This is a genomic window from Pseudomonas sp. URMO17WK12:I11, from assembly GCF_007677725.1.
Taxonomy (GTDB): domain Bacteria; phylum Pseudomonadota; class Gammaproteobacteria; order Pseudomonadales; family Pseudomonadaceae; genus Aquipseudomonas.
In genome coordinates this window covers 57,672-113,537 of record NZ_VEDF01000004.1, presented here as the reverse complement: position 1 = coordinate 113,537, position 55,866 = coordinate 57,672, and the positions used below count along the sequence as shown (strand labels likewise).

The 55,866-nt window shown below is 62.0% G+C and carries 55 protein-coding genes and 1 pseudogene (1 of these 56 cut by a window edge); 37 read left to right on the top strand and 19 right to left on the bottom strand.

Annotated features, from left to right (window positions below; genetic code table 11):
* Positions 1-3 precede the first annotated feature (3 nt).
* Positions 4-423 carry a hypothetical protein gene (locus tag FS665_RS09280; RefSeq protein ID WP_145186713.1) on the bottom strand — a complete coding sequence of 140 codons (420 nt, stop codon included), beginning with the start codon at positions 421-423 and terminating at the stop codon, positions 4-6.
* 270 nt (positions 424-693) lie between these two features.
* Between FS665_RS09280 and FS665_RS09275 the strand changes: the two genes are divergently transcribed.
* Complete coding sequence (locus FS665_RS09275) at positions 694-975, top strand: general stress protein (RefSeq protein WP_145186710.1); 282 nt, start codon at positions 694-696, stop codon at positions 973-975.
* A 60-nt stretch (positions 976-1,035) separates the two neighbouring features.
* Positions 1,036-1,914, top strand: coding sequence for a manganese catalase family protein (locus tag FS665_RS09270; RefSeq protein ID WP_145186707.1), 879 nt, complete (start codon positions 1,036-1,038; stop codon positions 1,912-1,914).
* 50 nt (positions 1,915-1,964) lie between these two features.
* Here FS665_RS09270 and FS665_RS09265 read toward each other — a convergent pair whose 3' ends face one another.
* The gene (locus FS665_RS09265) at positions 1,965-3,089 is read right to left on the bottom strand and encodes a mechanosensitive ion channel family protein (protein WP_145186704.1); all 1,125 of its coding nucleotides are present in this window, start codon (positions 3,087-3,089) and stop codon (positions 1,965-1,967) included.
* Between the two features lie 179 nt (positions 3,090-3,268).
* On the opposite strand from FS665_RS09265, the gene FS665_RS09260 reads away from it, so the two are divergent.
* Positions 3,269-3,565 (top strand): hypothetical protein, encoded by a 297-nt coding sequence (locus FS665_RS09260; protein ID WP_145186701.1) that lies wholly within the window; start codon positions 3,269-3,271, stop codon positions 3,563-3,565.
* 5 nt (positions 3,566-3,570) lie between these two features.
* Here FS665_RS09260 and FS665_RS23400 read toward each other — a convergent pair whose 3' ends face one another.
* Positions 3,571-3,720 carry a hypothetical protein gene (locus FS665_RS23400; RefSeq protein ID WP_178108319.1) on the bottom strand — a complete coding sequence of 50 codons (150 nt, stop codon included), beginning with the start codon at positions 3,718-3,720 and terminating at the stop codon, positions 3,571-3,573.
* 142 nt (positions 3,721-3,862) lie between these two features.
* On the opposite strand from FS665_RS23400, the gene FS665_RS09255 reads away from it, so the two are divergent.
* A complete protein-coding gene (locus tag FS665_RS09255; protein ID WP_145186698.1) occupies positions 3,863-4,597 on the top strand; it encodes a DUF72 domain-containing protein in 735 nt (244 codons plus the stop codon).
* A gap of 72 nt (positions 4,598-4,669) precedes the next feature.
* Entirely contained in the window at positions 4,670-5,779 is a 1,110-nt protein-coding gene (locus FS665_RS09250; protein ID WP_145186695.1) for a Gfo/Idh/MocA family protein, read from the top strand.
* A 40-nt stretch (positions 5,780-5,819) separates the two neighbouring features.
* Here FS665_RS09250 and FS665_RS09245 read toward each other — a convergent pair whose 3' ends face one another.
* Positions 5,820-6,284 carry a hemerythrin domain-containing protein gene (locus FS665_RS09245; RefSeq protein WP_145186692.1) on the bottom strand — a complete coding sequence of 155 codons (465 nt, stop codon included), beginning with the start codon at positions 6,282-6,284 and terminating at the stop codon, positions 5,820-5,822.
* Positions 6,285-6,366: 82 nt separating this feature from the next.
* A complete protein-coding gene (locus tag FS665_RS09240; protein WP_145187627.1) occupies positions 6,367-8,169 on the bottom strand; it encodes a glycoside hydrolase family 15 protein in 1,803 nt (600 codons plus the stop codon).
* Between the two features lie 178 nt (positions 8,170-8,347).
* Here FS665_RS09240 and FS665_RS09235 point away from each other — a divergent pair, with 178 nt between their 5' ends.
* The 4 genes from FS665_RS09235 to FS665_RS09225 all read left to right on the top strand — a co-directional run bounded on the left by FS665_RS09235 (position 8,348) and on the right by FS665_RS09225 (position 9,740).
* Positions 8,348-8,641 (top strand): DUF6555 family protein, encoded by a 294-nt coding sequence (locus FS665_RS09235; protein WP_145186689.1) that lies wholly within the window; start codon positions 8,348-8,350, stop codon positions 8,639-8,641.
* Positions 8,642-8,751: 110 nt separating this feature from the next.
* Positions 8,752-8,985 (top strand): PLDc N-terminal domain-containing protein, encoded by a 234-nt coding sequence (locus FS665_RS09230; protein WP_145186686.1) that lies wholly within the window; start codon positions 8,752-8,754, stop codon positions 8,983-8,985.
* A 12-nt stretch (positions 8,986-8,997) separates the two neighbouring features.
* Positions 8,998-9,156 carry a hypothetical protein gene (locus FS665_RS23395; protein ID WP_178108318.1) on the top strand — a complete coding sequence of 53 codons (159 nt, stop codon included), beginning with the start codon at positions 8,998-9,000 and terminating at the stop codon, positions 9,154-9,156.
* A gap of 59 nt (positions 9,157-9,215) precedes the next feature.
* Positions 9,216-9,740, top strand: a complete 525-nt coding sequence (locus FS665_RS09225; protein WP_145186683.1) for a hypothetical protein — start codon at positions 9,216-9,218, stop codon at positions 9,738-9,740.
* A gap of 48 nt (positions 9,741-9,788) precedes the next feature.
* Here the strand turns inward: FS665_RS09225 and FS665_RS09220 are convergent, their stop codons facing one another.
* Together FS665_RS09220 and FS665_RS09215 are read right to left on the bottom strand one after the other, a co-directional pair.
* A complete protein-coding gene (locus FS665_RS09220) occupies positions 9,789-10,997 on the bottom strand; it encodes a zinc-dependent alcohol dehydrogenase (protein ID WP_145186680.1) in 1,209 nt (402 codons plus the stop codon).
* Between the two features lie 177 nt (positions 10,998-11,174).
* On the bottom strand, positions 11,175-11,867 hold the full coding sequence (locus FS665_RS09215) for a type 1 glutamine amidotransferase domain-containing protein (protein WP_145186677.1): 693 nt from the start codon (positions 11,865-11,867) through the stop codon (positions 11,175-11,177).
* Positions 11,868-12,100: 233 nt separating this feature from the next.
* On the opposite strand from FS665_RS09215, the gene pstS reads away from it, so the two are divergent.
* The 8 genes from pstS to FS665_RS09175 all read left to right on the top strand — a co-directional run bounded on the left by pstS (position 12,101) and on the right by FS665_RS09175 (position 19,081).
* Complete coding sequence (gene pstS, locus FS665_RS09210) at positions 12,101-13,129, top strand: phosphate ABC transporter substrate-binding protein PstS (protein WP_145186674.1); 1,029 nt, start codon at positions 12,101-12,103, stop codon at positions 13,127-13,129.
* A gap of 71 nt (positions 13,130-13,200) precedes the next feature.
* Positions 13,201-14,166: a phosphate ABC transporter permease subunit PstC gene (pstC, locus tag FS665_RS09205; protein ID WP_145186671.1), complete on the top strand. Its 966-nt coding sequence runs from the start codon at positions 13,201-13,203 to the stop codon at positions 14,164-14,166.
* Positions 14,166-15,059, top strand: coding sequence for a phosphate ABC transporter permease PstA (gene pstA, locus FS665_RS09200; RefSeq protein WP_145186668.1), 894 nt, complete (start codon positions 14,166-14,168; stop codon positions 15,057-15,059). Before pstC ends, pstA begins: the two co-directional genes overlap by 1 nt.
* Positions 15,060-15,133: 74 nt before the next feature.
* Positions 15,134-15,895, top strand: coding sequence for a phosphate ABC transporter ATP-binding protein PstB (gene pstB / locus FS665_RS09195; protein ID WP_218570363.1), 762 nt, complete (start codon positions 15,134-15,136; stop codon positions 15,893-15,895).
* Between the two features lie 93 nt (positions 15,896-15,988).
* Entirely contained in the window at positions 15,989-16,687 is a 699-nt protein-coding gene (locus tag FS665_RS09190) for a hypothetical protein (protein WP_145186662.1), read from the top strand.
* On the top strand, positions 16,687-17,307 hold the full coding sequence (locus FS665_RS09185) for a hypothetical protein (RefSeq protein WP_256675071.1): 621 nt from the start codon (positions 16,687-16,689) through the stop codon (positions 17,305-17,307). Before FS665_RS09190 ends, FS665_RS09185 begins: the two co-directional genes overlap by 1 nt.
* Positions 17,308-17,379: 72 nt before the next feature.
* Positions 17,380-18,273: a LysR substrate-binding domain-containing protein gene (locus tag FS665_RS09180; protein ID WP_145186659.1), complete on the top strand. Its 894-nt coding sequence runs from the start codon at positions 17,380-17,382 to the stop codon at positions 18,271-18,273.
* 100 nt (positions 18,274-18,373) lie between these two features.
* Positions 18,374-19,081 (top strand): SDR family oxidoreductase, encoded by a 708-nt coding sequence (locus FS665_RS09175; protein ID WP_145186656.1) that lies wholly within the window; start codon positions 18,374-18,376, stop codon positions 19,079-19,081.
* Positions 19,082-19,105: 24 nt separating this feature from the next.
* Here the strand turns inward: FS665_RS09175 and FS665_RS09170 are convergent, their stop codons facing one another.
* The 4 genes and pseudogenes from FS665_RS09170 to FS665_RS23390 form a co-directional block, all read right to left on the bottom strand.
* Complete coding sequence (locus tag FS665_RS09170) at positions 19,106-19,609, bottom strand: CinA family protein (RefSeq protein ID WP_145186653.1); 504 nt, start codon at positions 19,607-19,609, stop codon at positions 19,106-19,108.
* Between the two features lie 117 nt (positions 19,610-19,726).
* Positions 19,727-20,584, bottom strand: a complete 858-nt coding sequence (locus tag FS665_RS09165) for a glucose 1-dehydrogenase (RefSeq protein ID WP_145186650.1) — start codon at positions 20,582-20,584, stop codon at positions 19,727-19,729.
* A gap of 34 nt (positions 20,585-20,618) precedes the next feature.
* On the bottom strand, positions 20,619-21,158 hold the full coding sequence (locus FS665_RS09160; protein WP_145186647.1) for a type 1 glutamine amidotransferase domain-containing protein: 540 nt from the start codon (positions 21,156-21,158) through the stop codon (positions 20,619-20,621).
* 306 nt (positions 21,159-21,464) lie between these two features.
* Positions 21,465-21,729, bottom strand: a pseudogene (locus tag FS665_RS23390) (short-chain dehydrogenase); the annotation flags it as partial.
* A gap of 155 nt (positions 21,730-21,884) precedes the next feature.
* On the opposite strand from FS665_RS23390, the gene FS665_RS09150 reads away from it, so the two are divergent.
* Together FS665_RS09150 and FS665_RS09145 are read left to right on the top strand one after the other, a co-directional pair.
* A complete protein-coding gene (locus FS665_RS09150) occupies positions 21,885-22,940 on the top strand; it encodes a M42 family metallopeptidase (protein ID WP_145186641.1) in 1,056 nt (351 codons plus the stop codon).
* Positions 22,941-23,033: 93 nt separating this feature from the next.
* Entirely contained in the window at positions 23,034-27,176 is a 4,143-nt protein-coding gene (locus tag FS665_RS09145; protein WP_145186637.1) for a CheR family methyltransferase, read from the top strand.
* A 72-nt stretch (positions 27,177-27,248) separates the two neighbouring features.
* On the opposite strand, the gene FS665_RS09140 is transcribed toward FS665_RS09145, so the two are convergent.
* Positions 27,249-27,659 carry a response regulator gene (locus FS665_RS09140; protein ID WP_145186634.1) on the bottom strand — a complete coding sequence of 137 codons (411 nt, stop codon included), beginning with the start codon at positions 27,657-27,659 and terminating at the stop codon, positions 27,249-27,251.
* Positions 27,660-27,920: 261 nt separating this feature from the next.
* Between FS665_RS09140 and FS665_RS23385 the strand changes: the two genes are divergently transcribed.
* Complete coding sequence (locus FS665_RS23385) at positions 27,921-28,082, top strand: hypothetical protein (RefSeq protein WP_178108317.1); 162 nt, start codon at positions 27,921-27,923, stop codon at positions 28,080-28,082.
* 29 nt (positions 28,083-28,111) lie between these two features.
* Here the strand turns inward: FS665_RS23385 and FS665_RS09135 are convergent, their stop codons facing one another.
* Positions 28,112-28,354 (bottom strand): hypothetical protein, encoded by a 243-nt coding sequence (locus tag FS665_RS09135; protein ID WP_145186631.1) that lies wholly within the window; start codon positions 28,352-28,354, stop codon positions 28,112-28,114.
* Positions 28,355-28,537: 183 nt separating this feature from the next.
* Between FS665_RS09135 and FS665_RS09130 the strand changes: the two genes are divergently transcribed.
* The 3 genes from FS665_RS09130 (at position 28,538) to FS665_RS09120 (ending at position 31,968) form a co-directional block, all read left to right on the top strand.
* Positions 28,538-28,810, top strand: a complete 273-nt coding sequence (locus tag FS665_RS09130; RefSeq protein ID WP_145186628.1) for a PepSY domain-containing protein — start codon at positions 28,538-28,540, stop codon at positions 28,808-28,810.
* 340 nt (positions 28,811-29,150) lie between these two features.
* Positions 29,151-31,640, top strand: coding sequence for an ATP-binding protein (locus FS665_RS09125; RefSeq protein ID WP_178108316.1), 2,490 nt, complete (start codon positions 29,151-29,153; stop codon positions 31,638-31,640).
* Between the two features lie 103 nt (positions 31,641-31,743).
* The gene (locus tag FS665_RS09120) at positions 31,744-31,968 is read left to right on the top strand and encodes a hypothetical protein (protein ID WP_145186622.1); all 225 of its coding nucleotides are present in this window, start codon (positions 31,744-31,746) and stop codon (positions 31,966-31,968) included.
* 30 nt (positions 31,969-31,998) lie between these two features.
* On the opposite strand, the gene FS665_RS09115 is transcribed toward FS665_RS09120, so the two are convergent.
* The gene (locus tag FS665_RS09115; protein ID WP_145186619.1) at positions 31,999-32,244 is read right to left on the bottom strand and encodes a hypothetical protein; all 246 of its coding nucleotides are present in this window, start codon (positions 32,242-32,244) and stop codon (positions 31,999-32,001) included.
* Positions 32,245-32,397: 153 nt separating this feature from the next.
* On the opposite strand from FS665_RS09115, the gene FS665_RS09110 reads away from it, so the two are divergent.
* The 5 genes from FS665_RS09110 to FS665_RS09090 all read left to right on the top strand — a co-directional run bounded on the left by FS665_RS09110 (position 32,398) and on the right by FS665_RS09090 (position 36,341).
* Positions 32,398-33,996: a histidine kinase famiy protein gene (locus FS665_RS09110; protein WP_145186616.1), complete on the top strand. Its 1,599-nt coding sequence runs from the start codon at positions 32,398-32,400 to the stop codon at positions 33,994-33,996.
* Between the two features lie 91 nt (positions 33,997-34,087).
* Positions 34,088-34,375: a hypothetical protein gene (locus FS665_RS09105; RefSeq protein ID WP_145186613.1), complete on the top strand. Its 288-nt coding sequence runs from the start codon at positions 34,088-34,090 to the stop codon at positions 34,373-34,375.
* 132 nt (positions 34,376-34,507) lie between these two features.
* On the top strand, positions 34,508-35,104 hold the full coding sequence (locus FS665_RS09100; RefSeq protein WP_145186610.1) for a hypothetical protein: 597 nt from the start codon (positions 34,508-34,510) through the stop codon (positions 35,102-35,104).
* Positions 35,104-35,538 (top strand): phage holin family protein, encoded by a 435-nt coding sequence (locus tag FS665_RS09095; RefSeq protein ID WP_145186607.1) that lies wholly within the window; start codon positions 35,104-35,106, stop codon positions 35,536-35,538. Before FS665_RS09100 ends, FS665_RS09095 begins: the two co-directional genes overlap by 1 nt.
* A complete protein-coding gene (locus FS665_RS09090; protein WP_145186604.1) occupies positions 35,535-36,341 on the top strand; it encodes a DUF3618 domain-containing protein in 807 nt (268 codons plus the stop codon). Before FS665_RS09095 ends, FS665_RS09090 begins: the two co-directional genes overlap by 4 nt.
* Before the next feature lie 31 nt (positions 36,342-36,372).
* On the opposite strand, the gene FS665_RS09085 is transcribed toward FS665_RS09090, so the two are convergent.
* Together FS665_RS09085 and FS665_RS09080 are read right to left on the bottom strand one after the other, a co-directional pair.
* Entirely contained in the window at positions 36,373-36,573 is a 201-nt protein-coding gene (locus FS665_RS09085; RefSeq protein WP_145186601.1) for a type II toxin-antitoxin system Phd/YefM family antitoxin, read from the bottom strand.
* A 206-nt stretch (positions 36,574-36,779) separates the two neighbouring features.
* A complete protein-coding gene (locus FS665_RS09080) occupies positions 36,780-37,568 on the bottom strand; it encodes an EAL domain-containing protein (RefSeq protein WP_145186598.1) in 789 nt (262 codons plus the stop codon).
* A 318-nt stretch (positions 37,569-37,886) separates the two neighbouring features.
* On the opposite strand from FS665_RS09080, the gene FS665_RS09075 reads away from it, so the two are divergent.
* On the top strand, positions 37,887-39,860 hold the full coding sequence (locus FS665_RS09075; protein WP_145186595.1) for a choline BCCT transporter BetT: 1,974 nt from the start codon (positions 37,887-37,889) through the stop codon (positions 39,858-39,860).
* A gap of 117 nt (positions 39,861-39,977) precedes the next feature.
* On the opposite strand, the gene FS665_RS09070 is transcribed toward FS665_RS09075, so the two are convergent.
* Positions 39,978-40,343, bottom strand: coding sequence for a low affinity iron permease family protein (locus tag FS665_RS09070; protein WP_145186592.1), 366 nt, complete (start codon positions 40,341-40,343; stop codon positions 39,978-39,980).
* Between the two features lie 225 nt (positions 40,344-40,568).
* Here FS665_RS09070 and FS665_RS09065 point away from each other — a divergent pair, with 225 nt between their 5' ends.
* Positions 40,569-41,666, top strand: a complete 1,098-nt coding sequence (locus FS665_RS09065) for a catalase family protein (RefSeq protein WP_371921246.1) — start codon at positions 40,569-40,571, stop codon at positions 41,664-41,666.
* A gap of 21 nt (positions 41,667-41,687) precedes the next feature.
* On the opposite strand, the gene FS665_RS09060 is transcribed toward FS665_RS09065, so the two are convergent.
* Positions 41,688-42,602 (bottom strand): LysR family transcriptional regulator, encoded by a 915-nt coding sequence (locus tag FS665_RS09060; RefSeq protein WP_145186589.1) that lies wholly within the window; start codon positions 42,600-42,602, stop codon positions 41,688-41,690.
* A 206-nt stretch (positions 42,603-42,808) separates the two neighbouring features.
* Here FS665_RS09060 and FS665_RS09055 point away from each other — a divergent pair, with 206 nt between their 5' ends.
* From FS665_RS09055 to pgm, 6 genes are all read left to right on the top strand, one after another.
* Entirely contained in the window at positions 42,809-43,831 is a 1,023-nt protein-coding gene (locus FS665_RS09055; RefSeq protein ID WP_145186587.1) for a zinc-dependent alcohol dehydrogenase family protein, read from the top strand.
* Positions 43,832-44,233: 402 nt separating this feature from the next.
* A complete protein-coding gene (locus FS665_RS09050; protein WP_145186584.1) occupies positions 44,234-45,577 on the top strand; it encodes a hypothetical protein in 1,344 nt (447 codons plus the stop codon).
* On the top strand, positions 45,567-46,868 hold the full coding sequence (locus tag FS665_RS09045) for an aminotransferase class I/II-fold pyridoxal phosphate-dependent enzyme (RefSeq protein ID WP_145186581.1): 1,302 nt from the start codon (positions 45,567-45,569) through the stop codon (positions 46,866-46,868). The genes FS665_RS09050 and FS665_RS09045 overlap by 11 nt, the downstream gene beginning before the upstream one ends.
* An 85-nt stretch (positions 46,869-46,953) precedes the next feature.
* Complete coding sequence (locus FS665_RS09040; RefSeq protein WP_145186578.1) at positions 46,954-48,600, top strand: VRR-NUC domain-containing protein; 1,647 nt, start codon at positions 46,954-46,956, stop codon at positions 48,598-48,600.
* On the top strand, positions 48,597-50,858 hold the full coding sequence (locus FS665_RS09035; RefSeq protein WP_145186575.1) for an ATP-dependent DNA helicase: 2,262 nt from the start codon (positions 48,597-48,599) through the stop codon (positions 50,856-50,858). The genes FS665_RS09040 and FS665_RS09035 overlap by 4 nt, the downstream gene beginning before the upstream one ends.
* A gap of 84 nt (positions 50,859-50,942) precedes the next feature.
* Positions 50,943-52,580: a phosphoglucomutase (alpha-D-glucose-1,6-bisphosphate-dependent) gene (gene pgm / locus FS665_RS09030; protein WP_145186572.1), complete on the top strand. Its 1,638-nt coding sequence runs from the start codon at positions 50,943-50,945 to the stop codon at positions 52,578-52,580.
* Between the two features lie 33 nt (positions 52,581-52,613).
* Here the strand turns inward: pgm and FS665_RS09025 are convergent, their stop codons facing one another.
* Entirely contained in the window at positions 52,614-53,312 is a 699-nt protein-coding gene (locus FS665_RS09025) for a pirin family protein (protein ID WP_145186569.1), read from the bottom strand.
* Positions 53,313-53,528: 216 nt separating this feature from the next.
* Here FS665_RS09025 and FS665_RS09020 point away from each other — a divergent pair, with 216 nt between their 5' ends.
* On the top strand, positions 53,529-55,866 hold the 5' portion of the coding sequence (locus FS665_RS09020) for a UvrD-helicase domain-containing protein (protein WP_145186566.1). The gene runs 134 nt beyond the window's last position; the window shows 2,338 of its 2,472 coding nt (coding positions 1-2,338); its start codon is at positions 53,529-53,531; its stop codon lies beyond the right edge, outside the window.

Sequence of the window (55,866 nt, the reverse complement as noted above, 5' to 3'; positions counted from 1 at the left end):
GAATCAGCTACCGCCACCTGCTCCGCCAGAGCCGCTGCCGCCAGCGCCGCCCATGCCGCCGCCAGTGCCAGTGCCGCTGCCTGTCCCGGTACCGCTACCTGTGCCCGTACCGGTACCGGTACCGCCAGAGCCACCCATGCCTGAGCCGCCCATGCCCGAGCCAGTACCGGTGCCATTGGTGGTGCCGTCGCCGCCTGTACTGTCGGTGCCATTGGTGCCGGTGCCTGAACCGCTCTCCATCCCGGTACCAGGGGTGCCAGTGCCGGTGCTGCTGCCAGTGCCCGAGCCGTTCATATGGCCCGAGTCATGGGTTTGTGTGCCGGGTGAGCGCTGGTCGTTCATATCCGTGGCCGCAAGCGCGAGCGGCGCGCTGGCGCCCAGGCACAGCGCAAGCATCAAGGTGTGTGGCTTCATCATCTTCATGGTGTATCTCCGTTTTTACGTTGAACACAATCTGTTCGGCCCAGACTGCTGGCTGATGTGCGATGGGATCGACGAACGGACTCTTCGCGAGCGCGGCGGATAGCTGGGAGCTGACATTGATAGTTGCCGATGAACCCGCGCCAATATCTGGCACCCCGGTCCTTCGCGCGTTTCGTCAGGCGTTGGTAAATCGGGTGAACCCCACGGCGCTTGGCCCCGGTCAGTCTTTTTACACAGACCAACCTGTGTTAACGACTGAGGTGAATGATCATGGCTAACAACCAAGACAACCGCGGTAATCAAGGCGGCAGTGCCAACTCCAATCCAGGCAACTTTGCCAATGACCGGGAGAAGGCGTCCGAAGCCGGCAAAAAAGGTGGGCAAGCTTCTGGTGGCGGCTCACACAGCCAAACCAGCGGCTCGTCCAAAGGCGGGCAAGGCAGTGGCTCTGGCGGCAACTTCGCCAATGACCGGGAAAAGGCCTCCGAAGCTGGCCGCAAGGGCGGCCAAGCCAGCCACGGCGGCGGGCGCAAGAGTGATGACAACCGCTGATCTTCGATGAAAACGCCGGGACGGTAGACACCGGCCCGGCGTCTGATGAGGAATTTGCCTATGTTCATGCATAACAAGCGACTGCAATACACCGTACGAGTGGCCGAACCCAATCCGGGATTGGCCAACCTGCTTCTTGAGCAGTTCGGCGGACCGCAAGGCGAACTGGCCGCAGCCATGCGTTACTTCACTCAGGCGGTCACCGAGGACGATCCAGGTCGCAAAGACATGCTGTTCGACATCGCCACCGAGGAACTCAGCCACCTGGAGATCATCGGTTCGATCGTGGTGATGCTCAACAAAGGCGCCAAGGGCCGTATGGCTGAAGGTATCGATGCCGAAGGCGAGCTGTATCGCTCATTGACCGGCGCCGGTAACGATTCGCACATCACCAGCCTGCTGTACGGCGGGGGTGCGGCGCTGGTCAATTCTGGCGGCATCCCTTGGACGGCAGCGTACATCGATACCATTGGCGAGCCCACCGCTGACTTGCGCTCGAACATAGCGGCCGAAGCGCGGGCCAAGATCGTCTATGAACGCCTGATCAACGTGACGGACGATCCGGGCATCAAGGACGCGCTGGGTTTTCTGATGAGCCGAGAAATTGCCCATCAGATGTCTTTCGAGAAGGCATTGCACTCGATTCAACCCAACTTCCCGCAAGGCAAGCTGCCGGGCGACCCTGAGTTCAACCGCACTTACTTCAACATGTCCCAGGGTGAAGACGTGCGTGGCTCCTGGAATGAGGGTCAGGACTGGGTCTATGTCGAACAGCCCGAGCCTGCGGTAGATGGCGGTGACGGCATGGCCACGGTGCAGCTCGATGCCGAATCGGCGGCGACGGCTGAGGCCATGAAGATCCGGACCATGTCCAATCCAGAGGCACAACCGATGACTGGCGCCGAGTTAGGCAAAGTCAATGGTGATCAACCGCTGTAACCCCTATCCCGCAGCGGCTCGACTACCCGCTGCGGGTCCCTCTTTCACCCTCAAGCGTTCCGGGCATCGACACCTTCTCGGCTTGCCGTCGTCACAATGGCTTCCTGCGGCAAGGCCGTGACTTTGATTGCCCGCACTGGGACTGCAAACTTCGCGCCGATCTTGGAGAAACGTTCGAGCAAGCGGAAATTGATCGCCTGCTGAATATCCATGTACAGGTTGTAGCCTGGGTCCTGGACGATATACACGCACTCGAACTCCAGCGCCTCCTTGCCAAAGCCGCGCAGGTGCGCACGGTCGAAGCGGGCCTGGTCCTGTGCTCTGATCGCCTCCTCGACGATCGCTGGGGCCTTTTTCACAGCTTCTGTCGGCGTGTCATAAGACAGGCCGAACTCGAAGACGATGCGTCGCTCCTGCAAGCGCTTGTAGTTCTGGATGGTGCTGCTGATCATGCTGGCATTGGCCATGACGATCTGTTCGCCGCCAAGGCTGCGAATGCGCGTGGTCTTCAGACCCACATGCTCCACAGTGCCTGCCAGCGGGCCGATGACGATGAAGTCGCCGACCTCGAACGGCTTGTCCACGGCAATCGACAACGAAGCGAACAGGTCGCCGAGAATGTTCTGTACCGCCAGGGCTACCGCGATACCGCCGACGCCCAGACTGGCGACAAAGGCCGTGATATTGACCCCGAGGTTGGACAGCATCGCCAGCAGCACCACTGACCACAGCAGCACGCGCGCGCCCCACGCCGACAGGGTGGCCAGGGCACTGCCCTGGTTCAGGCCTTCGGCGCTATGGCGAGCGAAATAGCGATTGAGCCCCAGGCCAATGGCGCGGTTGGCCCAAAGACCGATCTGCAACGCAGCGACTACGAACCATAAACTGCCGACTCGGGTCAGCCAGCGCTCGGGCAGGTCGAGCATGCTCAAGCCAACCAGCAGCGAGGCGAGGAACAGCAGAAAATTGCTGGTGCCCGAGAGCACCTTGACCAGCACATGGCTCATGGCACCGTCATGCTCCGACCAACGCCGAACCCGGCGTAGCAGAAAACTGATCACGGCGCGCGAGACCAGGAACGTGACGATGGCGACGGTCAGTGCGAGCAGCAAATTGAGGATGGAAATACCGAATACGGTGGTGTCGGTAAACAATGCAATGATGCGGTCATTCATGCGGGGCGCGCCTCCTGGTTGCGTGAAGTGAAGTGCATGTCCTGAGTGGGTGACGTTCGTGGATTACCGTAGATCAATCGAATTGCGCAGCTGGCCGGCTGTCTGTTCGCGGCAATCGATTTCGACCGTACAAGGTTATGAGTCCTCTACCGATAACAACCCCGTGGAGGACTCAAGCGATGAAAAGACGAGGCCTGACCTACCATCAGTGGCGCGAATCGATCCTGCCAAGCCAGACCCATGAAGAAACGCTCGCCGACGGCACGAGCCTTGAGGTGCAGACGCGGCTCTCGCGCACGGGGGCGACGCAGTTGTTCATCGGCGTGTACCGAGCCGATGGCACGGTATGGGTCGAGCGGGCCTACGCCCAGCGCCCGGGTGAAACCATGAGCCGGGCGCTGGTATGGGGCGTGGGGTATGCCAGGCGCATCGCTCTGCAGCTCGAGCCTGGTACGGCGCAGACAGCGGGTCATTGAAGCATTCAGCCGTCCGACTGCTCCTCAGGTGGCACTTGCCCTTCAGGCCATTCGGGCGCCTCAGGCTCTGCCTCAGGTTCAGGTGCTGGCACAGAATCGCCTGGGTTGTGTGGCACGTTGTCGACGTAGGGGTCGGGATGGTTGGGATCGATCATGGACTTGTCCTCTTCGTAAGTGATTCGGCAGTCGTTACATAGGTGGGGCAGTCGATCGACCTGCCTGTTCAATCCGATTGCCAATTGAACGCCCGGCGGCGCCAGCGACTCCACTGCAGCAAAGACTCTTGGAGGCCCCACGATGATCCACCTTGGCTGTGCAGGCTGGAGCGTCTCGGCTGCCATGGCCGAGCAGTTCGCCAGTGCGGGCAGTCACCTGCAGCGCTATGCGCTGCGCCTGAATGCAGTAGAGATCAACAGCTCGTTCTACCGTCCCCACCGACCGCAAACCTACGCGCGTTGGGCGGCATCGGTGCCAGAGGGGTTTGCTTTTGCGGTCAAGATGCCCAAAGCCATCACCCACGAACGGCGCCTGATCGAGTGCGAAGCGGCGCTCGATGATTTCTTGCACCCATGCACGCAACTCGGTCAGCGCCTGGGTTGCCTGCTGGTGCAATTGCCGCCGTCGCTGGAGTACCACACAGTCACTACCCGTAAGTTCTTCGAACAGTTGCGTCGGCGCCATCAAGGTGCAGTGGCCGTTGAGCCCAGACATCCCAGTTGGCAGGCGGCGCAAGCGATGCTCGATGATCTGCACATTGCTCAAGTAGCGGCCAGCCCGTCGCGCTTCGATACCGATGCCCAGCCTGGTGGCTGGCCTGGGCTGGTGTATTGGCGCCTGCACGGAGAGCCGCGGATTTACCACAGTCCTTACCCCGAGACTTACCTGAAGCGGCTGGCTCAAGCACTGCGGCGCAGCAGTGATGCCGGTGTGCCGTGCTGGTGCATATTCGACAACACCGCCAGTGGTGCAGCCTTGGCTGACGCCCTGGCACTTGAGCGGTTGCTTGCGCAAGGCGTCAGCCAGATTGATTGAACCTCCGGCGCGTGCTGCTTGCCCACTTAATGGACACAAGCGTTGATCACCGTCACCAACAGGAGGGGTTTCATGCCCAATGCAGCAGGCAAGATTCGCTATGGCGTAGTGGCCGGAGGCTCGATTTCCCAAGGGGCATTCATGCCCGGTATTGGCCAGACCGACAATTCGGTCATCACCGCCCTGGTCACCGGCGATCCACAGAAAGCCACGCAATTGGCCGGGCAGTATGGCCTAAAGGCCTATGCCTACGAAGACTACGCGGCGCTGCTGAGCGCTGGTGAGATTGATGCAGTGTACGTGGCCACGCCCAATTTCAGGCATCGCGAGTTCGTCATCCCGGCCTTGGAGGCGGGCATCCATGTGCTGCTGGAAAAGCCCATGGGCACCCGTGAAGCCGATTGCCTGGCGATGATCGAGGCGGCCAAACGCAGCGGCGCGAAGTTGATGATCGCCTATCGCCTGCACTGTGAGCCGGGAACGCTGGACATGATCGAACGCGTGCATGCCGGCCACTTCGGTGACCCGCGACTGTTCACATCGATTTTCACTCAGCGCGTCAAGCCGAGTAACCATCGTGCGCAAGACGGCTTCGGCGTCGGCCCGGTTGCGGACATGGGGCCTTATCCACTGAACATGGTGCGCCAGTTGTTCAATGCCGAGCCGATCGAAGTGTCGGCGGTGGGGGTGCGCTCGCCAGGCAGCACCATGGACACCTGGGACACGGTCACCGTCAGCTTGCGTTTTCCCGAGGAGCGCCTGGCGCAGTTCACCGTCAGCTACACCTTGCCTGACACCGAGCGCTTCCAGCTGTTGGGCAGCAAGGGGGAAATCGAGGCGTCGCCTTGCTTTGGTTACGGGGAAGGGGTGGCGATCAGTTATCGTGCAACCATCGACGGCGAGACTCGCGTCCACGTCAACCCAGTCGTGGACCAGTTCGCGGGTGAAACAGCGTATTTTTCCGATTGCATTCTCAATGGCCAGGACCCAGAGCCGGATGGTGAAGAGGGCTGGCGCGACGTGCGCGTGGTTGCGGCAATTGAGCGGGCTTTGCAGACAGGCCAGGCCCAGCAGCTCGAACCCTTGGCCCCTCGGCCGTTTGCGCGTCGCCGCGAACAGCGCCGGGCATTCCCGCTGGCTGACGTGCCGCCGATGATCGCTACCGAGTCGCCTACCGAGTAAGCGATGAACCAGCGCGCCTGGGCAGGCGCGCTGGCCGTGGTCAGGCCGCGCGTTGCTCACCTTTGAGCAGTTTCTTCTGCGCTTCCATGGCCAAGCCCATCTCGTCGAGTTGTTGCTTGCCCAGCAGTTTGCGGGCAGTTGGGAACAGCTCGCTTTCTTCTTCTTCGATGTGATGCTCAAGCAGCTCTTTCATCACTTTGACTCGGCCGGCGAATTCGACGGTACCGGTTTCGGTTTCCAGCAGGTCGGGAATCACCAGCGAGTCCACGGTGCGGTGTTCCTCCTTGGCCTCGTAGTACATCTTCTCTTCTTCCTTGCCACCGGCCTGCTTGATCGCCGGGTACAGGATCTCTTCTTCCAGCGCTGTGTGGATGCTGACCTCCTGCTTGATCCGGGCCAGCAGGTCAGCGCGTTTTTTTACCGCACGCTCTGTGGTCGAGGACAGCTCCTCGAGCAGTTTCTTCACCAGTTGATGGTCCTGTGTCAGCAAATCGATCGCGTTCATGGAGCACCTCTTCATGGGCTGGAAAAAATCACGGTTGCCAAGCATTGAGCGTGGGGCAAACGGCATGGTTCAAAACAGCTGATCAGCGTATCGGTACGCAGCCACCCAAGGCCAGGGCTGCGCGTAGCGCAGCCAGATGAGTGAGGCCTTGCGGCAAGTTGCCAAGATAGTTGCCGGTGCCGGGGTCGATCATCTCGGCATAGATGCCCACGCCGTGACGCAAACCTTGCAGCGCCTTCAGGTAGTCGGTCTCGGCGCGTGAACGTTCGCCCAGCACTGCCCAAGCTTCGATGAGCCAGAACGTGCAGGCGAGGAAGCAGCCTTCTTCCTCGGCGGCGCCGCTGTAGCGATAGTGGAACGCCCCGGCAGCAAGCTCTGCCTGAACTGCCTCCAAGGTACTGCGCAGCCGCGTCTGATGCGGGTAGCCAAAGCGCACGGCCAGGGTGATGGAAGCGTCCAGCCGGTCGCTGCCGGGGTAGAACAGGTAGGCCTGGCGCGTCTCGCTCCAGCAATGCTGTTCGATCCACTGTTCGACACGAGCACGCTCGCGCTCCCAGCGCTCCCGGCAAGTGGTCGGCAGATGGCCGCCGTCAGCCAGCTCGATCGCCCGGCTCAGCGCCTGCCAGCAGCTGATCTTGGACATCGTGTAGTGCTGCGTTTGCGGCAATTCCCAAATTCCCGAGTCAGGCAGACGCCAGTTATCGGCGCACTGGTCGGCCAAGCGCGAAAGAATGCTGGCGCTAGGTGCGTCGAGAATATTGCCGCTGTCGATGAAGCAGCGCGCCGTTTCGAAGATATCCCCGAATACGCCGTGTTGCAGCTGATCGCGAGCATCATTGCCGACGACCGGCGGGGAGTGCTTGTAGCCAGGCAAATCCACCGAGCGCGTACAATCGCCAACGGCGCCGGCCAGGGTATAGAACACCTGAGCGCCGTGTTCACCGAGCCGCCGCAGCAGCCAGGTGAACGCGGCCTTGGCCTCCGGTTGGGCACCGATGCCGAGAAACGCTTCGATGGTGTAGCTGGCGTCGCGAACCCAGGCGAAGCGGTAGTCGTAGTTCTTGCTACCGCCGATGCGTTCTGGCAGCGAAGTGGTTGCGGCGGCCATTATTGAGCCGCTGGGTGACGACAACAGCAGCTTGAGGGCCAACGCATTACGCACCACCAAGGCCTTGTACGGGCCCTCATAGATCAAGCTCTGCGACCACTGGCGCCACTCGCGGTCGGAGCCGTCGATGCGCGCGTCGACCAGGCTCAGAGGTGGCACCACCAAAGGTTCGTCTTGCCCGGCGATCAGCGCCAGCACGGTGCGTTGCCCGGCGCTGACGACCGCGCGGGCACGTACACCCATATCGTCCTTGCGCTCCACGTGCAACTGCTGATCGTGCAAGAACATGCCGAGTATCCGTCCGGCATGGAATACGCAGCCGTTGTCGTTGGGCGCCAGGTAAGGGCTGACCGTGTCGGCCTGAGTGCCAAAATCGATGGCGATGTCGAAGGCGACCTGGCCTTCGATACCCTCGAGGCGCCTGGCCAATTCCGCCCAAGGCAGCCGTCCCGCAGGGCCGCTGTTGAGCGATTCGGTCAAACGCGCGCGACCGTGATCGGTGATGAACACGGTCTCCAGGACGTTGCTGTCAGGCAGGTAGCGCCGCTCGGTCGTGTAGGGCTGGCTCGGGGTGATGGCGAAGAAACCACCCGTGCGCGGAGACAGCAGCCGGTCGAACAACGGCGGCGAGTCCATGTGCGGGACGCACCACCAGTCGATCGAACCGTCCAGACCGATTAACGCCACCGAGCGGCCATCGCCTAGCGCTGCATAGTGCTCCAATAGTAGCCAGCCGCCATCGTCGCGCTGAGGTTCGCCGTGTTGCGGGGAGTCCATCCAAGGGTGATTCATCGTAATGCCTGCGCGACCAATTGTCCTGTTGGGACTCATCGGTGGCGCGTGGAGTTCGGCAAGCACAGCTGCGCTGGGCGGGGGCATGACCAATTGGTCAAAATAACTGAATCTTTTGCTGCATTGCCTGCTCCATTAGCGTGAATTGATGGAGGTGTGACCAATGGCAGGACAGCAGTTGTACGTTATCGAGTATGAACTTCGCGGTGAATTTCGCACGTTCATCATCCGCTTTGAGCGTATGGACAACGCCGAGGCGTGGCACTGGGCCAGCTGCGATGCGGGGGTCGGAATCATTCCGCGCTTCGGCCAGCACAAGATCAAGAAGGTCAGCCGTCCGATGGCCGAGCGCTATGGCCTGGCCAATGTGCGCTGGCGGGTGTCGGGCCAGGGGCCGGAGTTCGTTGCACCGCCGATCGATGTGAAGAAGTTTTCCACTGCCGCGCCAGAAGCATGAGCGCGCAGGGAAGTAAGTTCACCTGAACTTTGTGCGCCGCGCAGGCTTCCCTAGTAGTAAGGGGCCGCGTCGTCCAGCGGTCCATCAACTGGTGAAGAGGAGTGGCGGTCATGACTGAGCCTGTGACGTATTTCTGGATCGCGGTGGCCGCGATCATTTTGCTGGTCGATATATGGGCCATCGTCAGCGTGTTTCGCAGTGACAAGTCTGAAGCAACCAAGGTGCTCTGGGCCGTGCTGTTACTGGCGTTGCCGGTGGTTGGACTGGCGATCTGGGGGATCATGGGACCGCGAGGAATCAAGCGCGGGACCGGTCCGTCTTCACCTGAACACAGCAAAGGCTAGGAGTCCGCGAGCATGTCGAGCAAAGATCAGCAGAAAGTGGTGGAGCAGGCGAAAACCACCGGGGAGCAGGAGCGTGACAATGACGCCGAGCGCCCGGATGGCTCCGCAGGAACCGCGCGCGACTCCACTGCCCAGCAGGCCGCCCGTGGCAAGGGGCAGCATAAACCTTGATTGAAGCGGGGCCGCGTTGCGGCTCCAGCCTTCGGTCAGTGAACTCAGGAGTCAGTTGCGTGCCGCGCATCATCACGCCCACCACGCCCGAACATGAAATTACCGAGCACAACGCACGGATGTTCGGTTCGCCCAAAGAGCGGCTGGATTTCTATCGCAGTGAAATTCAGTACGAAACGAGTATTCTGGCCAACCGTACCGATGCTTATCTGGCGGCGCAGTCGTTTCTGGTAATTGCCTTCGTTTCGGCCATGAGCAACCTGAATCAGAGTTGGGGCGAGATGTTCACCCTCGTGGTCCCGCCGTTTCTGGCGCTGTTGGGTGTGTTGAGTTCGCTCAACGCCTGGCCTGGCATTCGCGCGGCCTACAAGATCATCGAGCACTGGCAGCTCAAGCAAAGCAACCTGCTGCGCAGCGAGCCGTTGATGGGCCTGGCTTATGATGAGTCGCCGCTGTTCAGCGAGACTGAAACCTCACAAGCCGGGCATCGCAAGTCGTTGTTGTTCTCGCTGCGCACGCCCTGGATCTTCCTGGTGTTCTGGGTCGTGCTGGGCGGCTATGCGGTATTCATACAACTGGCCTGAAGACCTGCCTGCGCAGAGCCAGCCTTCAGGCCGATGTTCACGCGCCTGCTAGGGCAGCGGCGCATCGCCGCCCATAGTGCCCGCTGCTGCACCCGGAACAAGTATTACCTTGCGACAGTTGTCACGCTTCTGGTCGAACATCTTGTAGCCCATTGCCGCTTCCTCGAGCGCCAGGCGGTGGGTGACGATCAACTCTGGCTGCAAGCGTCCGGCTTCGATATGTTCGAGCAATTCAGGCAAGAACTTCTGCACGTGGGTCTGACCCATCTTGAACGTAAGGCCCTTGTCGAAGGCGTCGCCGAACATGAAGGCGTGGATGAAGCCCGCGTATACACCCGGGACGCTGACTACCCCACCCCGGCGCACAGCAGCGATGCTCTGACGCAGCGCCTTGCCGCTACTGCCCTCGATCTTCAACGCAGTCAGTACCGACTCGGTGGTACTGCCCTTGGCTTCGAAGCCGACCGCATCGATGACCGCATCGACACCGCGCATACCCGGCGTCAGGCGAATGATGCTGTCTGCCGGGTCGTCATCTTCGTCGAAGTTGATCGGCACCACGCCGTAGGCATCACGGGCGTAAGCCAGGCGGTGCTCGTTATCATCGACCATGAAGATCGTCTGGGCGCCGAGCATGCGGGCGCAGGCGGCGCTGAGCAGACCCACTGGACCGGCGCCATAAATCGCGAGCTTGGAGCCTTGCCCGACCTGGGCATTGGTCACCGCCTGCCAGGCGGTGGGCAGGATATCCGAGAGAAACAGCACTTTGTCGTCCGCCAGCGAGGTGGGCACCTTGAACGGGCCTACGTTGGCCTTTGGCACCCGCACGTAATCGGCTTGTCCGCCAGGTACGCCGCCGTAGAGGTGGCTGTAGCCGAACAGTGCGGCACCCGGGGGCACCGCTTTCTTGTTGATGATCGCGCCGCGGCCAGTGTTGGTGGTTTCGCAGGCAGCGAACTGATCGAGCTGGCAGAAGAAGCAACTGCCGCAGGCGATGACGAATGGGATCACCACGCGATCACCGACTTGCACGTTGGTGACGCCGCGGCCGGTCTCCTCGACGATGCCCATGAACTCATGGCCAAAGATATCGCCTGACTCGGTCTGCGGAATCTTGCCGTGATACAGGTGCAGATCGGAGCCGCAAATGGCGGTAGCGGTCACTCGCAAAATGATGTCGTCGTCAGCCTGGATCTTCGGATCAGGTACGGTGTCGACCCTGACATCCTGGGCGCCGTGATAGGTCAAAGCTCTCATGGACTGATCTCCTGCAGTGCGTGTCGGTTTAGACAGTGTATGCAGGGGAAGGCATTTGCGAGGGTAAAGTTCAGGCGAACTTGGCCAATGGTCAGGGCCGGTTCGCGAGCCTGTCGCCGAGGCGGCCTCGCACCGGCCATGGTTCGGCGGTGCGCAGGCCAGGCCCAGGCGCAAGCGCTAGGCGTTTTCAGCTTCCAGGCGCTTGAGCAGCGCCTCGGCCACCGCCTGTGACGAAGCAGGATTCTGTCCGGTGATCAGATGCCCGTCTTCGACCACATAGCTGGCCCAGTCGGCTGCCTTGGAGTAGTCGCCGCCCTTGGCCTTGAGCATATCCTCTACCAGGAAGGGCACGATCTCGGTCAAGCCCACGGCCTGTTCTTCAGTGTTGGTGAAGCCGGTTACCCGCTTGCCCTTGACCACCGGATGGCCATCAGGCGCCATGACGTGCTTGAGCACGCCAGGTGCGTGACACACCGCCGCTATGGGCTTGTTGGAGGCGTAGAAGGCTTCGAGCAAGGTCTTCGAGTCAGTGTCTTCGGCCAAATCCCACAGCGGCCCGTGGCCACCGGGATAAAACACTGCATCGAAGTCGTAAGGGTCGATTTCACCCAGGGGCACGGTGTCGGCCAGGGCCATCTGGCCCTCGGTATCGCTGGCGAAGCGCTTGGTAAACTCGGTCTGGGCATCGGCTTCGTCGCTCTTGGGGTCCAGCGGTGGCTGACCGCCCTTGGGCGAGGCCAGGGTCACGTCGGCGCCGGCGTCGAGAAACACATAGTAGGGTGCCGCGAACTCTTCGAGCCAGAAGCCGGTTTTCTTGCCGGTGTCACCGAGCTGATCATGTGAGGTAAGCACCATCAGGATTTTTTTCATGCGAGCCAGTCCTCCAGATGTGGAACAACAGGGCGCCGTTCGCCCTGCATGAAGATGGGAGGGCAGGGCGCCGCGGCGGTTCCATGATTCGCACGCAGCCTCTGCGGACCCTTGCTCCAGGGGCGACGCTTGCACGCATCGAACCAGCATTGCCGGCAGTGCCACTCAATAGTCACAAAGCTGTAACACAGCTGCTGCAAAGTGTGCCGGCCATCACACGGAGCGCTTTTCCCATGATACGCCTGATGAAGTCTGCTGCACTTGCCGTTGCCGTTTCGCTGAGTGCCACTTCGGCCTTCGCCGCTGAGAACGTACGCTTGACCGGTTCCGGGGCAAGCTTCCCTGCACCGATCTACCTGACCTGGTTCAAGGACTTCAGTAAAAAGACCGATGGCGTCACCGTCGACTACCAGTCCAAAGGTAGCGGCGCCGGTGTTCAGGACTTTCTGAACAAGACCGTCGATTTCGCCGCCAGCGACTCGGCCATGAGCGAAGCGGACATCGCCAAGGTCAGCGAAGGTGTGCAGTTGCTGCCCATGACCGCAGGCGAGATCGTCCTGGCTTACAACTTGCCAGGCAACCCGAAGGGCCTGAAGCTGCCGCGCGAGGTGTATTCGAACATCTTCCTGGGCAAGATCACCCAATGGAACGACCCGAAGATTGCCGCCGCCAACCCTGAGCTGAAGCTGCCGGCCATGCCGATCACCGTCGTCGTGCGCGCCGACTCCAGCGGCACCAATGCGGTCTTCACCAAGCACCTGTCGGCGATCAACCCTGACTTCAAGGCTGCGCTGGGCGAGGGCAACACCGTGAACTGGCCGGCCACCGACAAATTCATCAAGTCGCCCAAGAACGACGGCGTGACCGCCACCGTGCGCCAGACGCCGGGCGCCATTGGCTACATCGAATACGGCTTCGCCAAACTGGCCAAGGTGGATTTCGCGCAGTTGCAGAACAAGGCCGGCCACTACGTGGTGCCGAATGCCGAAAGCGGCGCCGAGGCGCTCGCTGCAGTGCAGATGCCGGAAAACCTCGTCGCCACGCTGCCGGACCCGGAAGGCGCCAAGTCCTACCCGATCACCTCGTACACCTGGATGATCTTCCGCAAGGACAACGGCAACCCGGCCAAGGCCAAAGCCATGCGCGACATGGTCGAGTACAGCCTGACCGAGGGTCAGAAGATCGCCGACTCGATGGGCTACATCCCGCTGCCACCGTCGGTTGTCGAGCAAGTGCGTAAAGCGTCGCAAAGCATTCAGTGATACCTGAGGCGCTTGCGGTGTGGTGCAGTCGCCGCGCCGCAAGTGTTTGCCCAACGTCTCGGAACCAGCCCATGAACACACCTTTCGCCATCCCGGACAACCCAGACTCAGCGTGCCAGCCGCCGTCTGCCAAGGACTTCCTGGTAGATCGCACGTTCCGTGCGCTTGCACGTATCGGTGTGGTACTGATTCTCGCCCTGGTCTTCGCGCTGGTCTACGAAGTAGGTCGCAAAGCCTTGCCAGGCATGGAAAAGCACGGTTTCGACGTGCTGTTCGGCAGTGTCTGGGATGTCAACCAAGGCAAGTACGGTATCTTGCCTGCCATCTGGGGCACGCTGTACAGCGCGCTCATCGCCTTGGTGATCGCCGGGTTCTTCGGCGCCAGCATGGCCATCTTCCTCACCCAGGACTTCTTGCCCGCGAAACTCGCCGCCGTGTTTCGCACCGTCGTCGAGTTGCTCGCCGCCATCCCCAGCGTGGTCTACGGCCTGTGGGGCATCTACGTGGTCATTCCGGCCATTCGCCCGCTGACCGCATGGCTGAACAGCGAGCTGGGCTGGATTCCGTTCTTCAGTACCTCCCTGAGCGGCCCCGGCCTGCTGCCGGCAGCGCTGGTGCTGGCGATCATGATCCTGCCGACCATTGCCGCAGTTTCACAAGACGCGCTGACCAGCGTGCCGATGAAAACCAAGCAGGCCGCCTATGGCATGGGCACCACCCATTGGGAAGCCATCCTCAAGGTCATGCTGCCGTCGGCGGCCACCGGCATCTTCGGCTCGCTGGTGCTGGGCCTGGGCCGGGCGCTGGGCGAAACCATGGCCCTGGCGATGCTGGTCGGCAACGCCAACACCATCACCCTGTCGCTGTTCGCTCCAGCCAATACGCTGGCAGCACTGTTGGCGCTGAACTTCCCGGAAGCCGGTCCGAACGAGGTCGAGGTGTTGATGTACGCCGCTTTGGTGCTGATGTTCATCACCTTGCTGGTGAATGTCTTCGGGTCGCTGATCATGCTTTACGCCCAGCGGGGGAATAAATAATGACCAATCTCACTGCGGCCACGGCCGCCTTGCCCAGCTTGCAGCGCCGCTTCGAGGGTCGTGCGCTGCGCAGCTTGCTGCTGACCACCATGGTCTGGTGCGTGGCCCTGCTGGCCAGTGTGCCGCTGATCTCGGTGCTCTACATGCTGATCACCCGCGGCGGCGCGCGTCTGAGCCTTGAAGTGTTCACCGAATTGCCGCCAACCGGTTTCGAGCTGGGCGGTGGCTTTGGCAATGCCATGGCCGGTACTTTCGTCATGGTTGGCATCGCCGCTGCCATCGCCGTGCCGGTGGGGATTCTCGCGGCGATCTTCCTCGCCGAGCTGGGCCCGGACAGCAAGTTGGCCAACGCCTCGCGCTTCGCTGCCAAGATGCTCACCGGCTTGCCGTCGATTTTGGCGGGGGTGTTCGCCTACGCCCTGGTGGTGATGACCACCGGCAGCTATTCGGCCCCGGCCGGCGGCGTGGCGCTGGCGGTGCTGATGCTGCCGATCGTGGTGCTGACCGCCGAAGAGGCGATGAAGATGGTGCCCAAGATCATGAAAGACGCCGCCTACGGCATGGGCTGCACGCGTGCCCAGGTGATCTGGAAGATCATCCTGCCGACCGGCATGCCGGCGATCCTGACCGGGGTCATGCTGGCCGTGGCCCGCGCTGCGGGTGAGACGGCGCCGCTGCTGTTCACCGCCCTGTTCAGCAACTACTGGATCTACCACGACGGCAGCCTGGCCGTGATGAACCCCACGGCATCGCTTGCCGTGCTGATCTACAACTTCTCCGGCATGCCGTTCGACAACCAACTGGAGCTCGCCTGGGCGGCCTCGCTGGTATTGGTGATGATCGTGCTGGTGGTGAACATTCTTAGCCGTATCTTCGGCAAGCCAAAGTACTGAAAAGAGAGCATTCGACCGTGAACGTATCAACAGCGCAAAGAGCCGCTCCCTTGGTCAGCGAAGCGCCGATTGTCATGGATTGCAAGCTGGACAAGATCTTCTACGGCAACTTCATGGCGGTACGCGACAGCCACGTACCGATCCGCAAGAACGAGATCACCGGTTTCATCGGGCCGTCTGGCTGCGGCAAGAGTACCGTGCTGCGCAGCCTCAACCGCATGAATGACCTGGTCAAAGGCTTCCGCTTCGAAGGCCATGTGCACTTCCTCGGTCAGGATGTCTATGGCAAGGGCGTCGACCCGGTGGTGGTGCGCCGCTACATCGGCATGGTGTTCCAGCAGCCCAACCCATTCTCGATGAGCATCTTCGATAATGTGGCCTTCGGACTGCGCCTGAATCGCTACAAGGGCGACATCGGCGACCGGGTCAAGCATGCGCTGCAGGGCGCTGCGCTGTGGGACGAGGTCAAGGACAAGCTCAAGGTCAGCGGCCTGTCGCTCTCCGGTGGTCAACAGCAACGCCTGTGCATCGCCCGCGCCATCGCCACCGAGCCGGAAGTGCTGTTGCTCGACGAGCCTTGCTCGGCATTGGACCCCATCGCCACGCGTCGGGTGGAAGAGCTGATGGTCGAGCTGAAGAAGGACTACACCATCGCCCTGGTCACGCACAACATGCAGCAGGCGATCCGCGTGGCCGACACCACCGCGTTCTTTTCGGTGGACATCTCCCAGGGCACCCGTACCGGCTACCTGGTGGAAATGGGCCCGACCACGCAAATCTTCCAGAGCCCGCGCGAACAGCTGACCAGTGACTACATCAGTGGCAAATTCAGCTGAAGCATCGCTCGCGCCCAGGCGATCCGCAGCGCCGGCCAGGACGGCTCGCTGCTGCGGTTGGCTTTACGTCCGTTTCGTTTCACGAGATTGCTAATGGATGCTACCTGTCGCCTTGACCTGCAAGCTGTAGAGCGCGCGCTGCGCGAAGTGCAGGCCCGTTTTGGCGAGCTCAGCCGACATTTCACCGAGCCGCGCGACCCCTTCACCGACGAGGTGCTGCTCAACGTGCTTGAAGGCTATGCGCTGATTGACGACTATGTCGCCCGGGGCGTTGACCTGTTCGACCTGCAGCAACTGAACCTGATGCTGGAAATCAACGCCACGGTGCTGTGCGGCAGCGATTCCGGCCGCCGCCGCGAATTCGCCGCACATCTGGCGGCCACCGAGGCGCGCTTCTTCAACAACGTCGAAGGTGGCATCAAGGATTTGTACAACTGGTATTGCGCGTATCGCAGTGATTCGATCTGGAAACGCGCAGCGGGGGTCTACGTGCGCATTCTGAGCAAGCCGCAGCTGTTCATCGAAGGCAACAACCGAACCGGTTCGCTGATCGTCAGCTACCTGCTGATGCGTGCAGGCCTGCCGCCGTTCGTGTTGTCGCTGGACAACGCCGAGGGTTATTTCAACCCTTCGTCAGTCATCCGTAACTCAGCCAAGCATGGTGTGAAGGCGTTGTACGAACTGCCCAAGATCAAGAAAAAGTACGCTGCTTTTCTCGAAGCCCACGCCCCACAAGCCGATGCTTTTTTCCTGCCCGGCACCTGCGTGTCGGCGCGGCGCAGGAGCCACTGATGCCACGTGCAGCCATGATCGCGCGCGCCAAAGCCTATGCACAGCGGACCTGGCAAGTCAGCAATGGCAAGCGGACCCAGCCACGCCTGCGGATCTCATTCGATATCGACGACACCCTCGCGTGCTTGCCACACCACGCCGAGGAGGAAGCGAGCAAGCTGCCGGCCTGCCTGCACCGCTGGCTCGGCGAGCCCCTGCGCAGCGGCACGCGGACCTTGATGCGCGAGTTGCGCCGCCAGGGCTGCAGCATCTGGATCTATACCTCGTCCGGGCGCACGCCAGCTTATATCCGGCGCTGGCTGATGCTGTACGGGATTCACGTCGATGGCGTGGTCAACAGCGATCGGCATCAGCAGGTACTGGCGGCCAACGGCCTCGCCAAAGCCCCCTCGAAGTACCCACCGGCCTTTGCAATCGACCTGCATGTCGATGACTCCGAAGGTGTCGGCATCGAAGGTCACGAGCACGGCTTTCGCGTGGTCGTGGTCGACCCACGGGACGCGGGCTGGGCACAGAAAGTCAAGCACGCTGCCGAGCAACTGCAGGCACAGCTGGCCTGGCAGCAAAGCCGGCGGCACGACGTGGCGGCGCAGCGCTTGGCGGCGCTGGCGTCCTCATGACCTGGCGGCGGTGCTGCACGCTGTAGTAGATTCGCTGCTCCTTGGGCACACGCTGACAGAGTCTGCACGGTCATGCCGGACGGTTTTCCCGATTTGCCACCGCTCAATGCGCTGCGCGTGTTCGAAGTGGTCGCTCGCCACCTGAATTTTCGCTCGGCCGCCGATGAGCTGAATGTCACCCAGGCCGCGGTGGCCCAGCAGGTGCGCGGTCTGGAGGCGCGCTTGCAGTTTCGCTTGTTCGAGCGGCTGCCCAGGGGCCTTGCCTTGACCGATGCGGGCCTGCGCTACAGCGCCAGTATTCGCAGCGCCCTGGCGATGATCGATGAGGCCACACGCCTGCTGCGGCCACAGGCTACCCACCTGACGGTCAGCGTGACCCCTACCTTCGCCTCGAAATGGCTGATCCCCAGGCTCGGCCACTTTGCCCAGTGTTACCCTGATATCGACTTGCGGGTGCTGGCCAGCGACCGGCTGTCGCATTTCAACACTGACGGGGTGGACCTGGCGGTTCGCTACGGCACACCTGAAGTCGGTACGGGGTTGAACTGTGAATTGCTGATGCAGCAGTGCCTGGTTGCAGTGGCGAGTCCCGCGCTGTTCGAAGGTGCAGCACCGCCCACCTGCTTCACCCACCTGCAAGGGTTCGTCATGCTGCACGACGCTCATCAATACTGGCCGCAGTACCTGGCTGAGTGCTTCCCAGGGCATCCACCGATGAGCGCTAGAAACTTGCGGTTCAATCAAACCTCACTGGCCATCGATGCGGCCATAGACGGCCAAGGTATCGCGTTGGCCAACCAGGCCTTCGTGGCGAGGGACGTCAGCGCTGGCAGGCTCGTTCAGCTGTTCCCCCTGCGCCTGCGCCTGGACAAGGCGTTCTACCTGGTCTGGCCGCGCAAGGCCGTGCAGGCGCAGGCACTTGAGATCGTCCGCGGCTGGCTTCGAGATCAGGCTGGTAGTAGTTAATCTACTGTCTTCGAGTAGGATCGCTGACTCCCTGGAGCCACCAGCAGTTGCTAACGTAAACCCCTCAAGGCGCATCCGCGCCAGGCGATTCGGAGGCAACATGGCAATGGAGAAAGTAGCGATCATCACCGCAGGCGGCAGTGGCATGGGCGCTGCAGCGGCGAGGCGCTTGGCAGCAGACGGCTTCAAGGTGGCTATCCTGTCCTCGTCGGGCAAGGGCGAGGCACTGGCTGCTGAGTTGGGGGGCATCGGCGTGACCGGCAGTAATCAATCCACCGCCGACCTGCAGCGCCTGGTCGATGCCGTCGTGCAGCAATGGGGCCGCATCGATGTGTTGGTAAACAGCGCCGGGCATGGACCACGCGCGCCGATTCTGCAAATCAGCGATGACGACTGGCATGCGGGCATGGATACCTACTTACTCAACGTAATTCGTCCGACACGCTTGGTGACGCCGTACATGCAGCGCCAGAAGAGCGGGGTGATCATCAATATTTCCAGCGCCTGGGCGTTCGAGCCCACCGAGCTGTTCCCGACCTCAGCGGTGTTTCGCGCGGGCCTGGCGGCGTTCAGCAAGATCTTCGCCGATCAGTTCGCCGTCGATAACGTGCGCATCAACAATGTATTGCCGGGCTGGATCGACAGCTTGCCAGCCACCGAGCAGCGCCGCGACAGCGTACCGCTCAAGCGCTACGGCAGCAGCGAGGAAATCGCTGCCACCATTGCGTTTCTGGCAAGCGAGGGCGCGGCCTACATCACTGGGCAGAACATCAAGGTCGATGGCGGCGTCACGCGCAGCGTGCTTTGAGCACGGCGCAGGGCGAAGTGTCACTCAGGCGCGCTCGCCGCGCAGCCAGCGCTGGTGATAGTGCGAGAGCCGGGTCAGACCGTACAATGCGCCTTGGCGCATCACCTCATCACGTTCGCCGAAAAAACGCTGCGTGCGGGTGAACACCGCCACCGGCTCGCCGGCAAACGCCCAGGCGAAGCACAGGGTACCAGGGGCGATGCCTGACTCGGCGCCAGGGCCGGCAACGCCAGTGGTGGCGATCACTACATTGGCATCGCTGTCGCGCAGCGCACCCAAGGCCATTTCCCAGGCCACCGGCTCGCTGGTCAACCCGTAGCGTTCGATGGTCTCTGCGCTGACACCCAGTAGACGTTTTTTGGCACTGGGGGAATACACCACGTAACCGCTCTCCAGCACTTCGCCGGTGCCTGGCACGGCGGCGAGCAGTGCCACCATGCAGCCAGCGGTGCACGATTCAGCCGTGCTGAGGATCAACTGATTGTCCTTGAGGTAGCCAAGCGTGGCCAGCACTGGGTCGGTTGCCATGGAGAAATCCACAGGTCGGATGATAAGCGGTGGACGGTACTGCCTGGAGGTTGGTTCAGTTTCTGTGACTGCCCCGTCGCCACGGCAGACCGATAGCGACGAGGGCAGAATATTGCGCTAGAGAATCGGCTTACCGCCCGTGACGGCATACCGGGAGCCGCTGATGTAGCTGGCCTCGTCAGAACCGAGGAGCACGTAGATAGGCGCCACTTCGACCGGTTGGCCTGGCCGCCCCATGGGGTAGCTGGAACCGAAGTTTTTCACCGCCTCGTCGGGCATGGTGGCCGGGATCAGCGGAGTCCAGATCGGGCCCGGGGCGACACTGTTGACCCGAATGCCTTTTTTCGCCAGCAACTGCGCAAGGCCTGCACTGAAGTTGGCAATCGCCCCTTTGGTGGCGGCGTAGGGCAGCAGGCTCTGCGACGGGTCGTCAGAATTGACCGAACTGGTGTTGATGATCGAGCCACCCTTGGGCATCGAAGGCAATGCCGCCTTACAGATGCGGAAGATCGCGGTGATGTTGACATCGAAGGTTTTCACCCATTCGTCATCGTCGATTTCTTCGAAGGTTTCATGAGCCATCTGAAACGCGGCGTTATTGACCAGAATGTCGATGCGGCCAAACTGCTCGACGGTCTTTGCAACGATGGCCTGGCACTGCTCTTTTTGCGCAAGATCGCCTGGCAGCAATAGGCATTTGCGCCCGGCGGCTTCGACCCAACGCGCCGTTTCCTGCGCGTCTTCATGCTCATCGAGGTAGGAAATGGCGACGTCGGCACCTTCGCGGGCGTAGGCAATGGCCACCGCACGGCCGATGCCGCTGTCGCCGCCGGTGATCAGTGCAACCTTGTTCTGCAGCCGGTTGTTACCGGTGTAGGACTCTTCGCCGCAGTCCGGGTATGGCTCCATTCGACGTTGCGAACCAGGCACGTTCTGCGGCTGCGACGGGAAGGGCGGAGTAGGGTAGTCTCGCATGGGTTAGGCTCCTGCAATTGGATACGCTTGGCGATCAGCCCGCCAAGGCCTTGATCAGTGCTTCATTGAAAGCTGGAATGTCGTCCGGCTGACGGCTGCTGATCAGGTTGCCATCGACCACGACTTGCTCGTCCACCCAATTACCGCCTGCATTGCGAATGTCGTCTTGCAGTGTCTTGAAACTGGTCATGCGCTTGCCCTTGACCAGGTCGCACGACACCAGCAACCAGCCGCCGTGGCAGATCACCGCCAGCGGCTTGCCGGCAGCGCTGAGCGATTTCACCAGTTTCTGCGCGCCAGGGATCAAGCGGATGGTGTCGGAGTTCTGCACGCCGCCGGGCAGCACGATAGCGTCGTAGCGGTCCGCCTGGACGCTGTCGAAGGTCGCATCGACCGGGAATTCATCCGCCGGCTCGTCGTGGTTCCAGCCGCGTACCGTACCTTTTTCTTCGCCCAGGATTTCTACGGTCGCGCCCTGCTGCTGGAGGGCGTCACGTGGGCCGGTGAGTTCCACTTGCTCGAAGCCATCGGTGACCAGGAACGCCACGCGCTTGCCATTCAGTTGTGTACTCATGGTTGACTCTCCGTTTCATTTCAATGGACCAGATATCCGACGCCCCGAACCTCAGGCGAAGTTCCAAACGATTTCATCAGCGGTGCTTGCGCCGGCAGAACAGCGCGCCTGCGATCAGCCCGATCACCGCCAGGCCCACCACAGTGGGTACTCGAGCGGCGGCTGCGCGCAGGCAGCTGCCGACGCTGTGTTCAGCGCGCCTGGTTTGCCCAGGCCTCGGGGCAGGCGCCGGCTCATCTCGCTCGCCCTGTTCCGTCGATACGCTCGCCTCGGCGTCTACCGCCTCAGCGCTGGCATCGACATGCCTGAGTTGCAGGGTGGTGCCATCGACCAGGGTCAATGTCAGGTCGTGGATTTCCCCCGCGATGCGCTCTGGGAACACCGGCTCGCCGGCAGCATCGAGGTTGTCGTAGATGAACCGCGTACCCTCCAACCAACCCACCGCCGTCAGCAGTTCGGGGCCGAGGAAGTATTTGCCATCGAGAAAGAAGCCTGGAAATTGATGCGCACGCTCGATGTTCTCGACGCGGTAGCGCTCGCCGGTTCTCATGCCTGTGGTGGTATCGATCATCGTTCCATCTCCGTATGCCAGGTTAGCGGTGGAGATGGCTGGGCAGCAGGCTGTTCCGCAGGGCTGACCAGCGGCAAGGGCGCTTAGCCAGGATGCGGCGGAACGCCGGAGCTGGTTGCAGGTCAACCCAAGCGTCGAGCAGCGGAGGATGAGCAGTGGAACTCGAGGCATTACTGACAGAATTGCTGAATGCGCGCGGCCCTGGCGGGCAGGAGGATGAGGTACGGGCAATCTGCCTGCGCGAGCTGCGCGAATACTGTGACGAAGCCTACGTCGACCCTGCAGGAAACGTGATCGGGGTGGTGCGCGCGGGATGCGGCGGTGAAGCGGCCGAGGCCATTCGCGTCATGGCGCACATGGATGAAATCGCGATGATCGTCAAGAACGTCCAGGCCAATGGCACCCTGGAGGTGTTGGCTTTGGGCGGTGCGCAGCCCATCAGCTTTGGCGTCTGCCCGGTCGACATTCTCGGCGATGCGCAAACCCTGCCGGGCGTGCTGTCCTATGGTTCGATGCACAACAGCGGCAGTACGGCGACCGGGCAGGACGTGCTTGCCGGGGATGTGCAGTGGAAGGATGTCTACATTGTCACGCGCAAATCCAAGTCAGAGCTGGAGGCGCTTGGCGTGCGCCCCGGCACTCGTGTGGTACTCAGCCAGCATTGGCGCAAGCCGTTCAGGGTGCAGGACTGCATCGCCGCGCACTTTCTCGATGACCGTGCGCCGCTGTCTGCCGTGATCGAGTGCGCTCGTGTGTTGAAGACCCGGCGCGCGGCGTTGTGCCAGGACGTCTGGTTCGTCATGACCACACTGGAGGAAGAATCGAACGCTGGCGCGATGTACGCCGCAGCCAGATTGCCGGGCGACACCACCATTGCGGTCGAAGTCGGGCCTGTGCTGGAGGAGTATGCAACCGAGCTCAGCGCCAACCCGATCATCAATACCGGCGATCAAAAGGGCTATTACACCCGTTCGGTCGTTCAGGCCTTGCTCGCGGCGACGCGGCGAGCAGGCTACGCGCCACAAGCGGCACTGTTGGTCGATTTCGCCTCAGATGCCAGCGCTGTGCTGAGCATGGGGCTCGATGCCAAAGCTGGCTGCATAGCGATCCCGACGGAAAATACCCATGGCTTCGAAATGGTCCTGGTGCGAGGCATTTCGGCCTGCGCCTCGACCCTGGTCGAGTACTTGCTCGAGCCGCAGCAGGTGTGAGCGTGCGCTGCGCCTGAGCGCTCACGTCATGGTCACTGGCCGATGCGAGGCCTATACTTTCAGGCCTCCCACACGTTGCGAATCGAGATTCACATGACTGCGTCCCCCAACGGCCCGACTTCCCTGCCCGAGCGTGCCGGCATCGTACCCAGCCATTTGCGTTTTCCGGTAGTCGGTATCGGTGCCTCGGCGGGCGGGTTGGCCGCATTGCGGACGTTTTTCGAGCATATGCCGGCCGATAGCGGCATGGCCTTCGTGATCATTCTGCATCTGTCACCGGACCATGAAAGCGTTGCCGACAGGATCATTCAGGCGTCTACCTCGATGCCTGTGCAACAGGTCACCGATGCCGCGCCCATCGAAGCCAATCATGTCTATGTGATCTCGCCCGCCAGCCAGCTGACGATGACCGATGGCTACCTGCGGGTGACAGCCGCCAGCCGTCCAGCGGGCAGTCATGTAGCAATCGATTTGTTTTTCCGCGATCTGGCCGATGCGCACAAGGAATTCGCCTTTTGCCTGGTGCTGACCGGCACCGGTAGCGATGGCGCCGTGGGCCTTTCGCGTATCAAGGAGCAGGGCGGCATCACCATTGTGCAGAGCCCCGACGATGCCGAGTACGATGGCATGCCGCTGGCCGCGCTTGCTACCGGCATGGTCGACGCGGTGCTGCCGGTAGCGGAGATTCCGCACAAGCTGGTCGATCTGTGGCGCAACACCCGTGCGATCAAGATTCCTGCTCCCCATGACATGAAGGTCGCCAGCGTTTCGCCTGAACATGAGCGCGAGCTCGCCGAGCGCGTGCTGCTGGATATCCTGTTGTTGTTGCGCAAGCGCACCGGGCACGATTTCAAGCACTACAAGCGCGCGACGGTGCTCAGGCGTATCGAGCGCCGCTTGCAGGTGACGGCGCAACCTGACCTGCCCGCGTACTACCAGTACCTGGAAGGCAACGTCGATGAAGCCGAGCAGCTATTGGGCGACATGCTGATCGGGGTGACCAACTTCTTCCGCGACCGCGAAGCCTTCGAAGCGCTGGAACGCCATGTGCTGACGCACCTGATGGCGACCGAAGACGAAAACACGCTCAAGGACGAGGTGCGGATCTGGTCGGCCGGATGCTCCACCGGCGAAGAAGCCTACAGCCTGACCATTCTGTGTACCGAGCATCAGAAGCTTGAAAGCAATCCGGTCAAGGTCCAGGTCTTCGCCACCGACATCGATGAGCGTGCGATCGCCGTAGGCCGCACGGGCGCCTATCCCGAGGCGATCATCACCGATGTCCCACCGACACGGCTGCGCCAGTACTTTCTCAGGGAGGGCGAGCACTACCGAGTGCGCAAGGAGATCCGCGAGAAGGTGCTGTTCGCCAAGCACAGCTTGCTGTCGGACCCGCCGTTTTCCCAGATCGACCTGATCGTCTGCCGCAACCTGCTGATCTACCTGGACCGTGATATCCAGCGCCAAATGCTGCAAATGTTCCATTTCGCCCTAAAGCCGGGCGGGTACTTGTTCATGGGGTCGTCGGAATCAGCAGACGCCTGCCCCGAGCTGTTCACGGCGGTCGACAAACGCAACCGGATCTTCCGCGCCCGCGCCGGAACCAATGCCAGCCGCCGCGCACCTTCGATGCCGCGTGGTGGATTTTCTCTGTCCAGCCTGGCGGTGCCGCCGCCGATGTTGCCGCCTGCACGCAAATTCTCCTACGCTGAGATTCACCAGCGAGCCATGGCCGAACAGATGCCGCCCAGCATGATCGTTGATCCCAATGGCGACATCCTGCACATGAACGAGGGCGCCGGTAAGTTCTTGCGTTATGTCACCGGTGAAGTTGGGCGCAACGTGCTGGTGTTGATCATGCCGCAGCTGCGCCTGGAGCTGCGCACCACGCTGTACCAGGTGCAGCACAGTGGCAAGCCGGCGCTGTCGCGCAAGGTTCGGATCAACGACGCCGAAGGCGATTACCTGGTCGATATCACCGCGCGCCCGTTCAAGGACAAGATTACCGATCAGGACGTGCGCACTCTCGTTTTCAACATCAGCGCCGTCACGCCGGTTTCCGAGCTTCTCGAACTGGATTCGCAGAGCGAGAACCAGGTGTTGGTCAGCCTGGAGAATGAGCTGCAGCGCACCAAGCTGCACCTGCAGGAAACCATCGAGCAATCGGAGGTTTCCAGCGAGGAGCTGAAGGCTTCCAATGAAGAGATGCAGGCCATCAACGAGGAGCTGCGCTCAGCGACCGAAGAGCTTGAAACCAGCAAGGAAGAGCTGCAGTCGATCAACGAGGAGTTGCTGACGGTCAATTACGAGCTCAAAACCAAGGTCGAGGAAACCGACAAGATCAACGATTACCTGGCCAACTTGATCGCCTCGACCGATATCGCAACGGTGTTCGTCGACCGCAACATGCATATCCGCTGGTTCACGCCCCGTGCAAAGGAAATCTTCAGCATGTTGCCCGTGGACACCGGCCGGTCCCTGCTGGATATCACACACCGGCTCGATTACCCGGAGCTCGCCGCAGACGCCTCTTCGGTCTATGAATCGCTGACCATGCTCGAACGAGAAGTCAGCAGCTCGGATGGTCGCTGGTACATTGCCCGGCTGTTGCCGTACCGCTCGAGCGAGGACCACATCGATGGCACGGTACTGACGTTCATCGACATTACCAAGCGCCGCGAGGCCGAGGACGATCTGCGTCTGGGCCAGGAACGCATGCGCCTGGTCGCCGAAAGCACCCACGATTTCGCCATCATCATCCTCGATGGACACGGTCTCATCACCGACTGGAATACCGGCGCCCAGTTGATGTTCGGCTACAGCGCCGAGGAGGTGATCGGCGCTTCCATCGAACTGATCTTCACCCCTGAGGACCGCAGCGCGGGGGTCGCGCAGGCAGAAATGCGCAACGCCCGGGAGCATGGCCGTGGTGAAGACGAGCGTTGGCACCTGCGCAAGGACGGTAGCCGCTTCTTCTGCAGCGGTGAAATCGCCCTGCTGCGTGCTCAGAGCGGCGAGGGCTTCGTCAAGATCGCCCGCGATCTGACCGGTCACAAGCGCCTGCATGATGAGCAGTGCAAGAAGCTCGCCGAGAGCAAGAGTCCGCTCACGCTCAAGGACGAGTTCTTTGCGCTCATGTCCCATGAGCTCAAGCACCCGCTGAACCTCATTCAGCTCAATGCCGAAATCCTGCGCAGGCTACCCACGGTGCGCAATAGCGAGCATGCCAGCAAGGCGGTGGTTGCGATTGGCGACGCCGTCACCAGCCAGACACGTATCATCGACGATTTGCTCGACGTCGCACGTATCCGCTCAGGCAAGTTGAAGTTGCAAACTCGCCTCATCGACCTGGGCGCCATGCTGGGCGATATCCATGCGGTGATCAGCGAGGAGTATCCCCGGGCGCAAATCAGCTTTGACAAACCCTGCGCGAACACGCCCGCGCTGATTGTCGAGGCGGACCCGACGCGATTGGAACAGGTGATCTGGAACCTGTTGCAGAACGCGCTGAAATTCAGCGGTGAATCGGCCAAGGTTGGGATCGTTCTGAGCCAGGTCGAGCTACACGCGCATATCGACATCAGCGACAACGGGGCAGGGTTGGCGAGCGCCGAGCTCGAGCAGGTGTTCGATCTGTTCAGGCAGACCAAGCCCATGCACGCAGGTCATCAGCGCGCGGGATTGGGAATTGGCCTGGCGCTGGCGCGCCAGTTGGTGCAGGCCCATGGCGGCTCGATGGTTGCACGTTCTGCCGGGATCGGCCACGGCTGCACGTTGAGTGTCGCGCTGCCACTCTCGGCAAAACCTCTCGCCGGTGGCCCGCAAAGCGAGGCGATTGATCAGGAGCAGGGGCGCTTGAGCGGCATCAAGGTGTTACTCGTCGATGACTCTCCTGAGGTGCTGAATGTCCTGCGCATGCTGCTGGAAATGGAGGATGCCGTGGTTTGCAGCTATGACAACCCGCGCCAGGCGTTGGAGCAGACGCTGCAGGAGCGTTTCGACGTCATCGTGACTGATATCGGCATGCCGGAAATGGACGGTCATGAGCTCGTCGGCGCACTCAGAGCCGGGAAGGTTCACCGCAGCACGCCGGCAATTGCCCTCACGAGTTACGCCACGGCAACTGATCCGGCCAGCGGCAAAAGCATGCTGTTCGATCGGCATTTGAGCAAGCCCGTGCAGTACGACGAGCTAGTGGGCGCCATCGAGTCGTTGTGCAAGGCAGCGTTGGAGTGAAGGTGGGGTTGCCTCACGAGGAGATTACTGGCGGAGCTGGCTCAGCCCGTCGCGCAGCTCGCCACCTGTACGCTAGGCGGCAGGCTGCATGGCCAAGCCGGCCGGTTGCGCGAGCAGCTCCTCGATCGCGCCGACCAGCGATTCAAGGGTCCACGGTTTGGGCAGAAACTTGACCCCTTCAGGCAAGGCTTGATGGATAGTGTCGTAGTAGCCACTGGTGACCATCAGCTTCATTCGTGGAAATTGCTGTGCGGCGATCTTCGCCAGTTCCAGGCCATTTAACGACCCCGGAGTCCTTACATCGGTGAGGAGCAGCGCGAATGACTGCGTCTGCAAGGTCTGCAGGCCTTGGGCGGCCGTTTCGGCCTGGGTCACGACGGCACCCAGGTCTTCCAAGGCGTAGGCCAACAGCTCACGGATGATGGGCTCGTCCTCTACCAACAAGATGGCTGGACGCAACTTGGCTAGATCAAACGTTTTCATATCGATACTCACGCCCAGCGCACGCTTGGACGGGTTGAATGTCCAGCCATTGTGATATGGCCTGGGCAGGGTGGTAGCAGTGCGCTATCACTGAGACATCCGAGCGTTGTGAAAAATTCAGTGTCCGCTCTGATTTTTCCTGAACCGAGCGGGCTCTAGAGGCGGCGTTCGATCTCAGCGGCGCAAAAAATGCGCTTGCGCAGTCAAAAAGCCGGAACCCCTCGATACCTGGCGGCTCCATTGCTTAAAGGAGGAACAACCATGCAGCCGAAAACCGAAGGTCTGGAAGAACAGGGTCCTAGCGGGGTGCCGTATATCAATGACCCCCTCAAACCTACCTCGCCGCCGTTGAACGACGCCGACGCGACCGACGCCTACGAAGCTGACATCGATATTGACGATGACGGCGAAACGGCGCTCTGAGCGTGGTAGCGATCAGAGGCCGATTATCGTCAGGCTGACGAGTCCTCTGACGCCAGCAGCCAGTTGAACTGGTCCAGTTCGGGGTCAGAGTGGTGGTCTCGCTGCTGCAGGGCCTTCAGGGCGTTGTACTGGAATTCAGCACGCAGCCTTAGCTTGTAGAGCTCGGCTGCTGTCCGGCGAGCGGCACCTTGATCGTAGGCGCGCAGCGAGCGCAACGCCTGCCCGCACGCATTGAGCTGCGCTGTGATACGGATAGCGTCCAGTTTATTCATGATCCCTCCTTGACCCTGCCTGCAACACTTCGATCTGACACTACCAGCTGCTCAGGCATTGTGAAGCCGGTCCGGCACATTCCCGACAGTCGGATCCAGGCAGGGGCGGGCAGTGAGAAAGAATGAACGCCGGCAAGCCCCGGCGAGTCGGATCATCAACCCCTCTGAAAAAGGATATTGACGATGAAAGCGATGACCCGAGTGTTCACCGGCTTGGCAATGGTAGGTGCGATGGCGGCTTCCTCGGCCTGGGCGGACCAGCCTGGTGCGGATTGGAAAGTGACCAAGGACCAGGCAGAGGCCACGCTCAAGGGCGCTGGTTACACTCAGATCACCAAGATCGAGGCCGACGATGGTCATTGGGAAGGTGAAGGCATGAAGGCTGACGGCAAGCAGTATGAGTTCCAGGTCGATCCGCGCGACGGCAAGATCATCAAGGATGAGCTCGACAACTGATCATAGGGCGGGTGTTGCTCCATGAGCGACCCGCGCCCGGTGCGCGGGTTTTTTTCGTCCGGTAGCTGGACCCGATCTCACCCGGTAGCTGGTCGGTTGCCTTGTTCAGCGGATGGAACAAGTGCGGCCAGGTGTGCTCAACCTGGCATGAAGGTATAAATCCACTGTATTGCCCCGGCGACCACTGATCATGGACTGCGACGACCAACGCCCGACGGATAACGCTACGACCTGTTCATCCACTGCCTCTGCGCAGCCGCTGGCAAGTACCGAGTGGACGCGCACCCCGCTGGGTGACCGAGCGCTTTGGCCAGAGGCCCTTGCTCAGGCGTATGCGTTTTTGCTCAGTTCCGATCTCCCTTCGGCGATCATCTGGGGGGCGCAGCGCAGGGTGCTGTACAACGATGCCTGGGTCCCGGCGATGGGGCATCGTCATCCTCAGGCGCTAGGGCACCCCGCCCACGATGTATGGACGTCAGTATGGGCCCGCGTGGCCTTGCAGCTCGACGTCGTGCTGGAAAAGGGCGCGCTGCTGTTACTGTCCGATTCGGAGTTTCCGGTCAGGCTCGATCGAGAAAAGCCGTGGGCGTTCAGCCTCAGTCCGCTTCGTGGCCCGGATGGAGAAGTGGCGGGGATCCTGGTGCAGGGTCAGGAAGTGCATCTGTCGGCGATGGAACCTGTGCCTTCGCATATCACGCTCGGGCGCGACCGGCGCATGTTCGATCAGGCGCCTGGGTTCATTACCATTCTGCGTGGTCCGGAGCACATCTTCGAGTTCGTCAACGAAGCGTTTCGCCGCAGCTTCGGTGATCGTGGCTACCTGGGCAGATCGGTCCGCGAGGTGTTCCCCGATCTGGACGGGCAGGGCTATTTTGCCTGGCTCGACAATGTCTACGCCTCGGGCGAACGGTTCGTGGCTACCGGAACCGCCATCTCGCTGTACTGGGGTAGCGAGGGCAAGGCTACCCGTTACCTCGATTTCGTCTATGAGCCGGTGTTCGACGACAGTGGTGTCGTGACCGGCATATTCTGCGAGGGCTTCGACGTCACCAATCGCGTCGAGGTCGAGCAGGCTTTGCGGGAGGAGAGCCGGACGCTGGGGATCCTGCGCGACATCAATGCAGCATTCGCCAGCGACCTCAACCTCGAGCGCATCGTCCAGAACCTGACAGACGCGGGCATGGCGCTGACCGGTGCCGCCTACGGCGCCTACTTCGCCAACGAAGTCGATGCAGCCGGGGCTCACCTCAAGCTCTACACATTGTCAGGGACTGATCGCTCAGCGTTCGAGAAACTCGGGCATCCGCGGGCGACGCCTGTGTTCGCCCCAACGTTTCGTAATGAAGGCGTGGTGCGCTCGCAGGATATCCTCAGCGACCCGCGCTACGGTCAATTTGCCCCGCATCATGGCATGCCCGAAGGCCACCTGCCCGTGCGCAGCTACTTGGCCATTTCGGTGGTTTCGCGCACTGGCGACGTGCTGGGCGGGTTGTTCTTCGGACACTCGGAGCCTGGCCGGTTCACCGAGCGTCACGAACATCTGATGGTCTCGCTCGCCGCCCAAGCCGCCGTGGCCATCGATAACGCTCAGCTGTACCGTGAAGTGCAAGTGGCCAAGGCGACCCTCGAAGATCGGGTTGCGCAGCGTACCGAAGAGTTGTCCCAGGCCAACGAGGCTCTGCGTCAGTCGCAGAAGATGGAAGCCCTCGGCCAGCTCACCGGAGGCATTGCGCACGACTTCAACAATATCCTGGCGGCCATCCTCGGCAGCGCCGATCTACTCGCTCGGCGCTTGGGCCAGGGCCGAACCGACAATAGCGAGCGGCTGCTCAATGGCATCCAGGTCAGTGCCAAACGTGCCGCCTCGCTGACCCAGCGTCTGTTGGCTTTTTCCCGCCGCCAGACCCTGGATCCCCGGCCTACCGACATCAACGCCCTGGTCGAGGACCTGGTCGACCTGATCAACCGATCGGTGGGCCCGGCTATTTCGGTGATCACGCACCTGGCGCCCGACACCGGACTGGCGCGCATAGACCCGGTACAGTTGGAAAGTTCACTGCTCAACCTGGCGATCAATTCACGCGATGCGATGCCAGGTGGCAACGGCGCCATTTCCATTACCACTCAAGTGGTGGAACTCGCAGGTGCCGCGGCGTTGCAGGCTGATCTTCCGGCTGGCGACTACATCCTGATCAGCGTGGCCGATACCGGCGCCGGCATTTCGGCCCAGGATATCAAGCGTATCTTCGATCCTTTCTTCACTACTAAACCGCTTGGGCAAGGCACCGGGCTGGGGTTATCGATGGTCCACGGGTTCGTTCGACAATCCGGAGGTCAGATAGACGTGCACTCCAGGGAGGGCGTCGGTACTACCATGCGTTTGTTCCTGCCACGCCATGAAGGTGAGCAGCCAGCGCAGACACATAGCCAGCTGCCAACGCATAGGGCGCCCGTCGCCCATAGCAGTCGCATCCTTGTGGTCGATGACGAACCCATCGTGCGCATGACCATGGTCGAAACCTTGAGGGAGGCAGGTTATGAGGTGGAGCAAGCCGAGGAGGGTGCGGGGGCGTTGCAACTGCTGCGCAGCAGTGCCGCTTTCGATCTTCTGCTCACCGACGTTGGCCTGCCTGGCGCTTTGAATGGTCGGCAGATGGCCGATGCCGCCCGTGCGCAGTGGCCGGACCTACGGGTGCTGTTCGTCACTGGTTTCGCCGAAGCCTCCGTACTCAAGGGAGGATTTCTCACGCCAAGTACGGCGGTCATGACCAAGCCTTTCGACACCCAGCTGTTGCTGGAAAAAGTGGCGAAGATGCTGCAACTGGCTTGAGCCAGGCGCTGAGGTATTTTTGCGTCGCAACTGTAAGCGAAATAAAACTTTTTGCGTGCCGCAACGCTCTTTTGAAAAGACCTCATTCACACAAGGAGCGCCCATGAAACATACCGACGGCACTACTGGCGACAAAGTCCCTCGCCCTATCTCGTCTGATCAGGCGCAGCGCGGAGAGCAGGCGCCGAGCCCGGTGCTTGAGTCGCCGGATCCGGATACCGAAGTGGTTGATAAGGTGATCACACCCACCTCGATCAAAGAGCTCGAAGAGCAGACTGAAGAGATCAATCGCCGCCTGGCAGACGTCGACGAGAAGGCCAAGCGCTGATCCTGCCCAGGTCTGAACCGGACCGGGCGCCTAGCCCGGTTCCATCGCGGTGTTCTTCTTCCATCCACGCAGATTCATCACACCCAGGCACCCTTGCAGAATGATCAGTGCCCACGCCTGCGCCTGCCAGCCCCAGGTGGCCCACAGCACATTGCTTGCAATGAAGCAGCAAAAGCCCAGCTTGCGTCGGGCTGGACGCCTTGAGCCGATGCACCAGGCGGCCAGTACGGTCAAGGCCATCGCCGGCCATTCGAGCAGGTCCATCCACACATCCATAACGCCATTCCCAGCCGATTGCCTTTCGACGTGGGACAGGATAAAAACGCCTGAGGTTCACCGCTTCGAACGTCGAGCGGTGAAGGTTGAGCAACCTGCCTATCACGGTTGTCCAGATCGAATCCGGCCTATGCATCGATCAAGGAGGTCCCAGTGACCAGCAAGAAGGCGCGCGTCAGCAACCAAGCTTCAGGGGATATTTCGCAGCTGCCGCACGACATGTTCTTTGCAGCCGTCGAAACCACCCGCATGCCCATGATCGTCACCGATCCCAACCGTGACGATAACCCGATCATCTTCGCCAACCGGGCGTTTCTGGAAATGACCGGCTATGACAGCGATGAGATCATCGGCCAGAATTGCCGCTTCCTGCAGGGGCCCGACACCGACACGAGCGTTGTCGATGCCCTGCGCGATGCGATTGAGCAGCGCGTCGACATTGCCACCGAGATCCTCAACTACCGCAAGGATGGCTCCAGTTTCTGGAACGCGTTGTTCATCTCGCCGATCTTCAACGAGCGCGGCGACCTGATCTACTTCTTCGCCTCGCAACTGGATGTCAGCCGGCGTCGAGACGCTGAAGACGCCTTGCGCCAGTCGCAGAAAATGGAAGCCCTGGGGCAGTTGACCGGAGGCATTGCTCACGACTTCAACAACCTGCTGCAGGTGATGGGCGGCTACCTGGGGCTGATCGCCAGCGAAGCCGACAAGTCGCAGGTCGACCTCAACCGCGTGCGCCGCAGCGTCGGCCATGCGCAGACCGCCGTCGATCGTGCCAGCACCCTGACCAAGCAGTTGCTGGCGTTTGCTCGCAAGCAGAAGCTGCATGGCCGCGTCCTCAACCTCAACCACCTGATCGACGATGTGCGGCCGATGATGGAGCGCACGTTCGGCACGGATGTCGAAGTCGAGTTCGATCTGGAAGAGAACCTGCGCAACTGCCGCATCGATGCGACCCAGGCGGAGGTGGCGCTGCTCAATATCTTCATGAATGCACGCGATGCCCTGATCGGTCGGCAGCGCCCCTATGTGTTCATCGAAACGCGCAACGTGCTGGTCACCGATATCAACCATTCTTTCGACGGCTTGCTGCCAGGCAGCTACGTCAGCATGTCGGTCACCGACAACGGTATCGGCATGCCTGCCAGCATTCGTGATCGCGTCATGGACCCGTTCTTTACCACCAAGGAGGAGGGCAAGGGTTCGGGGCTTGGGCTGTCGATGGTGTACGGCTTCGCCAAGCAGTCAGGTGGCGCGGCGCGCATCTACACCGAAGAGGGTGAGGGCACCACGCTACGCCTGTATTTCCCGGTCGACGATGCCAAGATCGTCCAGCAGCAGCCGGTGCGCGCAGCCGAGCGCAGCGTGGGCAGCGAACGCGTCCTGATCGTCGAGGATCGCCCTGATGTAGCAGAGCTGGCGAAGATGGTGCTGGAAGACTATGGCTACTCGGCCGACATGGTGCTCAACGCCCGCGAGGCCTTGAAACTGATCCAGGCCGGGGAGCGCTACGACCTGTTGTTCACCGACCTGATCATGCCAGGCGGCATGAACGGTGTGATGCTGGCGCGGGAGGTGCGGCGCCTGCAGCCGCAGATCAAGGTACTGCTCACCACCGGCTACGCGGAAAACTCGATCGAGCGCACCGACATTGGCGGCTCCGAGTTCGAAGTCATCTCCAAACCTTGCCAGCCGCATGACCTGGCCCGGCGCGTACGGCAAGTGCTCGACGGGCCTACCGGTATCGGCTGATCGCCTGCGGGCGCAATGACCATTTGCGCCCGCCAGGTGAACCTTGCTCAAGCCCTGTGCTCGACCGTCAAAGCGTGCGAGGGCTGCGAACATGAACGCTATCACCCAGCAGATCGACCAGGAGCAGCGCCGGCTGGCCGTGCTCAACCAGTGGTTTGGGCTTTACGACGATACCCAGCGCAGGCGCGACTGCCCCAGTTCTCACCATGAATCCCTGCTGCGCCTGGCCGACGAAATGGACCGCCAGGGCCTGATCGACTGGCGCCAGTGGCGCGACTTGCGCCAGCTGGCTGACCGCAGCTTCCTCAAGGCTATTGCCGGCGCGGACTATCATCCTCGGCAAAGCCTGTACGGCGGTCAACGGCGCAGGGTTCTCTAGCGGCCCACTGTTTGGCCTGCCAGGCACATGTCATAGATCATATCCGCTGAACTCCTGCGTAACGTGGCACGTCCCCCGAATGGATGCCAACGATTAGGCATTCCCTGATCAATCCGCTTCGAGGACGTTACGATGGACACTAACGATCAACGCTCGACCTCAACGTCAGGCAGTACCCAGGACCATGTGCATGCCATCACCGACGAGGCTGGTGCCTTGCTTGGCGAAGCCAGGCAGAAAGGCAGCGAGCAGTTCGAGCAGTACCGTGATACGGCCGCCGAGCAGCTAGAGTCGCTGGAGGAAGGTGCACGCTCCGCCGCTGCGGCCATGCAGGAGCATGACACCATGGGGTTGTCGCAGTACCTGACGCAAGCTGCTGAATACGTCGGGGAGTTCGCCAACCAGGTTCGCCATGAAAGTGCCGAAAGCCTCCTGCAGCGCGGCGCCCAGCTAGCGCGCAGCAACCCGGCCCTGTTCCTGGCGGGCAGTGTCGCCGTCGGTTTCGCGGTATCACGGTTCATGCGCGCCAGCACCAGCCATGACAGCACAGGCGCCACAGCCGATACGCGTTGGCAGCGTGCATCCAGCATGCCTGCGAGCACGCCTGATCGCGGCAGTGACGTATCGACCCGCGAACCCTTCACGCCTGTCGACCCGATCGGTGCCGGAGCGGGTACCCCGGTGGGCGGCAGCCCGTTCGAACGCGACCCGCTCAGAGGAGCAGAATGATGAACAAGGATCCCTTGCACACCACACCCGGCTTGCGCTCCCCTGAGGATGATGCAGTCGGCGTCGGCGTCGGCGGCCTGCTGCGCCAGCTGATGCGTGAAGTCCCCGAGCTGTTCATCAAAGAGTTGGCCCTGGCCAAGGCCGAGTTGCAGCACAACCTGGCGACCTTGAAGGCGGGCACCGCTGCCGTTGCGGCGGGCGCCATTGTGATGCTGGCAGGCTTCGTCATTCTGCTGTTGGCGGCTGTGTATGGCCTGGCGCTGGTGGTCGAGCCGTGGCTCGCGGCCTTGATCGTTGGCGGCGTAACGTTGGTGATCGGCTTCATCATGCTGCAATCCGGCAAGAAGCAATTCCAGCCTACGCACTTGGCACCCGATCGTACCCTGCACGCCATGCAACAGGACAAGGACACGCTGAAGAGGAAAATGCCATGACCACCTCGTTCGAACATGAAGCACAGAAAGATCCGGATTTGCTCGAGCAGGAAATCAACGCCAAGCGTGAGCATATCAGCGACCTGGTCGATGCCCTGGAGCAGCAGCTCAGCCCTGGGCAGATGGTGGATCGGGTACTGGCCTACGCCAAGGGCAACGGCGGCGAGTTCTTCCACAACCTGGGGACTACGCTGAAGAACAACCCGGTTCCGGCGACCCTGACGGTATTGGGCCTGGCTTGGTTGGGGGTCAATCAGAATCGTCCCTTCAACCCAGGCCCGGCACAGCATGGGCCAGGCCTGGGGGATAAACTGGGCGAGGCCGTGGACGCGGTCAAGGGGGCTTTCGCCCACGCTGGTGAGGCGGTCCATGATGTCGGTCACAAGGCACGGATGAAGGCCCACGACATGCGTGACCGTGCCAGCGAGATGGGGGGTGGTGCGCGTGAGTCGGTAGGCGCGTCGGCGGATACATTGCGCCATTCGGCCCATCAGGTCGCCGATCAGGGCGCTGCGCTCAAGGGTCAGTTCGACCAGTTGCTCAAGGAGCAGCCGTTGGTGATGGCAGCGTTGGGCGTCGCGCTGGGTGCAGCAATAGGCGCAGCATTACCCAATACGCGCAAGGAAGACCAGCTGATGGGCGCCAGCAGCGATCGCGTCAGCGAAACACTCAAGGCCAAAGGCAGCGAGGTGAAGGCCTCGGTGGAGCAATCGCTGGATCAGGCCAGGTCACCATCCCCCAGCCCTGCAGGCCAGTCGCAGGAAGCGACCGACCTGTCCGCAGGGTTGGGCTTCAAACCTTGAGTCCATTGCCGATCCCGCCAACCCTCTGCAGTCAGGCTGAGGGTTGGCCAGCGAGCTGGTAAGGCGAGTCCATCACTGTAGTTGCCCGACCACTCAGACCCTCGACCGCGGTCAGGCGAGCGATCTCGATGCCGTTGCGAACGATGACCACCGCCGTTCCGTAAATAACTTGTTCGAGAATGTATTCAAGGGTGGTCTGAGCTTCGGACAGGTCGTATTTCACCTGGTGCACGATGGATTTCCTTTTGGGAGGTTCGAGTGGCGGGTGGGATGGCACCCTCTAGACCTGCGTTCCGGATAAGGCTGCAGGCTGGGTACTATGATGATGCGTGCAAACAGAAATGTGCATGCAAAGAATCCCGAATTTCCCGCTTGCCGCGAATAGAATCCCCCCCAAAAACCCGTTCTGTGGAATAGTTTGAGCTGCAAACTCGCCGATCAGCCCGCGTGCAGGCGCTCAAGCAGCGGCAGGACGTTGATTTGCGGCCTTGCAAAGAGATAGCCCTGCATCAGTTCGATACCCAAGTCACTCAGGGCCTGGCGCTCCGCTTCCGTCTCGATGCCTTCCGCTACCAAGGTGATACCCAGGCGCTGGGCGACCAGAACGATGCCGGCCACAATGGCCTGGCGCACCGGGTCCTTGCAGATCCCGCGGGTCAAGGCCATGTCCAGCTTGAGCACATTGGGCTGGAACTCCGCCAGCAGATTCAGCCCCGAGTAGCCCGAACCGAAATCATCGATCGCAGTGGTAAAACCCTGGCGGTCGTATTCCTTGAAAATCGACTTCAGGTGCTCGGTGTCTTCGATTCGTTCGCCCTCGGTCACTTCGAACATCAAGCGATCGGCAGGAAAGCCGAAGGTACGTGTCGCTTCAAGCGTGGCGCGAATGCAGGTACTGGCGCGGTAGACAGCATTGGGCAGGAAGTTGATGCTCAACTTGCAGTCGCGCGTGCGCCCCAGCCCTAGCGCAGCGGCTTGCTCGATGGCCTTGACCCGGCAGACCTGGTCGAAGCGGTAGAGGTTGTCCGGTGTCACTTTCGCGAGAATCTCGCCTGCGCTCTCGCCCTTCAAACCACGCACCAGCGCCTCATAGGCGAACGGCTTGCCCGATGGCACATGGATGATCGGCTGAAACGCCATGGTGATCTCGAAGTCCAGACTTGCAAGATTGCGACACTGCGCGCAGCCGATCGCTTCGAAGGGCTGGGGAAAAACGGGCTGGCTCATGAATTACCATTGGCGTACGTATGGGCGGATTGCCAGCATGCGGGAATATCCAGCATAAGCCAATCGCCAGCCGAGGGACGGTGTGCCAGAGCGCCTGATTTGTCCTACGCATCTGCGCGCAACGCGCCAGGGCGGGCGCGTGCGAACCTCACAGACCGCGGATTCTCCCGAAGCGCCCAGCCACGCACTAAAAACGTCGCCAAGCTGTTGAAATTCGACATTTTCCGGAACTGACGTTACGGTTTCACACTCTTCAAAGCAGGTAGGCGTAACCCGTTTGGCTTACCGCGCTCACCGCAGACGAGGAGTAGTGCCGCAATGACTGCCGAAAACAAACGCAGGAGCACCCTAAACCCACCCGTCTTCTACACGAGCGCAATACTCGTTTTCCTGCTGGTGTTATACGCCACGGCTTTCCAGGAGCACGCCCAGACGCTGTTCGAAATGGTCCAGCAATGGATCATTACCAACGCCAGCTGGTTCTACATCCTGACTGTGGCGCTGGTGCTGATCAGCGTGGTGTTCCTGGCCGTCAGCCGCTATGGCGACATCAAGCTGGGGCCTGATCACAGCGAGCCGGATTATCCGAATAAAAGCTGGTTCGCGATGTTGTTCTCGGCAGGCATGGGGATCGGCTTGATGTTCTTCGGCGTGGCCGAGCCGGTCATGCACTTCACCGCACCCCCGGTTGGCGACCCTGGCACTGTGGCCGCAGCGCGAGAGGCGATGAACATCACCTTCTTCCACTGGGGTCTACACGCCTGGGCTATCTACGCTATCGTCGCGTTGATCCTGGCCTACTTCAGTTTCCGCAACGGTCTGCCATTGACCCTGCGCTCGGCGCTCTACCCGCTGATCGGTGAACGGATCTACGGCCCGATTGGCCATGCCGTGGACATTTTCGCCATCCTCGGCACGGTCTTCGGTGTGGCCACATCGCTGGGCTACGGTGTACTGCAGATGAACAGCGGCTTTCACCATGTGTTCGGTCTGCCGGTCAACACCACGGTCCAGGTAATCCTGATCGCCGTGACCTGCGCTTTGGCCACCCTGTCGGTGGCCAGCGGGCTGGACAAGGGCATTCGTATCCTCTCCGAGCTGAACCTTGGCCTTGCCGTACTGCTGATGCTGTTCGTGCTCATCGTCGGACCGACCGTGTTCCTGCTGCAGGCCTACGTACAGAACACCGGCGCCTACCTGTCGGACATCGTCAACAAGACCTTCAACCTGTTCGCCTATGAGCCCACCGACTGGATCGGCGGCTGGACTTTGCTGTATTGGGGCTGGTGGCTGTCCTGGTCGCCCTTCGTCGGCTTGTTCATCGCCCGCATCTCGCGGGGGCGAACCATTCGCCAGTTCGTCTGCGGCGTGTTGTTCGTACCGGCCGGCTTCACCTTGCTGTGGATGACGGTATTCGGCGATTCGGCGCTGCACATGATTCTCGTCGATGGGGTCAAGGACCTGGCGGCAGTGGTCGAGCAGGATAGCTCACTTGCGCTGTTCGCCTTCCTCGAGCACTTCCCCTGGCCTACCGTGGTGTCGCTGGTCGCGGTGTTGATGGTCATGGTGTTCTTCGTCACTTCTGCCGACTCCGGCGCGCTGGTCGTGGACATGCTGGCCTCCTCGGGTAAAGGCCACTCGCCGTTGTGGCAGCGCATTTTCTGGTCGGTGAGCATTGGCGCAGTGGCGATCGCCTTGTTGCTGGCCAACGGGCTGAAGGCTTTGCAAGCCGCTACCATTGCCAGCGCTCTGCCGTTCGCTGTCATCCTGTTGATCGCCATGTATGGCCTGTTCAAGGCGCTGAGCCTGGATGCTACCCGCCGCGGCCTGCGCAATCAGGCGTTGCCTGGGCTGCGCCAGGATCGGCAGTCCCACGGCGGCTGGCAGCGTCGACTGCGCAATATCGCCATGATGCCGCGCCGTGCCCACGTGTCGCGCTTCATTACCGACGTGGTAAGGCCCGCCTGCGAAGAGGTGGCACAAGAGCTGCGCAAGCAAGGCTATGACGTCGCAGTGGAAGAGCGGGAGGATGGCCGCGTAGCGCTGGAGTTGTCGCATGCCGGTGAAGGCCGATTCAAATACGAAGTTCGCCCCCGGGCTTTCAACACGCCTAGCTTTGTGATGCGCGATACCGAAGATGGCGGCGAAGCGCGTAAATACTTCCGCGCCGAGGTGTACCTGCGTGAAGGTGGCCAGGATTACGACATCATGGGCTGGAGTCGAGAAGACGTGATTGGCGATATCCTCGACCAATACGAGCGGCACCTGCATTACTTGCATGTGGTGAGCTGAGCGAACCACTCAATGCAGTGCCGGCAGACGTCCATGGACGTCTGCTTGCCCATCAAAGCGGCGCCAGGGCTGAGGCTCTTGGCGCCGCTTCGTTGCTGGCGAGATGCTGGACGTCACTCAGTGCTCGGTTTTCGAACGATGCTCGGCCAGCGCGCGGTACTCCTTGCGCAACGCCCGCAGTTGCTTGTTGTCCATCGCCTCGAGATCAAGCACAGAGCGCTGCGCCGATTGCGTGGCGCGGATAAGCTCGTCGAGCTTTACATGAAGGATGTCGTTGTCGCGGTTCTGCGTGTTCTGAATCAGAAACACCATCAGGAACGTGACGATGGTGGTCGAGGTGTTGATGATCAGTTGCCAAGTATCGTTGTAATGAAACCAGGGGCCTGAAATCGCCCACAGGATGATCAGTACCACTGCGATGAGAAAGGTGCTTGGCTTGCCGGAACGGTCCGCCAGCCATTGACAGAATTGCGCGAATTTCATGGTGCCCTCCGATTTGTCTCTGACGTGGGACAGCCACAGGGCTTAGAAATTTTTTTTACAACTGCGTAGGCCATTGAGGGCAAGTCAACAGGCGGTGCAGACCTCAACCTCCGGTCGCGTGGCACAGGGCCTGCTGACAACTTTCATGCGGCCTCGGCGTCTGCATCTTTAACCGGGTCGCTGTTCAGCCCACACCCTGTGGTACGACTGACTGAGGATAGGCGCATGGCCGAAATTTCCCACCTGACCTTGCAAGTCAAACCCATCCCGTTCGAGCCGTCGTTCGAACAAATTCCCGATGACGAGGCTGAAACCAGCAAAGCACTGGCCGAAACCCTCCACGGGATTCTCGAGACCACCTTCAAAGACAACGCTCACGCCAATCGCAGCGTGCATGCCAAGGCCCACGGGCTGCTGCATGGCCACGTCGAGATCTTGGACAATCTTCCCCCGGCGCTGGCCCAGGGCGCATTCGCCAGGCCCGGCACCTTGCCGGTCGTCCTGCGCCTGTCGACCAATCCTGGTGATATCCTCAACGACAAAGTGTCGACCCCGCGGGGGCTGGCAATCAAGATCATCGGCGTCGACGGGCCGCGCTTGCCCGGCAGTGAAGGGGACACTACCCAGGACTTTGTGATGCAGAACGCCAAGGCCTTCACCGCCCCGACACCTAAGGCATTCTTGAAGACCTTGAAAATGCTGGCTGCCACCACCGACAAGGCGCCACGAACCAAGCAGGCGGTTTCTGCCGTGTTGCGCGGCGTCGAAGCGACGCTCGAGGCGCTGGGTGGCGAAAGCGGCGCGTTGAAAAGCTTGGGTGGGCACCCGTTGACCCACATCCTGGGCGAGTCCTTCAGCACGGTGGTGCCGGTGCTGTACGGCCCTTACTTCGCCAAGATCGCCGTCGTGCCGGTTTCCCCAGAGCTGACAGCGCTGACCGACAAGAAACTCGATGCGGGTGACGACCCCGACGTGCTGCGCACGGTCGTCAGCGAGTTTTTCGATCAGCATGCCGCCGTCTGGGAAATCCGCGTGCAGCTCGCGACCTCGATCGAACAGATGCCGATCGAGGATGCCACAGTGCAATGGCCGGAAGATCAGAGCCCGTATGTGACTGTGGCGCGCATCAGCGTGGCGCCACAGCCCTCATGGGATGCAGACAAGCAGCGAGCCATCGATGACGGCATGGCGTTCAGCCCCTGGCATGGGTTGGCGGCACATCGTCCGTTAGGTGGGGTGATGCGGGTGCGCAAGCCCAGTTACGAGATGTCGGCAGGGTTCCGCGCGGCGCACAACGGCTGCCCGATTCACGAGCCGCGTTGAGGTGGGGCAGGATAGGAGGGTTTAGAGGCTGTCAGGATCCCCAAAGAACATCTGTATCCGCGACCGCAACCAACGTTCGGCCGGGTCGTTGTCCTGGGCGCCGCGCCAGGCCATGTGCAGCTCGAAGGTCTGCACCGGGATCGGCATGTCCTCGGCGCGCAAGCCGCCGGCTGCGGTCAGCGCATCGGCGGTGTAGTCAGGCACGGTGGCGACGATGTCGGTGCCGGCCAGCAGACTGCCCAGGCCGTTGAACTGCGGCACCGCGAGCACCACGTGGCGCTTGCGGCCGATCGCTTCCAAGGCCTCATCGATGAAACCGGACAAATCGCCGGCGAATGACACCAGTGCATGGGGGCGGGCGCAGAAGTCATCGAGGGTGATGCTGCCCGGCACGCTGTCGGCGCGCAGCAACTTGGGCTTGCTGCGGCGCAGCACCTTGCGCTTGGCGTTGGCCGGCAGTTCGCTGGTGTAGCTGACGCCGACAGAGATTTCGCCGGAGGCCAGCAAGGTGGGCATCAACAAGTAATTGACCCGGCGTACCACCAGGACGATACCTGGCGCTTCGGCGCGCACGCGCTTGAGCAGCTGCGGCAGCAGGGCGAACTCGGCATCGTCCGACAGGCCAATGCGGAACACCGCGTTGCTGGTGGCCGGGTCGAATTCGGCGGCGCGGCTGACCGCCGTGGAAATCGAGTCCAGCGCTGGCGAGAGCAGGGCGAAGATCTCGTTGGCCCGCGCCGAGGGCTCCATGCTCCGACCGGTGCGCACGAACAACGGGTCATCGAACAGCGTGCGCAAGCGCGACAGTGCGGCGCTGATCGCCGGTTGACCGAGAAACAGCTTCTCTGCCGCGCGGGTCACGCTGCGCTCGTGCATGAGCGTTTCGAACACAATCAGCAGGTTGAGGTCTACGCGACGCAGGTCGTTTCGATTCATCGGTGCGCTTCGTCAAAAATGGGGCCGGGGTGAATCTTAAGGCCAAAGGCTGTTACCCTGCACCGATTTCCGGGGGCCAATGCACAGGAATGTCAGGTGCCCAATCGATGACAGGCATGTCGACTATTAATAGCCACTGATGGTCTAACGGCAAAAGCCCGGATAAAGTCCGTGGTAATACGAGATTCACACAGGCGAGGTATGTGATGTCCCGCATCATCCGGTTCCACAAGTTCGGCGCTGCCGACGTGCTCCGCTGCGAGGAGCAGGCCGAACCGACACCAGCCGTCGGTGAAGTGCAGATCCGCGTCGAGGCCATTGGCGTGAGCTGGTACGACGTGCTCTGGCGGCAGAACCTGGCGCCCTCGCAAGCACGCCTGCCGGCCGGCATCGGCCACGAAATGGCCGGTGTGGTGACTGCGGTCGGCGATGGTGTCGATGACATCAGCGTGGGCGATAGGGTTGCCAGCTTCCCAGCCACCAGCGCCAATGACCATCCGGTGTACGGCGATGTCATCGTCCTGCCGCGCAGCGCCATCACCCGCTACCCGGATCTGCTCACGCCGATCGAGGCCAGTGTGCACTACACGCCGCTGCTGATCGCCTATTTCGCCTACGTCGACCTGGCGCGGGCCAAGGCCGGGCAGAGCGCGCTGGTGACCGACGCCAGCCACTGCGCAGGGCCGGCGTTCGTGCAACTGGGCAAGGCGCTGGGCCTGAAAGTCTTCGCCGCCACCAAGGAGCCGGAACAGCGTGACTATCTGCTGAGTCTGGGCGCTGACAAGGTCATCGTCACCGAAGAGCAGGACCTGCTGATGCAGATCGGCAAGTACACCGACGGGCGTGGAGTCGATATGGTCCTCGACGGCCTGGGCGGCCCACAGATGTCGTTGCTCGGTGATGTGCTGGCACCCCGTGGCAGCCTGGTATTGTATGGTCTGCAAGGCGGCAACCAGACGCCATTTCCGGCCTGCGCGGCGTTCCAGAAGAACATCCAGTTCTACGTGCACTGCATCGGCAACTTCACCGGCAAGCCAGAACTGGGCATCAGCCAGGATCAGGTCGCACTGCAGCGGGCGCTGCGCGACATCAATCAGTTCACTGCCGATCAGCTGCTGACCCCGCAGATCATCAAGGTGTACCCATTCAGCGACGTGGTGGAGGCGCATCGCTACATGGATGAATGCCCATGTGGCGGGCGTGTGGTGCTAGACATGACGCGCACCTGACAGCATTAGTTGGTAACCAAAGAACCGGGCATCTGCCCGGTTTTTTGCATTTTGCTGTCTAGCCTAAGTAATTGGAGCGGCGCACGATCGCCTGCGTATTGACTGATTTCTGAATGGTTTTTTCAATGCCATCTGTATCTTTTATTCGTTTGGCAAGACTCGATAATGACCTGACCCAAACGGACGCAAGGAGCGGACAATGAACCCGAGCAAGCGCGGTGGAGCACGGCCCAGGGCGTTGTTGTCGCCCATGCCGGTAGTTGTTTTCAGGCGGCTAGGGCAAGCATATAAGCAACTAGCAGGCTTCCTATATTCTTGTAGGAAACTTCCTAAGTTTTCAATACCTGAACATGCAGCATTTCGCCGCAATGGCGGTACTGAAATACCCGGCGGGGTAGTGCGGTGAGTATCGTTCACGACCAGGCCATGAACTTTATCTACCAACAGGTGCTCGAGCGCTTGTTGAATCACATGAGCAAAACGCAGCGCGCCTCACTGCAATTGTTGATACAGCGATTGCTGGTGGTCGCTGGCGGGCCGGAATACATCGGCACGTTCAGGTTGCTGCTGGTGCAAGGTGGCGATCGCTGCAGTGCACGGCTACTGGCAGTGATGCGAGCAGCACAACTGAGCATCGCGCTGCGGGCGCCAGTGACCTTCAAGCTTCAGGTACTGACAAGCTGCCTGCCGGCGAACAGCAAAGCCATGCTGGAGCAGCATGAACGTGGCTTCGACGCGCTGTTCATGCATGACGACCCGCGGGTACAAGTGCAGATGCTCGAAGGCGCAGCCGTGGTGCCATTTGCCCGCCAACCCAGCGGCGCCGGCCCGCGTGGCCAAGCGGCGGGTCAAGCCATGCTGTTGTTCGGCCACGTGGTCGATGCCAGGCCTCGCGCCCTGCTCGGTAGCCGAACCTATCTGGAATTGGCCGATGCCGTGCGCCTGGCCTTGGCCGGGTACCCCAGCGTGGACGCCGTGGTGACAGCCCTGCCTGCTCGACAGCGCAGGCGTTTGCTCGGCTGGGCCCGGCGCAGTCTGCAACTGGCGGGTGTGGCGGTCGACGACGCGCTGCCCCACTGCCTCGATGAACTGGTCGAGCGGCTAGGGCACCTGCACGGGGCCGCCGGCTCCTTGGAGCCGATGGCGCACGTGTCGGGCCGCTCAACGCCGAGGGCGATACCGCTGCAGGTGCTTGGCCTCGACGATCTGCTCCCCTCGCTGTTGTGTGATGCCGGCCTGGACCGGGTGATGGGCTGGGGCTTCGAGCTTGGGGCGCAGGCACCGTCATTGGCGGGGTTCATCGACCCCCTGGCGCTGGCTCACCTGCAAGACCTGGCGTCGCGTTGCCAGGCGGCTGCGTGTGCGCCGGTCAGTCCAGCGTCGGTACCCGGCGGTACATCTTCTGCCGGAAGCTTGTATCTGGTGGGCGATGCCAAGCCTCCGGGCCTTGAGCCAGCGCAACTGGCCTGTATGTTCTTTCGGCCATTTAGCGACCGCGGCGCCGGTCTCGAGCGTTTTCTGCAGTGCTGCCATCCCGACATGCTGGTCGCTTTGCCTTATCTGCATCGGGCCCTGCAAGGCAAGGCCTGCCCGGATGCGGTCAGGGACTGGATCGTGAATGTCAGCGGTCTGCCGCTTGCGCAATTGCGCATGATCTACGATGCGCCTGCGCAGCCGAGTGCGGCGCGCTGGCTAGGCTATCTGGCCGGGCGAGATGTGCACCTGCGGCTTTTCGATGGCCCGTGAGTTCGCCTATCAAGTGGTGTATCGCTACCTGGCGGCCTTGATCGACGATGCCGAACGAGGCGGGCAGCCACGCTTGCCGTCGCTGAGAACGCTGTCCAGGCGCTTGCGGGTATCGTTGGCCACCGTGCAAGCGGCCTACACCCTGCTCGAGCGCGAGGGCAGGGTCCGATCGATCGCCAAGTCGGGCTACTTCGCCAAGGTCGCCGTAGCGCCGATACGCGCCGACGTCGGCCACACGCCAGTGGCGCAACCGGCATTGGAGCGCGCATTGTTGGCCCAGGAGCGGCGTTTGGGCCGCTCGCCAGCGCGTATTGGCGCAGCGCACGCCGGTGCGCAGCTGCGCGAAGCCCTGGCCCAGCGTTACACCCACAATGCCCCGCAGGTCTGGCGGCCAGATGATGTGCAGTTGGGGCCAGATGTGCAGGCCGTGCTGGAGACGCTGCTCGCTGCGCTGGCACCGCCGGGCAGTACCGTGTTGGTGGCAACCCCTTGCTGCTGGCGGATCCTGCGCACGCTCCAGCGCTGCGCTGTGCGGGTCGTGGAGCTGCCGCTAGGCCCCGACGGCAGCGCTGAGGTGACTACTCTCGCCAGGTTGCTGGTCGCCGAGCCGATCGCCCTGGTCATCCTGCCTTCGTGTCTCAGTGCGCCGCTGGGTCGGTTGATGGCTCGACGGGTTCACCAGCAGATTGCCGACGTACTCGCCTTGCATGCGGTGTGGTTGCTGGAAAACGACCTGGACAGCGAGTTGTGTTTTACCGCACCCGCTGCGTCGCGCCTGCGCGACTGGGTCGACCCGCGCAGCTTGCTGGTGCTGGGTTCGATGGAGGCCGCGGTCGGCACCGAGGCGCCTTATGCCTACCTGCTGGGGCGCGCGCCGGCCGTGCACCTGGCATTCGCCCTGCGGGACTTCCAGATCAGCCCACTGCGTCAGCAGGCATTGGCCCGGCTGCTTGTCGCAGGTGACATCGATGCGCAGCTGCGGCTTACACGATTGGCGCTGCAGCAGCGCATGGAGCAGCTCTGCCAGCATTTGCGCGGGGCGTTGGGTGAACAGGTGGAGTATCAGCGGCCAGAAGGCGGACATACCCTGTGGTTGCGCCTGGCCCAGGCGTGGTCGAGCGCTGCCGTGCTGGCAGCCACGGCAGATTCTGCTCTGCATGCCGTGGCGGGTGAGCAGTATGGTTTGCCCGGTCGCTACGAGCGCTACGTGAGTCTGCGCTGGGTGGGCGAATCCCCCCAGGCGCTGGTGCAGGCGTTGCAGAAGTTGAGCGGCGATGCCACTCGTCGGTAGGTGTGGGTAATCGACCGCTGAACTTGCCTGACGGCCGGATCTGTATGTATAAACAGTGTTCGTTTTCGCTGCCCGACCTCGCCTTGTGATTGCCCATTCCGTCGATGACCCGCTGTACTACTTGCATAACTTCCGCCAGGTACTGCTGTGGGTCGAGTCACGTTATGCCGACTTGCTCGATGAGCAGGAGTCGGCGTTCATCCGTACTTTCGCCGAGCTCGCCCAGCCCGCCCAGGCGTTGTTGGTGCGCATGGTCATGCGCAAAGGCGAGCTGTTCCGTAGCGACCGCCTCGAATACACCGAAATCGGCGACACGGCGCAGGCGCTGCAGCCGCTGATGGCGCTTGGATGGGTATGTGAGCCTGCGGCCTTGAGTCTTGAGCAACTGTTCCACCTGCTACGCAAGGACGAACTCGCTGCAGGCTTCGCCGAGCACCTGGAAAAGCCCCGGGCAGCCAAGCACGAGCTGTTGCAACAATTACAGGCGTTGGCCCTGGCCCCCAGGCCCCTGGCCGAATGGTTCGGCTGCGTGTCAGTGCGCATCGTGCAGTGGTGCCTGCAACCACTGTGCGACCGCATCCGCCTGCTGTTCTTCGGTAATTTGTACCAGGACTGGTCAGAGTTCGTCCTCGCCGACATGGGCGTGCTGCGCTTCGAAAAAGTGCCTTTCAGCGCCGATTCGCGGGCCCTCCAGCAGCGCAGCGAGGTGGATCAGGCCATTGCCTTGCACCAGTGCGTCGAGCGCCTGGAGCAAGGCGAAGCGCCCGCGACCATCCTCACCACCCTGGCCAGTCTGCACGTTGACAATGCGTGGCTGGCACGGCGTCACGCGCGCTTGCTGTTCGCCGTGGGTCAACAGTGCGAGCGGCTCGGTGACTGGGACCAGGCTTTGTCGGTGTATGCGCGCAGCAGCCACGCGCAGGCGCGAATTCGCCAGGTCCGCGTGCTGGAACGCAGTGAACGCTGGGCTCAGGCGCATATGCTGGCGTTGAAGCTGGCTGCCGCGCCGGCCAATCCGCTGGAGGTGCAGGCACTGGAGCGCATGTTGCCGCGCCTGGCGCGCAAGCTCGGTGGGCCGCCGCAGCCACGGCGTCGGCCGGCGCCGTTGCAATTGATCGAACTGGAACTCCCACGTGAGCAGGCAGCGCTCGGCGTCGAAGAGGCCGTGCGCCAACATCTGGCGCAAGCGGGCGGGCAAGTGCACTACGTGGAGAACACCCTGTTCAACAGTCTGTTCGGCCTGCTGTGCTGGGAAGCGATATTCGCGCCGGTGCCGGGGGCGTTCTTCAACCCCTTCCAGGCAGCTCCGCAAGACCTGCATGACAGCGACTTCCAGCAGCGCCGCACCGCGTATTTCGCAGCCTGCCTGGGCCGACTGGACGACGACTCCCACCGCCAGGCCATCGTGGAGTGCTTCACGGCCAAGCAGGGCCTGCAATCGCCGTTCGTGTTCTGGTCCATGCTCAGCCAAGCGCTGCTCGAGCAAGCCTTGGCCTGTTTGCCGGCAGCGCATTTGAAGCAGTGTTTCCTGCGCCTGCTACAAGATATTCGCAACAACCGCACCGGTATGCCCGATCTGATTCAGTTCTGGCCAGAGCAGCAGTGCTACCGCATGGTCGAAGTCAAGGGGCCAGGTGATCGCCTGCAGGACAACCAATTGCGCTGGCTGCAGTTTTGCGCCGAGCACGGCTTGCCGGTGGCGGTCTGTCACGTGCGCTGGAGCGCTGCGTGAGTTATCGGGTGGCGGTCCGCGCGCTGTGCGAATTCACCGCCAAGGTCGGCGACCTCGACCTGCGTTTCACCCCGTCCCCGACGGCCCAGGAGGGCATCGAAGGGCACCGCCGGGTCGTGGCGCGTCGCGCTGCCGGCTACGAGTCGGAGATCACCCTGGAGGGCGATTGCCAAGGCCTGCGCGTGCGCGGACGTGCCGACGGCTACGATCCGGCGGCCAATCGCCTGGAAGAGATCAAAACGCACCGTGGCGATCTCGCGCGCCAGCCTGACAACCACCGCCAGCTGCACTGGGCGCAGGCCAAGGTGTATGCCTGGCTGCTGTGCCAGGTGCGGCAGTTGCCGAGCATCGAGGTTGCCCTGGTCTATCTGGACGTCGACAGCGACAAGCAGACGCTGATCAGTCAACACTATTCAGCCGCGCAGTTGCAGAGCTTCTTCGAAGCCCAGTGTCAATGCTTTCTCGCCTGGGCGCAGAGCCAGGAACAGCGCCTGGTTGCGCGTAACGAGGGCCTGCAAGCCCTGACGTTCCCCTACCCGGCATTTCGCCAGGGCCAGCGGCAGTTGGCAGAAACCCTGTACAAGGCAGTCAGCACTGGGCGCTGCCTGCTGGCCCAGGCCAGCACCGGCATCGGCAAGACCCTGGGCACGTTGTTCCCATTGCTCAAGGCGATGGTCCCGCAGCGGTTGGACAAGCTGTTCTTTCTTACCGCCAAGACGCCTGGTCGAGCCCTGGCCCTCGACGCCCTGGGGCAAATCCACGCAGCCACCCCGCAACCTGCGCTACGCACGCTGGAACTGATCGCCCGTGACAAAGCCTGCGAACACCCGGACAAAGCCTGCCACGGTGAGTCCTGCCCGTTGGCCAAGGGCTTTTACGACCGCCTCCCGGCCGCGCGCCAGGCCGCCGCCGCGCGGCCCATTCTCGACCGCGCGGTACTGCGCGAAGTGGGCTTGGCCCATCAGGTATGTCCGTACTACCTGGGCCAGGAAATGGCGCGCTGGGTGGATGTGGTGGTGGCCGACTACAACTACTACTTCGATGCCCACGCCATGTTGTTCGGCCTCGCGCAGTTGAACCAGTGGCGCATCGCGGTGCTGGTCGACGAGGCGCACAACCTGGTCGAGCGCGGGCGCGCCATGTACAGCGCGACGCTCGATCAAGGCCAGTTGCGCGCACTGCGCCGCAGCAAGCCTCAAGGCTTGGTCAGCGCGCTGGACCGGCTCAATCGACAGTGGAACGCCTTGTTCAAGACCCAGCAGGCGGCGTATCAGGCCAGCGAGCAGCTGCCAGAAGCGTTCGTGCGTGCGCTGCAGCAATGCATCGGCCTGATCCAGGAGCGCCTGAACGAACGCCCCAGCGAGGTTGACCCGCAGGTGCTGCAGTTCTTTTACCAGGCCTTGCAGTTCAGCCGAGTGGCCGAGCTGTTCGACGAGCATTTCCTGTTCGATATCAGCTTGCGCCAGGGTGCGGGCAAACAACGCCTGGCCAGCCTGTGCCTGCGTAATGTCACCCCGGCCAGGTTGCTCGCACCGCGCATGCGTGCAGCACGCAGCGTAACCTTGTTTTCCGCGACCTTGAGCCCGCGGCGCTTTTATACCGATCTACTGGGCATGCCCGCCGATACCGCCTGGCTCGAGGTGGCGGCGCCGTTTCGCGCCGAGCAACTGCAGGTGCGCATCGCCAGCCAGGTGTCGACCCGTTACCACGCGCGGCAGGCATCCCTGGCGCCGATCACTGCGTTGATCGCCGAGCAATACCAGCGCCTGCCGGGCAATTACCTGGCGTTCTTCAGCAGTTTCGAATACCTGCAGCAGGTGGCCAGCCTGCTCGCTGCGCAGCACCCAGGCATCCCCCTGTGGACCCAAGCGCCAGGCATGGACGAGGCGGCGCGTCAGGCGTTTCTCGAGCGTTTCGTGGCGGACGGGCAGGGCGTCGGCTTCGCTGTGCTCGGTGGGGCGTTCGGCGAAGGGGTGGACCTGCCCGGCACCCGTCTGATCGGCGCATTCGTCGCCACCTTGGGCCTGCCACAGGTCAATCCGATCAACGAGCAGTTCAAACAGCGCCTGGGACGCCAGTTTGGCGCGGGTTTCGACTACGCCTATCTGTACCCCGGTGTGCGCAAGGTGATTCAGGCCGCTGGGCGGGTCATCCGCGGCGATCAAGACCGTGGCGTGCTGGTGTTGATCGACGAGCGATTCGCCGAGCCGCGGGTTCAACAGATGTTCCCCACGTGGTGGCAACTTGCCGGCGACTAAACCGCCAGCCCCTTCGCACGGCCATGCAACTCCCAGTACACTGCGTGTTCAAACCCCCACATTCGTTGAACTCGAGGTTTTTGCATGACGCTCAGTCCTTTGGCAGGCAAGCCGGCTCCCGCTAGCGTGCTGGTCGATATTCCCCGCCTGCTGACCGCCTACTACACGGGCCGCCCAGACCCTGCCGTGGCAGCGCAGCGGGTGGCCTTCGGCACCTCGGGGCACCGCGGCAGCTCGTTCGACCTGAGCTTCAACGAACACCATGTCCTGGCGATTACCCAGGCCATTTGCCTGTATCGCCAGGAGCACGCCATCGACGGGCCGCTGTTCATCGGCGCCGACACCCATGCGCTGTCCGCCCCTGCGGCGGCCAGCGCGTTGCAGGTGCTGGCGGCCAATGGTGTGCAGGTGATGCTGTCCAAGGACGACGAATACACGCCGACCCCTGCCGTGTCCCACGCGATCCTGTGCTACAACCGTGGGCGCCGCACCGGGCTGGCCGATGGCATCGTCATCACGCCCTCGCACAATCCTCCGCAAAGCGGCGGCTTCAAGTACAACCCCCCCAATGGTGGCCCAGCCGACAGCGATGTCACCAAGTGGATCGAGGCCAAGGCCAATCAGCTGCTGGAGGCGAGCCTCGCCGGGGTCAAGCGCATCGACCATGGTCAGGCGCTGCAAGCCGCCACCACCCAGCGTCATGACTACGTCAGCCATTACGTGGCCGACTTGGAGAATGTCATCGACTTCGACGTCATCCGCAGCGCCAACCTGCGCCTGGGCGTCGACCCGCTGGGCGGCGCTGGGGTGCGCTACTGGTCGGCGATCGCCGAGCGTTACCAGCTCAATCTCGAAGTGGTGAACACCGAGGTCGATCCAACCTTCCGCTTCATGTGCGTGGACTGGGACGGGCAGATCCGCATGGATCCTTCCTCACCCTACGCCATGCAAGGCCTGATCGGCCTGCGCGAGCGCTTCGACGTGGCCTTCGCCTGTGACCCTGACCATGACCGCCATGGCATCGTCACCGCCGATGGCCTGCTGCAACCGAACAACTACCTGGCTGTTGCCATCGACTACCTCTACCGCCACCGCCCGCAATGGCGCAGCGACGCCGCAGTCGGCAAGACGGTGGTATCCAGCGGCATGATCGATCGCGTGACCGAGCGTCTGGGCCGCCAGTTGTATGAGGTGCCGGTGGGCTTCAAGTTCTTCGCTCAGGGGTTGTTCGATGGCACGCTCGGCTTTGGCGGCGAAGAAAGCGCAGGTGCGTCGTTCCTGCGCAAGGATGGCACGGTCTGGGCCACCGACAAGGACGGTCTGATCCCAGCACTGCTGGCGGCCGAGATGACTGCGCGCACGGGGCGCAACCCTAGCCAGGCCTACGACGCGCTGACTGCCGCGCTGGGCAAGCCGTACGCGACCCGCGTCGAGGCCAAGGCCGATGCGCGGCAGAAAGCGGCGTTGAGCAAACTGGCGCCAGAGCAGGTGAAATCCACCGAGCTGGCGGGCGAGCCGATCGTCCAGATCCTCAGTCAGGCCCCTGGCAATGGCCAGGCGATCGGTGGCTTGAAGGTCATGACCGCCAATGGCTGGTTCGCCGCGCGTCCGTCCGGGACCGAAGACATCTACAAGATCTACGCCGAGAGCTTCGTCGACGAGGCGCACCTCAAGCGTCTGGTCCAAGAGGCGCAAGTGCTGGTCGATGCCGCCATCGCCTGATGGCCGAGGGGCCGCAAGGCGGCCCCGTTTTCCTCAAGCGACGTCCACCAGGACGATTTCGCTGTCTTGCTCAGCGCTCACCCGCAGCAGCGTTTCCTGCTCGATCGCCAGGCCATCGCGGGCGTTGACGCGTACGCCATTGACCTCGACCAATCCCTTGGCGGGCACCAGATAGCCCCTACGCCCGGCCTCGAAGCGGTACTCGGCCGTTTCGCCAGCGTGCAAGGTCGCCGCCAGCAGACGGGCATCGGCGCGGATATGCAAGCTGTCCTCGTCACCGGCGCGACCGCTGGCCAAGGTGATGAACCCCTCGCCGCGCTCCCCTTTGGGAAACGGACGAGTTCCCCAGGAGGGTGCACCGCCCGCTTTTTGCGGAACGATCCAGATCTGGAAGATTCGCGTATCGATGTCTTCCTGGTTGTACTCACTGTGCACGATACCGCTGCCGGCGCTCATGACTTGCACATCGCCTGCGTCAGTGCGGCCTTTGTTGCCCAGGCTGTCCTCATGGGTAATGGCGCCTTCGCGCACATAGGTGATGATTTCCATGTCACGGTGCGGGTGCGGCGGGAAACCACTGCCGGCAGCGATCAGGTCGTCGTTCCACACGCGCAGGTTACCCCAGTGCATGCGCGCCGGGTCGTAGTACTCGGCGAAGGAAAAGTGGTGGTGCGCATCGAGCCAGCCGTGGTTGGCGTGGCCAAGTTCTGCAAAAGGTCGAAGCTGTAGCATTGTGGTGCTCCTCGAATCAGGGAATGTCACCATGATGCGCGACTGACTGATCGAAATTAAGCGTAAATATCGGCTTAAAACAATCCATCCATTCGATCTTTTAACTGAGGCTGATTCTGCGGTTCATCGCCTAATTCACTGATCTTCCAGCAATCGCTGGCACTTTTCAGTCATTACAGCCACCATGTCCTACATTTCGATTCAACCGGAGTGACCGTGGCCCCCGAGCAACCCCAGGCCCTTGCCGAACTCAAACCTGCTGCCCAGCTGCCGTGGCTGCGTCGACTGTTCGCCCGTTTGCTGGAGCATGGTTTGAACCGCTTGCGGGTACAGCACCGCGAGTCCTGGTTTCACGGCCATTTCCTCGGCCAGCGTGATGGCCACGCCGACGGCGTGCGCGACGGTCTCGAGCGGGGGCGAGCGGAGGGTTACGAGGCCGGCCGGCAGGTGCTGGTGATACGCGATACCCGCCCTGATACGGCGGCGGTACCGGGCCAGGACGATAACCTCTTCGATGACTGGCGCTTGCCCATCAGCGCCGATCTGAAAAAGCGCTTCAAGGCCGATGTCGCCCAGCGCTTGCCCGCCGAGTCCCAGCCCAGCGCTGCGCAATGGAAGCTCATCTTCAGCGACACGCCCTCTACCTGCGTGGTTGCAGGCGCGGGAGCCGGCAAGTCGACCTCGCTGGTGCTGCGCATCCTGTTGCTGCGCCATTACCTGGGCTACGAGCTCGACGCGATGACCGTGGTGACCTTCACCCGCGAATCGCGCAAGGATTTCATCAAGCGCCTGCTCCAGGTGTTCGCGCTGTGGCAGGTCAACCTGCAACCGGTCAAGGCGCGGGAACTGGTCCGCACCTTTCATTCACGCATCCTGCCCCTGGTGCGCAGCTTGCCTGGCTTTGGCCAGTTACGGGCCTTCGAGACACTGGGCAACGACATGCCGGCCGGCAGTGAAGCCCAGGCTGACAGCAATCCGTTCGAACTGCGCTTGAACGAGGCTCAGCGTCAGCAGCTCAACCAATGCTACAGCGCTTTGCTCAAGGACAGTCCACGCTTCGCCGAGCTGATTGCCACGTTGCGCCGCGAAGCCCTGCAGCTCAAGCCGTTGGACCCTGAACATCCCGATGTACAGAAGCGGGTGCAGGTGACGCAACTGGCGGCCCAACGCGACGAAGAGCTGTGCGACGTCATCGAAGACCTCTGGTTCGCCGCCGGCGCCTGGCCGATTGCAGGCATCGAGCCGTGCCGCGAAACCGTCGACGTGCGCGGCAGCCGCTTTCACGTGCACGGGCGTCTGGAAGGGCTCGATGCGTGGGTCGTACTCGGCTTCGACCCCGGTGAAAGCGCCCAGTACCAACGCCCAGGTGCCAAGCTTGCGGTGCGTGCCGAATGGGCGGTCAAGCGCACCCTGCTGCAGGCGTTCTGCGACAAGCCGCTGATCTGGCTCGACAACTACGCCATGGCGCGACGCCTGGCAGCATCGCTCGCAGGCGATGCCGTGGCCGGCCCTGGATTCGAATACAAGGTCAAAGGCGAGCTGGCCGCCGTACCCCTGCTCGATGCCTTCGTAGGCGCGGCCAATTTCATCGAGAATCTGGGGCTGGAGGTCAATCCAGCGGTAGCCGCCATGAGTTTCCCCAGCGGCGATTCCGATGCACTGTTCTTCGAAGCGCTGGCGCTGTATTGGAAGGCATTGGAGGCGCACCTGCTGGATCAATCGCCGCCGGTGATGACCTATAACCGCATGTTTGCCCTGTTTGGCGAGAACAACGAAGAAAACCTGCGCTTGCTGCCCGATCCGTTGCTGCGGCCGCTGGCACACCTGATGATCGATGAATTCCAGGACGTATCGCCGCAAATCGTCAGTTGGCTGCGCGCCAGCTTGAGGGAAATCCGCCGTCGCGGCCCGGCCATGCACAGCGGTCGCACGGCCGCGCATGCGTCTTTGCTGTGTGTCGGTGATGACTGGCAGTCGATCTACGGCTGGCGCGGCAGCTCACCAAAATACTTCATGGAGTTCGTCAAAGCCTTCCCGTCGCCTGCCAACACCCGGGTCATGCTGGTCGACAACTTCCGCTGCCAGCAGCAGGTCATCGACGCCGCCGAGCACTTGGTCAAGGGCACGCCGGCCATCGCCGGCAAGAAAGCCCGGGCAAGCGGTCCGGCCGCCGAGTTGCCGGGCTCGCCGGTCAAGGTGTTCGATCGCGACGAAGCGGCCTTGGCCGAGACGCTGAGGGAGCATTACGCGCGCGGCGAGTCGGTGATGATGCTGTACCGCAAGGGCAGTGACCGGGCCTTGATGATCGACCATCTGCAGGGCGTGTTGCAGGCGGAGGCGGCGTTGCCTGCCGAGCAGCGGCGCCTGCGCCAGTTGACCTACCACAGCGCCAAAGGCCTGCAAGCCGATGCGGTGTTCATGCTCGGCGATTGTCACTACCTGACCAGCTCGCCGTACAAGAACCAGGTGTATCGTCAGGCTGGGCTGGGTCGCCCGGGCGATGCCCAGCCGTTCGATACCGCGCAGAAAGAGGAAGTGCAACGCCTGGCCTACG

What these genes read in the sequence shown, in the direction of transcription:
- FS665_RS09280 (WP_145186713.1), bottom strand. Translation starts at nt 423, where the DNA reads ATGAAGATGATGAAGCCACACACCTTGATGCTTGCGCTGTGCCTGGGC.
- FS665_RS09275 (WP_145186710.1), top strand. Translation starts at nt 694, where the DNA reads ATGGCTAACAACCAAGACAACCGCGGTAATCAAGGCGGCAGTGCCAAC.
- FS665_RS09270 (WP_145186707.1), top strand. Translation starts at nt 1,036, where the DNA reads ATGTTCATGCATAACAAGCGACTGCAATACACCGTACGAGTGGCCGAA.
- FS665_RS09265 (WP_145186704.1), bottom strand. Translation starts at nt 3,089, where the DNA reads ATGAATGACCGCATCATTGCATTGTTTACCGACACCACCGTATTCGGT.
- FS665_RS09260 (WP_145186701.1), top strand. Translation starts at nt 3,269, where the DNA reads ATGAAAAGACGAGGCCTGACCTACCATCAGTGGCGCGAATCGATCCTG.
- FS665_RS23400 (WP_178108319.1), bottom strand. Translation starts at nt 3,720, where the DNA reads ATGATCGATCCCAACCATCCCGACCCCTACGTCGACAACGTGCCACAC.
- FS665_RS09255 (WP_145186698.1), top strand. Translation starts at nt 3,863, where the DNA reads ATGATCCACCTTGGCTGTGCAGGCTGGAGCGTCTCGGCTGCCATGGCC.
- FS665_RS09250 (WP_145186695.1), top strand. Translation starts at nt 4,670, where the DNA reads ATGCCCAATGCAGCAGGCAAGATTCGCTATGGCGTAGTGGCCGGAGGC.
- FS665_RS09245 (WP_145186692.1), bottom strand. Translation starts at nt 6,284, where the DNA reads ATGAACGCGATCGATTTGCTGACACAGGACCATCAACTGGTGAAGAAA.
- FS665_RS09240 (WP_145187627.1), bottom strand. Translation starts at nt 8,169, where the DNA reads ATGGACTCCCCGCAACACGGCGAACCTCAGCGCGACGATGGCGGCTGG.
- FS665_RS09235 (WP_145186689.1), top strand. Translation starts at nt 8,348, where the DNA reads ATGGCAGGACAGCAGTTGTACGTTATCGAGTATGAACTTCGCGGTGAA.
- FS665_RS09230 (WP_145186686.1), top strand. Translation starts at nt 8,752, where the DNA reads ATGACTGAGCCTGTGACGTATTTCTGGATCGCGGTGGCCGCGATCATT.
- FS665_RS23395 (WP_178108318.1), top strand. Translation starts at nt 8,998, where the DNA reads ATGTCGAGCAAAGATCAGCAGAAAGTGGTGGAGCAGGCGAAAACCACC.
- FS665_RS09220 (WP_145186680.1), bottom strand. Translation starts at nt 10,997, where the DNA reads ATGAGAGCTTTGACCTATCACGGCGCCCAGGATGTCAGGGTCGACACC.
- FS665_RS09215 (WP_145186677.1), bottom strand. Translation starts at nt 11,867, where the DNA reads ATGAAAAAAATCCTGATGGTGCTTACCTCACATGATCAGCTCGGTGAC.
- pstS (WP_145186674.1), top strand. Translation starts at nt 12,101, where the DNA reads ATGATACGCCTGATGAAGTCTGCTGCACTTGCCGTTGCCGTTTCGCTG.
- pstC (WP_145186671.1), top strand. Translation starts at nt 13,201, where the DNA reads ATGAACACACCTTTCGCCATCCCGGACAACCCAGACTCAGCGTGCCAG.
- pstA (WP_145186668.1), top strand. Translation starts at nt 14,166, where the DNA reads ATGACCAATCTCACTGCGGCCACGGCCGCCTTGCCCAGCTTGCAGCGC.
- pstB (WP_218570363.1), top strand. Translation starts at nt 15,134, where the DNA reads ATGGATTGCAAGCTGGACAAGATCTTCTACGGCAACTTCATGGCGGTA.
- FS665_RS09190 (WP_145186662.1), top strand. Translation starts at nt 15,989, where the DNA reads ATGGATGCTACCTGTCGCCTTGACCTGCAAGCTGTAGAGCGCGCGCTG.
- FS665_RS09185 (WP_256675071.1), top strand. Translation starts at nt 16,687, where the DNA reads ATGCCACGTGCAGCCATGATCGCGCGCGCCAAAGCCTATGCACAGCGG.
- FS665_RS09180 (WP_145186659.1), top strand. Translation starts at nt 17,380, where the DNA reads ATGCCGGACGGTTTTCCCGATTTGCCACCGCTCAATGCGCTGCGCGTG.
- FS665_RS09175 (WP_145186656.1), top strand. Translation starts at nt 18,374, where the DNA reads ATGGCAATGGAGAAAGTAGCGATCATCACCGCAGGCGGCAGTGGCATG.
- FS665_RS09170 (WP_145186653.1), bottom strand. Translation starts at nt 19,609, where the DNA reads ATGGCAACCGACCCAGTGCTGGCCACGCTTGGCTACCTCAAGGACAAT.
- FS665_RS09165 (WP_145186650.1), bottom strand. Translation starts at nt 20,584, where the DNA reads ATGCGAGACTACCCTACTCCGCCCTTCCCGTCGCAGCCGCAGAACGTG.
- FS665_RS09160 (WP_145186647.1), bottom strand. Translation starts at nt 21,158, where the DNA reads ATGAGTACACAACTGAATGGCAAGCGCGTGGCGTTCCTGGTCACCGAT.
- FS665_RS09145 (WP_145186637.1), top strand. Translation starts at nt 23,034, where the DNA reads ATGACTGCGTCCCCCAACGGCCCGACTTCCCTGCCCGAGCGTGCCGGC.
- FS665_RS09140 (WP_145186634.1), bottom strand. Translation starts at nt 27,659, where the DNA reads ATGAAAACGTTTGATCTAGCCAAGTTGCGTCCAGCCATCTTGTTGGTA.
- FS665_RS23385 (WP_178108317.1), top strand. Translation starts at nt 27,921, where the DNA reads ATGCAGCCGAAAACCGAAGGTCTGGAAGAACAGGGTCCTAGCGGGGTG.
- FS665_RS09135 (WP_145186631.1), bottom strand. Translation starts at nt 28,354, where the DNA reads ATGAATAAACTGGACGCTATCCGTATCACAGCGCAGCTCAATGCGTGC.
- FS665_RS09130 (WP_145186628.1), top strand. Translation starts at nt 28,538, where the DNA reads ATGAAAGCGATGACCCGAGTGTTCACCGGCTTGGCAATGGTAGGTGCG.
- FS665_RS09120 (WP_145186622.1), top strand. Translation starts at nt 31,744, where the DNA reads ATGAAACATACCGACGGCACTACTGGCGACAAAGTCCCTCGCCCTATC.
- FS665_RS09115 (WP_145186619.1), bottom strand. Translation starts at nt 32,244, where the DNA reads ATGGATGTGTGGATGGACCTGCTCGAATGGCCGGCGATGGCCTTGACC.
- FS665_RS09105 (WP_145186613.1), top strand. Translation starts at nt 34,088, where the DNA reads ATGAACGCTATCACCCAGCAGATCGACCAGGAGCAGCGCCGGCTGGCC.
- FS665_RS09100 (WP_145186610.1), top strand. Translation starts at nt 34,508, where the DNA reads ATGGACACTAACGATCAACGCTCGACCTCAACGTCAGGCAGTACCCAG.
- FS665_RS09095 (WP_145186607.1), top strand. Translation starts at nt 35,104, where the DNA reads ATGAACAAGGATCCCTTGCACACCACACCCGGCTTGCGCTCCCCTGAG.
- FS665_RS09090 (WP_145186604.1), top strand. Translation starts at nt 35,535, where the DNA reads ATGACCACCTCGTTCGAACATGAAGCACAGAAAGATCCGGATTTGCTC.
- FS665_RS09080 (WP_145186598.1), bottom strand. Translation starts at nt 37,568, where the DNA reads ATGAGCCAGCCCGTTTTTCCCCAGCCCTTCGAAGCGATCGGCTGCGCG.
- FS665_RS09075 (WP_145186595.1), top strand. Translation starts at nt 37,887, where the DNA reads ATGACTGCCGAAAACAAACGCAGGAGCACCCTAAACCCACCCGTCTTC.
- FS665_RS09070 (WP_145186592.1), bottom strand. Translation starts at nt 40,343, where the DNA reads ATGAAATTCGCGCAATTCTGTCAATGGCTGGCGGACCGTTCCGGCAAG.
- FS665_RS09065 (WP_371921246.1), top strand. Translation starts at nt 40,569, where the DNA reads ATGGCCGAAATTTCCCACCTGACCTTGCAAGTCAAACCCATCCCGTTC.
- FS665_RS09060 (WP_145186589.1), bottom strand. Translation starts at nt 42,602, where the DNA reads ATGAATCGAAACGACCTGCGTCGCGTAGACCTCAACCTGCTGATTGTG.
- FS665_RS09055 (WP_145186587.1), top strand. Translation starts at nt 42,809, where the DNA reads ATGTCCCGCATCATCCGGTTCCACAAGTTCGGCGCTGCCGACGTGCTC.
- FS665_RS09045 (WP_145186581.1), top strand. Translation starts at nt 45,567, where the DNA reads ATGGCCCGTGAGTTCGCCTATCAAGTGGTGTATCGCTACCTGGCGGCC.
- pgm (WP_145186572.1), top strand. Translation starts at nt 50,943, where the DNA reads ATGACGCTCAGTCCTTTGGCAGGCAAGCCGGCTCCCGCTAGCGTGCTG.
- FS665_RS09025 (WP_145186569.1), bottom strand. Translation starts at nt 53,312, where the DNA reads ATGCTACAGCTTCGACCTTTTGCAGAACTTGGCCACGCCAACCACGGC.